The organism is Arthrobacter sp. S39 (genome assembly GCF_004320525.1).
Lineage (GTDB): Bacteria > Actinomycetota > Actinomycetes > Actinomycetales > Micrococcaceae > Arthrobacter.
Genome location: NZ_SIHX01000008.1, coordinates 115344 through 171562, shown reverse-complemented (window position 1 = coordinate 171562; position 56219 = coordinate 115344). Strand labels below are relative to the sequence as shown.

At 61.1% G+C, this 56219-nt stretch carries 55 protein-coding genes, 1 tRNA gene and 1 pseudogene (2 of these 57 cut by a window edge); 21 read left to right on the top strand and 36 right to left on the bottom strand.

Translation table 11 applies throughout. The annotated features are described in order from the left end of the window. The 3 genes from EYS21_RS16765 to EYS21_RS16750 all read right to left on the bottom strand — a co-directional run. Positions 1 to 344: the 5' portion of a long-chain fatty acid--CoA ligase gene (locus EYS21_RS16765; protein WP_131134371.1), read on the bottom strand. It extends 1261 nt beyond the left edge of the window; the window shows 344 of its 1605 coding nt (coding positions 1–344); it begins with the start codon at positions 342 to 344; its stop codon lies beyond the left edge, outside the window. A gap of 36 nt (positions 345 to 380) precedes the next feature. Beyond that, the gene (locus EYS21_RS16760; RefSeq protein WP_131134370.1) at positions 381 to 1577 is read right to left on the bottom strand and encodes an acetyl-CoA C-acyltransferase; all 1197 of its coding nucleotides are present in this window, start codon (positions 1575 to 1577) and stop codon (positions 381 to 383) included. A gap of 575 nt (positions 1578 to 2152) precedes the next feature. Beyond that, entirely contained in the window at positions 2153 to 3187 is a 1035-nt protein-coding gene (locus EYS21_RS16750) for an alpha/beta hydrolase (protein WP_131134368.1), read from the bottom strand. Positions 3188 to 3300: 113 nt separating this feature from the next. On the opposite strand from EYS21_RS16750, the pseudogene EYS21_RS16745 reads away from it, so the two are divergent. Next, a pseudogene (locus tag EYS21_RS16745) lies at positions 3301 to 3569 on the top strand (transposase); the annotation flags it as partial. 575 nt (positions 3570 to 4144) lie between these two features. On the opposite strand, the gene EYS21_RS16735 reads toward EYS21_RS16745, so the two are convergent. From EYS21_RS16735 to EYS21_RS16705, 7 genes are all read right to left on the bottom strand, one after another. Next, the gene (locus EYS21_RS16735) at positions 4145 to 4912 is read right to left on the bottom strand and encodes an alpha/beta hydrolase (RefSeq protein WP_278184752.1); all 768 of its coding nucleotides are present in this window, start codon (positions 4910 to 4912) and stop codon (positions 4145 to 4147) included. A 137-nt stretch (positions 4913 to 5049) separates the two neighbouring features. After that, positions 5050 to 6645, bottom strand: coding sequence for a sulfatase (locus EYS21_RS16730; RefSeq protein ID WP_242633468.1), 1596 nt, complete (start codon positions 6643 to 6645; stop codon positions 5050 to 5052). 71 nt (positions 6646 to 6716) lie between these two features. Then, positions 6717 to 7586 (bottom strand): ABC transporter permease, encoded by an 870-nt coding sequence (locus EYS21_RS16725; RefSeq protein ID WP_131134365.1) that lies wholly within the window; start codon positions 7584 to 7586, stop codon positions 6717 to 6719. 20 nt (positions 7587 to 7606) lie between these two features. Continuing rightward, positions 7607 to 8551 (bottom strand): ABC transporter permease, encoded by a 945-nt coding sequence (locus EYS21_RS16720; RefSeq protein ID WP_131134364.1) that lies wholly within the window; start codon positions 8549 to 8551, stop codon positions 7607 to 7609. 2 nt (positions 8552 to 8553) lie between these two features. Beyond that, positions 8554 to 10113, bottom strand: a complete 1560-nt coding sequence (locus EYS21_RS16715) for an ABC transporter substrate-binding protein (protein ID WP_131134363.1) — start codon at positions 10111 to 10113, stop codon at positions 8554 to 8556. A 68-nt stretch (positions 10114 to 10181) separates the two neighbouring features. Then, a complete protein-coding gene (locus EYS21_RS16710; RefSeq protein WP_131134362.1) occupies positions 10182 to 11237 on the bottom strand; it encodes a dipeptide ABC transporter ATP-binding protein in 1056 nt (351 codons plus the stop codon). Then, on the bottom strand, positions 11234 to 12181 hold the full coding sequence (locus tag EYS21_RS16705; protein WP_347559569.1) for an ABC transporter ATP-binding protein: 948 nt from the start codon (positions 12179 to 12181) through the stop codon (positions 11234 to 11236). The genes EYS21_RS16710 and EYS21_RS16705 overlap by 4 nt, the downstream gene beginning before the upstream one ends. A 517-nt stretch (positions 12182 to 12698) precedes the next feature. Between EYS21_RS16705 and EYS21_RS16700 the strand changes: the two genes are divergently transcribed. From EYS21_RS16700 to EYS21_RS16670, 6 genes are all read left to right on the top strand, one after another. Further along, complete coding sequence (locus EYS21_RS16700; protein WP_131134360.1) at positions 12699 to 13433, top strand: GntR family transcriptional regulator; 735 nt, start codon at positions 12699 to 12701, stop codon at positions 13431 to 13433. Between the two features lie 201 nt (positions 13434 to 13634). Next, the gene (locus EYS21_RS16695; RefSeq protein WP_165478336.1) at positions 13635 to 15128 is read left to right on the top strand and encodes an arylsulfatase; all 1494 of its coding nucleotides are present in this window, start codon (positions 13635 to 13637) and stop codon (positions 15126 to 15128) included. A 395-nt stretch (positions 15129 to 15523) separates the two neighbouring features. After that, a complete protein-coding gene (locus tag EYS21_RS16685; protein ID WP_131134357.1) occupies positions 15524 to 15970 on the top strand; it encodes a helix-turn-helix transcriptional regulator in 447 nt (148 codons plus the stop codon). Between the two features lie 64 nt (positions 15971 to 16034). Further along, a complete protein-coding gene (locus EYS21_RS16680) occupies positions 16035 to 17027 on the top strand; it encodes a formylglycine-generating enzyme family protein (protein WP_242633461.1) in 993 nt (330 codons plus the stop codon). Between the two features lie 27 nt (positions 17028 to 17054). After that, positions 17055 to 17450, top strand: a complete 396-nt coding sequence (locus EYS21_RS16675) for a DUF202 domain-containing protein (protein ID WP_242633460.1) — start codon at positions 17055 to 17057, stop codon at positions 17448 to 17450. A gap of 9 nt (positions 17451 to 17459) precedes the next feature. After that, positions 17460 to 17807 carry a DUF202 domain-containing protein gene (locus EYS21_RS16670; RefSeq protein ID WP_131134355.1) on the top strand — a complete coding sequence of 116 codons (348 nt, stop codon included), beginning with the start codon at positions 17460 to 17462 and terminating at the stop codon, positions 17805 to 17807. 1000 nt (positions 17808 to 18807) lie between these two features. On the opposite strand, the gene EYS21_RS16665 is transcribed toward EYS21_RS16670, so the two are convergent. After that, positions 18808 to 19176, bottom strand: a complete 369-nt coding sequence (locus tag EYS21_RS16665) for a Fic family protein (protein ID WP_131134354.1) — start codon at positions 19174 to 19176, stop codon at positions 18808 to 18810. After that, positions 19173 to 19379: a ribbon-helix-helix protein, CopG family gene (locus EYS21_RS16660; RefSeq protein ID WP_242633459.1), complete on the bottom strand. Its 207-nt coding sequence runs from the start codon at positions 19377 to 19379 to the stop codon at positions 19173 to 19175. Before EYS21_RS16660 ends, EYS21_RS16665 begins: the two co-directional genes overlap by 4 nt. Positions 19380 to 19823: 444 nt before the next feature. Here EYS21_RS16660 and EYS21_RS16655 point away from each other — a divergent pair, with 444 nt between their 5' ends. Next, complete coding sequence (locus tag EYS21_RS16655) at positions 19824 to 20855, top strand: DUF4192 domain-containing protein (RefSeq protein ID WP_131134353.1); 1032 nt, start codon at positions 19824 to 19826, stop codon at positions 20853 to 20855. 158 nt (positions 20856 to 21013) lie between these two features. Here the strand turns inward: EYS21_RS16655 and EYS21_RS16650 are convergent, their stop codons facing one another. Continuing rightward, the gene (locus EYS21_RS16650) at positions 21014 to 21832 is read right to left on the bottom strand and encodes a carbon-nitrogen hydrolase family protein (protein ID WP_131134352.1); all 819 of its coding nucleotides are present in this window, start codon (positions 21830 to 21832) and stop codon (positions 21014 to 21016) included. A gap of 53 nt (positions 21833 to 21885) precedes the next feature. Beyond that, positions 21886 to 23205, bottom strand: coding sequence for an MFS transporter (locus tag EYS21_RS16645; RefSeq protein WP_207307797.1), 1320 nt, complete (start codon positions 23203 to 23205; stop codon positions 21886 to 21888). Between the two features lie 197 nt (positions 23206 to 23402). Between EYS21_RS16645 and EYS21_RS16640 the strand changes: the two genes are divergently transcribed. From EYS21_RS16640 to EYS21_RS23775, 4 genes are all read left to right on the top strand, one after another. After that, positions 23403 to 24086 (top strand): DUF2848 domain-containing protein, encoded by a 684-nt coding sequence (locus EYS21_RS16640; RefSeq protein ID WP_131134351.1) that lies wholly within the window; start codon positions 23403 to 23405, stop codon positions 24084 to 24086. Positions 24087 to 24185: 99 nt separating this feature from the next. Further along, complete coding sequence (locus tag EYS21_RS16635; RefSeq protein ID WP_131134350.1) at positions 24186 to 24827, top strand: GntR family transcriptional regulator; 642 nt, start codon at positions 24186 to 24188, stop codon at positions 24825 to 24827. Between the two features lie 16 nt (positions 24828 to 24843). After that, entirely contained in the window at positions 24844 to 25320 is a 477-nt protein-coding gene (locus EYS21_RS16630) for a GntR family transcriptional regulator (protein WP_242633458.1), read from the top strand. Next, entirely contained in the window at positions 25224 to 25484 is a 261-nt protein-coding gene (locus tag EYS21_RS23775; RefSeq protein ID WP_242633465.1) for an FCD domain-containing protein, read from the top strand. Before EYS21_RS16630 ends, EYS21_RS23775 begins: the two co-directional genes overlap by 97 nt. Positions 25485 to 25729: 245 nt before the next feature. On the opposite strand, the gene EYS21_RS16625 is transcribed toward EYS21_RS23775, so the two are convergent. The 8 genes from EYS21_RS16625 to EYS21_RS16590 form a co-directional block, all read right to left on the bottom strand. Beyond that, positions 25730 to 27304 carry an amino acid permease gene (locus tag EYS21_RS16625; protein ID WP_131134349.1) on the bottom strand — a complete coding sequence of 525 codons (1575 nt, stop codon included), beginning with the start codon at positions 27302 to 27304 and terminating at the stop codon, positions 25730 to 25732. An 82-nt stretch (positions 27305 to 27386) separates the two neighbouring features. Further along, positions 27387 to 27650, bottom strand: a complete 264-nt coding sequence (locus EYS21_RS16620; protein WP_131134348.1) for a hypothetical protein — start codon at positions 27648 to 27650, stop codon at positions 27387 to 27389. Beyond that, positions 27647 to 28465: an alpha/beta hydrolase gene (locus tag EYS21_RS16615; RefSeq protein ID WP_242633457.1), complete on the bottom strand. Its 819-nt coding sequence runs from the start codon at positions 28463 to 28465 to the stop codon at positions 27647 to 27649. The genes EYS21_RS16620 and EYS21_RS16615 overlap by 4 nt, the downstream gene beginning before the upstream one ends. Then, a complete protein-coding gene (locus EYS21_RS16610) occupies positions 28443 to 28799 on the bottom strand; it encodes a DNA-directed RNA polymerase subunit alpha C-terminal domain-containing protein (protein ID WP_131134346.1) in 357 nt (118 codons plus the stop codon). The genes EYS21_RS16615 and EYS21_RS16610 overlap by 23 nt, the downstream gene beginning before the upstream one ends. After that, entirely contained in the window at positions 28796 to 29953 is a 1158-nt protein-coding gene (locus tag EYS21_RS16605; RefSeq protein ID WP_131134345.1) for a pyridoxal phosphate-dependent aminotransferase, read from the bottom strand. The genes EYS21_RS16610 and EYS21_RS16605 overlap by 4 nt, the downstream gene beginning before the upstream one ends. A 12-nt stretch (positions 29954 to 29965) precedes the next feature. Beyond that, positions 29966 to 30556, bottom strand: a complete 591-nt coding sequence (locus tag EYS21_RS16600; RefSeq protein ID WP_131134344.1) for an RraA family protein — start codon at positions 30554 to 30556, stop codon at positions 29966 to 29968. Then, the gene (locus EYS21_RS16595) at positions 30553 to 31218 is read right to left on the bottom strand and encodes an RraA family protein (protein ID WP_131134343.1); all 666 of its coding nucleotides are present in this window, start codon (positions 31216 to 31218) and stop codon (positions 30553 to 30555) included. The genes EYS21_RS16600 and EYS21_RS16595 overlap by 4 nt, the downstream gene beginning before the upstream one ends. Then, positions 31218 to 31883 carry an RraA family protein gene (locus tag EYS21_RS16590; RefSeq protein WP_131134342.1) on the bottom strand — a complete coding sequence of 222 codons (666 nt, stop codon included), beginning with the start codon at positions 31881 to 31883 and terminating at the stop codon, positions 31218 to 31220. Before EYS21_RS16590 ends, EYS21_RS16595 begins: the two co-directional genes overlap by 1 nt. A 74-nt stretch (positions 31884 to 31957) precedes the next feature. Here EYS21_RS16590 and EYS21_RS16585 point away from each other — a divergent pair, with 74 nt between their 5' ends. Next, the gene (locus EYS21_RS16585) at positions 31958 to 32851 is read left to right on the top strand and encodes a LysR substrate-binding domain-containing protein (protein WP_131134341.1); all 894 of its coding nucleotides are present in this window, start codon (positions 31958 to 31960) and stop codon (positions 32849 to 32851) included. Between the two features lie 69 nt (positions 32852 to 32920). On the opposite strand, the gene EYS21_RS16580 is transcribed toward EYS21_RS16585, so the two are convergent. The 4 genes from EYS21_RS16580 to EYS21_RS16565 are packed head-to-tail and all read right to left on the bottom strand — an operon-like array spanning position 32921 to position 38391. Then, positions 32921 to 34666, bottom strand: a complete 1746-nt coding sequence (locus EYS21_RS16580) for a biotin carboxylase N-terminal domain-containing protein (RefSeq protein WP_131134340.1) — start codon at positions 34664 to 34666, stop codon at positions 32921 to 32923. After that, positions 34666 to 36264: a 5-oxoprolinase/urea amidolyase family protein gene (locus EYS21_RS16575; RefSeq protein ID WP_131134339.1), complete on the bottom strand. Its 1599-nt coding sequence runs from the start codon at positions 36262 to 36264 to the stop codon at positions 34666 to 34668. Before EYS21_RS16575 ends, EYS21_RS16580 begins: the two co-directional genes overlap by 1 nt. Further along, entirely contained in the window at positions 36248 to 37576 is a 1329-nt protein-coding gene (locus EYS21_RS16570; protein WP_131134421.1) for an MFS transporter, read from the bottom strand. The genes EYS21_RS16575 and EYS21_RS16570 overlap by 17 nt, the downstream gene beginning before the upstream one ends. 53 nt (positions 37577 to 37629) lie before the next feature. Next, positions 37630 to 38391: a 5-oxoprolinase subunit PxpA gene (locus EYS21_RS16565; RefSeq protein ID WP_131134338.1), complete on the bottom strand. Its 762-nt coding sequence runs from the start codon at positions 38389 to 38391 to the stop codon at positions 37630 to 37632. Between the two features lie 108 nt (positions 38392 to 38499). Here EYS21_RS16565 and EYS21_RS16560 point away from each other — a divergent pair, with 108 nt between their 5' ends. Continuing rightward, a complete protein-coding gene (locus EYS21_RS16560; RefSeq protein ID WP_131134337.1) occupies positions 38500 to 39201 on the top strand; it encodes a GntR family transcriptional regulator in 702 nt (233 codons plus the stop codon). An 82-nt stretch (positions 39202 to 39283) separates the two neighbouring features. On the opposite strand, the gene EYS21_RS16555 is transcribed toward EYS21_RS16560, so the two are convergent. Continuing rightward, a complete protein-coding gene (locus tag EYS21_RS16555; protein ID WP_131134336.1) occupies positions 39284 to 39652 on the bottom strand; it encodes an FCD domain-containing protein in 369 nt (122 codons plus the stop codon). Next, the gene (locus EYS21_RS16550) at positions 39649 to 40650 is read right to left on the bottom strand and encodes a hypothetical protein (RefSeq protein WP_131134335.1); all 1002 of its coding nucleotides are present in this window, start codon (positions 40648 to 40650) and stop codon (positions 39649 to 39651) included. Before EYS21_RS16550 ends, EYS21_RS16555 begins: the two co-directional genes overlap by 4 nt. Positions 40651 to 40810: 160 nt before the next feature. Here EYS21_RS16550 and EYS21_RS16545 point away from each other — a divergent pair, with 160 nt between their 5' ends. The 5 genes from EYS21_RS16545 to EYS21_RS16525 all read left to right on the top strand — a co-directional run bounded on the left by EYS21_RS16545 (position 40811) and on the right by EYS21_RS16525 (position 45365). Next, on the top strand, positions 40811 to 42175 hold the full coding sequence (locus tag EYS21_RS16545) for an FAD-dependent oxidoreductase (RefSeq protein ID WP_131134334.1): 1365 nt from the start codon (positions 40811 to 40813) through the stop codon (positions 42173 to 42175). A gap of 156 nt (positions 42176 to 42331) precedes the next feature. Next, positions 42332 to 43123 (top strand): amino acid ABC transporter ATP-binding protein, encoded by a 792-nt coding sequence (locus tag EYS21_RS16540; protein ID WP_131134333.1) that lies wholly within the window; start codon positions 42332 to 42334, stop codon positions 43121 to 43123. 13 nt (positions 43124 to 43136) lie between these two features. Then, positions 43137 to 43778 carry an amino acid ABC transporter permease gene (locus tag EYS21_RS16535; protein WP_165478335.1) on the top strand — a complete coding sequence of 214 codons (642 nt, stop codon included), beginning with the start codon at positions 43137 to 43139 and terminating at the stop codon, positions 43776 to 43778. Next, the gene (locus EYS21_RS16530; RefSeq protein ID WP_131134331.1) at positions 43778 to 44440 is read left to right on the top strand and encodes an amino acid ABC transporter permease; all 663 of its coding nucleotides are present in this window, start codon (positions 43778 to 43780) and stop codon (positions 44438 to 44440) included. Before EYS21_RS16535 ends, EYS21_RS16530 begins: the two co-directional genes overlap by 1 nt. A gap of 61 nt (positions 44441 to 44501) precedes the next feature. Further along, positions 44502 to 45365: an ABC transporter substrate-binding protein gene (locus EYS21_RS16525; protein ID WP_131134330.1), complete on the top strand. Its 864-nt coding sequence runs from the start codon at positions 44502 to 44504 to the stop codon at positions 45363 to 45365. 514 nt (positions 45366 to 45879) lie between these two features. On the opposite strand, the gene EYS21_RS16520 is transcribed toward EYS21_RS16525, so the two are convergent. From EYS21_RS16520 to EYS21_RS16490, 7 genes are all read right to left on the bottom strand, one after another. After that, entirely contained in the window at positions 45880 to 46122 is a 243-nt protein-coding gene (locus tag EYS21_RS16520) for a hypothetical protein (protein ID WP_131134329.1), read from the bottom strand. An 82-nt stretch (positions 46123 to 46204) separates the two neighbouring features. Further along, positions 46205 to 47698 carry an aldehyde dehydrogenase family protein gene (locus tag EYS21_RS16515; protein WP_131134328.1) on the bottom strand — a complete coding sequence of 498 codons (1494 nt, stop codon included), beginning with the start codon at positions 47696 to 47698 and terminating at the stop codon, positions 46205 to 46207. Between the two features lie 26 nt (positions 47699 to 47724). Continuing rightward, positions 47725 to 49215, bottom strand: coding sequence for an alanine/glycine:cation symporter family protein (locus EYS21_RS16510; RefSeq protein WP_131134327.1), 1491 nt, complete (start codon positions 49213 to 49215; stop codon positions 47725 to 47727). A gap of 3 nt (positions 49216 to 49218) precedes the next feature. After that, positions 49219 to 50121 carry a 4-hydroxy-tetrahydrodipicolinate synthase gene (gene dapA, locus EYS21_RS16505; protein WP_131134326.1) on the bottom strand — a complete coding sequence of 301 codons (903 nt, stop codon included), beginning with the start codon at positions 50119 to 50121 and terminating at the stop codon, positions 49219 to 49221. Between the two features lie 50 nt (positions 50122 to 50171). Next, positions 50172 to 51554: an NAD(P)/FAD-dependent oxidoreductase gene (locus tag EYS21_RS16500; protein ID WP_131134325.1), complete on the bottom strand. Its 1383-nt coding sequence runs from the start codon at positions 51552 to 51554 to the stop codon at positions 50172 to 50174. A gap of 238 nt (positions 51555 to 51792) precedes the next feature. Further along, on the bottom strand, positions 51793 to 52515 hold the full coding sequence (locus EYS21_RS16495) for a cache domain-containing protein (protein ID WP_131134324.1): 723 nt from the start codon (positions 52513 to 52515) through the stop codon (positions 51793 to 51795). 1 nt (position 52516) lies between these two features. After that, positions 52517 to 53293, bottom strand: coding sequence for an FCD domain-containing protein (locus EYS21_RS16490; protein ID WP_165478334.1), 777 nt, complete (start codon positions 53291 to 53293; stop codon positions 52517 to 52519). Positions 53294 to 53495: 202 nt separating this feature from the next. Between EYS21_RS16490 and EYS21_RS16485 the strand changes: the two genes are divergently transcribed. Beyond that, positions 53496 to 54833: an MFS transporter gene (locus EYS21_RS16485; protein WP_131134322.1), complete on the top strand. Its 1338-nt coding sequence runs from the start codon at positions 53496 to 53498 to the stop codon at positions 54831 to 54833. Positions 54834 to 55495: 662 nt separating this feature from the next. On the opposite strand, the gene EYS21_RS16480 is transcribed toward EYS21_RS16485, so the two are convergent. Continuing rightward, a tRNA-Leu gene (locus EYS21_RS16480) sits at positions 55496 to 55577 on the bottom strand. A 204-nt stretch (positions 55578 to 55781) separates the two neighbouring features. Here EYS21_RS16480 and EYS21_RS16475 point away from each other — a divergent pair. Further along, positions 55782 to 56219, top strand: the 5' portion of a protein-coding gene (locus EYS21_RS16475) for a response regulator (RefSeq protein ID WP_131134321.1). It continues 168 nt past the right edge of the window; only the first 438 of its 606 coding nucleotides appear in the window; the start codon lies at positions 55782 to 55784; its stop codon lies off the right edge, out of view.

Below are 56219 nucleotides of genomic sequence, written 5' to 3'. Positions count from 1 at the left end.
ATCAGCAGCCTGGCTCCGCTGTCGCGCAGCACGTACTCGATTTCGCTGCCCTTCAGCAGCGCGTGGATGGGGAGCACGACCCCTCCGAGCGCGAGGACGGCGTAGTAGACGCGGGCGAAGTCCGCCACGTTGGGGATGAGGATGGCGACGGGGTCTCCCGGTCCGATGCCGCGGGCACGTAGTGCCGCGGCGTAAGCGCGGGTCTGGTCCCAGAGTTCCCCGTAGGTGGTCTCTTCATCCCCGACGACGAGGGCGGTAACGTGCGGAATGCGAGCCGCAGCCTCGGCGAGGATGGCCGCGGCGGAGATGGTGCCGTAGCCGTCATTGGCTGGCGGGTTTGTCATGGTGGATTGTCCTTGGTTAGGGATAGTGCAGTTGGTTTATGCCTTCAGGACCAGGGCGTCGCCCTGTCCGCCGCCGCCGCAAAGGCCAACGACGCCGGTGCCGCCGCCGCGGCGCTTGAGTGCCAGCGCCTGGTGGAGGACCAGCCGGGCACCGGAGGCGCCTACCGGATGTCCGAGCGCGATGGCGCCGCCCTCGGTGTTGATGCGGTCCGTGCTGATTCCGAGGTCCCTGGCGGACTGGATGACGACGGCGGCAAAAGCTTCATTGATCTCAATAAGGTCCAGGTCTTCGGCGGCGAGCCCTTCACGCTTGAGGGCGTGTTCGATGGCCCGGGAGGGCTGGGAGTGCAGGGAGGCATCGGGGCCGGCCGCCTGTCCGTGGGCGCCGATTTCGGCGATCCATTCCAGGCCGGCCGCTTGGGCTGCCGCCTTGCTGGCGATGATCACCGCTGCGGCTCCATCGGAGAGCGGAGATGAGGAACCGGCGGTGATGGTCGCCTCCCCGCCCTTCGCGAAGGCGGGTTTGAGCTGGGACAGCAGCTCCGCCGTCGTTCCCGGACGGATGCCCGCATCGGAGTCGAGCACCAAGGCCGGCCCCTTGCGCTGTGCAATTTCGAGGGGGGCGATTTCCTCGGCGAAGATTCCGGCCGTGCGGGCGGCGTCGGCGCGTTGGTGGGAGCGGGCGGCGACCTCGTCCTGTTCTTTACGGCTAATGCCGCGGGTGGTGTTTCCGGCGTCCGTGGCGGTGCCCATCAGTTCACCGCTGAAGGGATCCTGCAAGCCGTCATGGTTCAGGGAGTCCACCATGGGCGTGTCGCCGATGGTGACGCCTCCGCGAATGCCTTTGACCAGGTGCGGGGCGTTGGTCATGGATTCCTGGCCTCCGGCCACGACGAAGTCGGCCTCACCGGCCCGGATCATCCGAGCCGCGTCGATCACGGCTGTGAGACCGGAGAGGCAAAGCTTGTTGACCGTCACGGTGGGCACGTCCCAGCCAATGCCGGCGACGAGGCTTGCCTGCCTGGCGGGGCCTTGGCCTGCCCCGGCCTGGATGACCTGCCCCATGATTACGGCTTCGATCTGGTGCGCGGCGACGCCGGAGCGTTCCAGCGCAGTGCGGATGGCATGGGCGCCCAAGTCGCTGGCGGAGAGGGAGGCGAGTCCGCCGCGGAAGCGTCCGAAGGGGGTACGCGCGCCGCCGAGAATGACGGGAACATTGTTGCCTGAGGTCATGGGGTTGCCTTTGGGATGGGGTAGTAAGCGTGGGGTGGAACGGGGTTCCGCAGCATTGCGGATGTGTTGTTCAGGCGAACGCGGCGCGTCCGGCGATGAATCGGCTTAACGGGCAGGGCGACCAGGTCCGATATATTCGGCTCCTTGCGGGATCCTTCACCTCCTATCGAGGTCGGCAGCAGGGTCATTGGCAGGCCCACGGATTTCTTCGAGCAGAGCTTGGGCGCCATTGGGAACAGCCGAGTAGAACCGCCTGCGTCCACACGCTTCGGCAGTGACCAGACCGAGTCCGTGCAGTGCTGCCAAGTGATTGGATGCGGTCCCTGGGGCTATGTTGAGTGCGGCTGCGATGGTGCCCGGCGACTGTGGTCCTTCGAAGAGTAGCCGCAGGACGCGGGACCTGGCAGGGCTTGATGCCATCTGGTGAAGGATATGGCTCGCGAACATCCCTGTTCCCTTCTTCTTAGACCTCGCAGAACGGATGGGCGGTCTATTGGGTTGTGGGTGCCGCAGGCGGATTCCTGCGTCACCCGCTGGTCGCTCTCGGCCACCGAAAAGGCGCCTCGGCGATCTGCTCAGAGTTCTTGCTGGAGTGCGGCGGAAGTGGTGAAGTTGAGCTCGTCTTCAAGCTCCTGGAACTCCTCGCCACCGGATGGTCGGGGTTCCGTTGACCAGAAGAAAGCTCGAAGGGCAGCGACGGCGGACTCACGCCACGCACGTGCTGCTGGCATGATCTTCGTGAAACTAGCTGAATTGTGCACATGTCCCGGCTCGAGGGTGAACTCGACTGGGACCCCTGCTTCGCGGAGCCGTTGGGCGTACTCGCCGCCATCGTCCCTGAGCATGTCGAATTCAGCGGATAGAATCCGTGCCGGCGGGAGCCCGCTGAAGTTCCCCGCATAAAGGGGAGAGGCATAGGGATCCTGCCGGTCGCCATCTTCGCCGAGGTAGGCATCGATCAGCACATCGCCGTCTGAACGATGGAGTGCGTAGTTCGTGCCTAGATCCGGGTCCAAGTGGGAGGGCAGCGAAAGGGTCAAGTCGAGGGCGGGAACCTCGAGCAGCTGGAACGCGATCTTCGGGCCACGGTTATCCCGAGCCTTGAGGGTCAGGGCAGCGGCGAGGTTCGCGCCGGCGGAGCCTCCGCCGACAGTGATGATTGAGAGGTCTACACCGATTTCTTCTGCGTGCTCGTGCACCCAGGTCAGGGCAGCTTCACAGTCCATGAGAGCGATGGGGTACGGGAATTCAGGCGCCTTGCGGTAGTTGACCGCGATGGCGACGCAATGCGCTCCGACCGCTCGCTCCCGGCACACGATGTCGACGATCAGACTGTGCGCCGTACCGGCCACCCATCCGCCACCGTGGATGTATATGTGGGCGGGGAGTGCTTCCTCCAGTGTTGGACGGAAGACGATCAGTTCGATCGTGCCGTCCGCGACGGGAATCGTGACCACCCGACGGTCGGCTACCTCTGGCCCCGGTTCCGCGACTTGGAGCGTCATCGCGTCCCCGTCGGCATTATGCTGTTCGCGCAGATTCGTGAAGTCTGTCCCGGCTTCGAGCGCAGGCCTCGGCAGGAACTGGGCGAGGATCGGATCGATTGGCATGGTGACGTCCTTGGTCGTGGATGGTTTGCGGGACCGGTTCGCCGAGTTCACGGCCGATTGGGGCCAGCGAGATCCGGCAATCGTGCGCCTCTGGGGAGTCCTTCTGCGCAATGTTCGTGGCGTTCTTGGAGTACGACGTGGAGATCCGGCGGGTGATCTGCACAACGAATGCGATCGAGTCCATCAATGCCCGCTACCGGCGGACCGTGGGGGCCGCGGGCACTTTCCAAACGAGGCCGCTGCTCTGAAATGCCTGTATCTGGTCACCAGGTCTCTTGAACCGCGCGGCGGCGATCGGGCACGTTTGGTGATGAGGTGGAAGCCTGCGCTGAACGCGTTCGCGATTACCTTCGCCGGTCGGTTCGAAGGAGCCACCCAATAATGAAAGCGCCGGACCCACACACCGCGCGACGGACAATCCCGATCGTCCACACATTCGATTCTTAATCCTTGCTGTTTAGTAGCGTGGCCGGCTCGTCGGAGAACGAGGAGGCTCGGCCTTGGGTGCCGAACCTAGTTTTTCCCTGAGGTCCAGCTCGCGGGTAGCGCCGAACGGAACAGAGTCGCTCAGTGCCACCGTGAACGACTTGTCGTCGTGCCGGGTAACGAGTATGCCCCGGATGGGGAAACTATGGCTTCAGCAATTGCCCGATAGACGGCCTTATCCAGTGCAGCTTCCAAGTCTTGACGCCGAGCTATTGAGACGAACCGAGAATAGGGTTTGGCGGTATAAGTTTCCATGAATTTACCCCTTAGGGAGTGCAGTTCAGGTCGCCGAATTGGCTGCCAGACATTCTTTCGTGCACGTGTTGGAGGAGCGCGAAGTTCTCTCGGGCGTAAGGTTTTGATGGCGGTAAACACGGCATATGGCTTGATGAAATGTCAAATACCGGCGTCTCGAAGCTCTCATTAGACGTGATAAGAGCGGCACCACTTGCCTATGCTCCAGGTGTGTTGTCAGCTTCCGCGTCCGGGCTCTTCCGATGTTGTGTTTTCGGCGATGCGGGCGACAATGTCTGGCCACAACGGACGTGGAAGCTGGTGGCCCATGCCCGGGTAGATCACAAGCGTGGCTTGGGGAACTACTTCGGCAATGGCCAGGGACCCTCCCATATCTATGACTGCGTCGGAATCACCATGAATGAGGGTCGTTGGAACTCTGATGCGGGCTAGATCGTCACGCATATCTTTCACACCTGTTATGACCTGTCGATGCCGCTCGGCGCCATCTGGATAGTAGTTTCGTTCATACATGAGTCCTCCGAGGGTGCGGAGCCAGTCAATATCGGCTGGGTACGCTGGCCCGGCGCAAGGCTCCTGATATCGGACATGCATCTCGACGGCTTCCTCGCGATTGGTTGCGGGTGGGTTTTCTGACCGCTCTTTTAGCCTCTGGGCACCAATTAGGTGCTCAATATTTGGAGTGGTGTAGATAAGGGCGAGGGATAGGACGCGAGATGGAAAGTGGGTGGCGAGCTGTTGGGCGATCATGCCTCCCATCGATTGACCTACAACGTGCGCGGCCTCAATACCCAGTGCCTCCAAAAGGCCGGCCGTGTCCTTCGCCATCTCAGCCAGACCATAGGGCTGGCCCGGAAATTTATCCGAGAGACCTACATCGCGATTATCGAACCGAATAACGAAGAATCCATGCCCTGCTAGCTCGCGGCAGAAGTCGACGTGCCAGCCCAGCATGTGAGCCCCTAATCCTTGGATGAGGAGCATAGGTGTGTTCTCGGAGTCTCCGAATGTGTCGTACTCGAGATGCACGCCGTGAGGCGTCGTTGCCTGAGTCAATTCATGACCTTCCAGTGGGATGGGTTTTCATCGGTTAGGAACTAGTTGTGTTCGTCCAACTGGACTCATAGTTTTTTGGCGAATATTTGTGGCGGGGCTTCTGACACAGCCGCTCTCTGTGGAAACTGTGCCCGTCCGGCCAGCCCCGTACTCGTGGAGGCCGTCTGTGCCCAGTGTCTTCTGATGAGAAGGTCGTCTTGGGTTAGGGGTCCGTTCGGAGGAAGGCCGAGCCGGTGGAATTGGCTGGGCGGCGCCTGGGATTCGACCAGAAGGTCGCGGAGCTTTTCGGCCATCATTTGTTCCAGGGTGTCGTCGATGATCGGGTGCTGCTGGTGGGGGTCCTCCTGGAGGTCAAACAGAAGTGTTCCGTACGCCCAAGGACTGGTCACGGACTCTCCGGGCATCCTCAGGAGTGGGGCTTCTTTGGTGAAGGGGAACGGTTCGACGAGTTCGGCTTGGCGCAGCACTTCGACGGGGAACCGCTGACGCATGTTGTTCGGCATCAGGGTGTGCTCGAACAGGGGCTCATTCGACTCATCAACGCTTGCTCTCATGTAGACGTACCGGCCGTCGGTGATGCACGCGTGGCCACCGAATATTCCAAAGAGCGCTGATTCCCTCACCGGGGAGTCACGGCGCACGGTTTCCGAGAGTGAGAGGCCTTGCATGTCGCTGGTGGGAGGAATGCCAAAGGCATCCAGCACGGTGGGGCCCAGGTCGATTGTTTGAACAAGGCTTTCCCGTCGTTGGTCCTTTATTCCGGACCGCGGATCCCAGACGAACAGGGGGGTGCGGATGGTTTCGTCGTACCAGGGCTGAACGTTCTTCCCCCACCATCCGTGCTCGCCGAGTAGGAATCCATGATCCGTGCACACGAGCAAGAGGGTGTCTTCCCACATGGCGTGTTCATCCATGGCGTCAAGGACCCGTCCCAGGGAACGGTCGCACATGGTAAGCAGTGCGGCGTACTCGGAACGGGCATGCTGGACCTGTTCAGGGGTTTCGATTACGCGTTTGTAGTCGGGCCAGTCGAAGTGCGGGCCGGTGTATTCGTGTTCGTAGTACTTGCGGTATTGGTCGTAGCTGAAGAACGGCTCGTGGGGGTCAAAGGTCTCGATCTGAAGAAACCAGTTGTCGCTGTCCTTGTTGGTTGTAATGAATCCAAGTCCTGCATCGAAGGTGCGGGTCTGGGGGTGATCGGCCTCGTTCTTCATGTACTGCCGGTTGACCAGGTCTTGGCGGTAGGTGCTATCGCGTTGCCGTTTGAGGTCGCCCGGGATTCCCGGCGGATCCTGCACGTGGCCTTTCCACGGGTCTCCTTCTTGTCCGCGGAAGAACTCGAAGCTGGAGTATCGGCTGTGATAGGTCGCTCCGCCGTCCTCCCAATAATGCTGGTGATCGGTGACAAGGTGGGAATACACCCCGTTCTCCTTGAGCATTTCGGGAATCGAGTCATCGAATGGCTCGAGCGGTCCCCAGGAGCGGTGGAGAAAGTTGTAACGTCCGGTGTGAAGTTCCCTTCGGGCGGGCATGCAGGGCATGCTGCCGGCGTAACAGTTATCGAAGGTGGCGGCGCGGCGGGCAAGGCGGGAGAAATTCGGGGCTTCGGTCCAGTCACCTCCGTACGGTGGCAGGAACCTCCTATTGAGGCTATCGAACATGACCATAATGACCTTCAAGACTTGTTCTCCTTACTTGACCGGAGGAATTGGGCGGTTACCGTGGGCCCGGTCTACGTCTCGGACCGGTTGTTCAGAGTGTCGGCGAGGAGCCCGAATCCGAGGATGATGAGGGCGAGGGCGATCGTGGGTCCAAGGACGTACATCGGGGAGGTGGTGATGTATGGCAGTCCGCTTTGGACCAATCCGCCGAGGGATGGCGTCGGGGGTTGGACTCCCAGTCCGAGGATGCTGAGGCCGCCTTCGATGAAGACTGCGTCGGCGATGGAGATCGCCGACTGCACGAGGAGGGCTCCGCGGATATTCGGCAGAACCTGCTTGAGGAGAATACGCGTATTGGATGCGCCGAGTGACTTTGCCGCCATGACGTAATCGCGGTTGAGCTGGGCCAGCATCCCACCGCGGGCGAGCCGGCCAAACACCGGGATGTTGATGATTGCGATCGCCACAGCGACCGCCGGAAGGCCCGGGGTGAGAAGAAGCGCTACCGCGATTCCCAGGATCAAGGTGGGAAAGCCAAGGATCAGATCGAAGACGCGGGCCGAGACCTGTCCCAGAGACTTCGCCCAGATCCCCGACAGTCCAAGGAGCGTGCCGATGATGGCACCGACGGGAATCGCGAGCACGGCAAGGACCAGGTCAAGGCGCACGGCAAAGATGACTCGGGAGAGGATGTCGCGGCCGAACTCGTCGGTTCCAAGCAGGTTCCCGGCTCCGGGGCTAAGGAAGGACTGGGCGCCTTGCTGGTCAGAGCTGTAGGGGGCGATGACCGGGGCAAGTATGGCGATGGTGATCATCAGGACAGCGAGGATGGTGGAGACCAGGCCTCGGGACGTGCCCAGCAGGGCACTGGCTCGAATCCTGCCGCCGATACTTTGGCCACGTTCGAGGTCTTCGGCTGTGTGGGCTGTTGGTGCAGTCATGCGTGGGGTTTGCCTTTCGTTCAGCTCAGTCGGATGCGCGGGTCCATGCTGGCCAGCGCAACTTCGGAGAGAGCCTGGACGATCACGGCAATGGCGACAGCGAGCATAATGAGGTCCTGAACCACGACGTAGTCGCGTGAAAGGACGCTGCCGATCATGAGCTGACCGAGACCGTTGCGGCTGAAGAGCGCCTCAACGACGACGGCACCGCCGAGCAGTCCGCTGAAACGGATGCCGATGGCCACAATCGCGGTGCCCATGGAATTGCGGAGGACGTGTAGCCAGAGGATGCGTGCCCGTGAAAGGCCTTTGGCGATGCCAAAGCGGACGTAGTCCTCGTGCATGGCCTCCTGCATGCTGTTTTGCAGGAGTCGTCCGATGACGGCTGCATGCGGGATGGCTAATGCGGTGGCCGGGAGGACGAGGTATGTGAGCACTTCCCCGATGCCGTCTTCGAAGGACGCTTCTCCACTGATCGGCAGCACGGGGATCAGGACACCGAAGAGGACCAGCAGGAGGACACTGGTGACATAGGTGGGAAGGCTCAGCAGGACGGAGTAGAAGGCATCGAGGTAGGACCGGAGCCGTGCTGAGCGGGAGGAACCGCCCAGCACGCCAAGTGTTATTCCCAGAAGGCTCATAAGGACCGTGGCCGCGAGAGCTAGCAGCAGGGTGCTCTCGACCCTGCTGCCGATAAGTGTCGTGATCGGTTGGTCGTTGATGATCGAAACGCCGAGATTGCCGGTGACCAGTCCAATAAGCCATGTTCCGTATTGCTGGGGCAGTGGGGCGTTGAGCCCCAGCTTTTCTTCGACGGCGTGGATCTGCTCTGCGCTGGCATCAGGTCCTGCAATGGTGGCTGCGGGGCTGCCGGGGGCGAGACGGAGGATGAGGAAGATGAGGATGGACGCGGCGAACAGCGTCACGAGCATCGCCGGCAAGCGGCGTATCAGATAGTTGCCCATCGTTACCCAGCCGTTGTCTGGTCCAGGATGATGTACTGGAACGCGTTCGTTGTCTTGAAGTCTTTGATGGACTTATTGACTGCCAGGGCCGGTGCCCGCTGGACAAGGGCGAGGTTGAAGGCCTGGTCCACCATGTAGGCCCCAAGTGCAGCGTTGGCGGCGGCGACGTTATCCTGGTTGGCCGATTGGGCAGCGGAGATGAGCCGTTCATACTCCGGGCTTGTGAAATGGGTGCCGCCGTTGGGACGCAGATGTGCTGTTGCAGTTGCAGTCGTTGCCGGTGAAAGGCTTCCGAATCCTGTCCGGTGCAGGAACATCGGGCCCAGGGCGCCCTTGGAGTTGCGGGCGACGAAGTCTGTGGTTTCGATGACATTTGGCGTAGCCTTCAAGCCGGCTGCTTCGAAGTTGTTCCTGACAATGTCCAGGATGGCACGGGCCACGAGGTCTCCGGAATTGACCGTGAATGGAACCTCTGTGCCCGCCAGACCCAATGCCTCGAGCTCCTTCTTGGCTTCGTCCGGTTTGTACGTGTAGGTATTTGCCGTCTTCTCATCCCAACCGGGGGTTCCCTTTCCCCACCATAGGTTGCTGACTTCAGCAGAGCCTTTGAATACCTGATCGTTGATGCGGTTCCTGTCGATGGCCTTGGCTATCGCCTTGCGAACCTTGAGATTGTTGAACGGCGCCGTGCTGGCATCCAAACCGACGACGAAGGCTTCGATACCTCCGCTGTTCGGGGTTTGGACGTCGCCGCCGGAGATGGTGGACAGATCCAACGGACTCAAGCCCTGGGTAATTTGGGACCGGTTGGACCGGGCGGCGGCGATCAGGGCCTGGGATTGGGTGATGATGGCGATTTCGACTGCTTCGAAGTGCGGGGCGCCGCTGACCCAGTAATCGGGGTTCTTCTCAAGCTGGACGGTGGCACCCGGGCTGAAGCTCTTCCACTTGTAAGGCCCGGTACCGATGACCTGCTTGCCGCCTTGAAGACCGTCCAGTGTTTTCTGGTCCACAACTGGAACGAGTTGGAACAGGTCAAACAGCTGGCTCGTGGGCTTGCTTAGCTTGAGAGTGACGGTGTTCCCCGAAGCAGAACCTTCCTGGATCAGATTGGCCACCGAGCGCAACTGGCAGCCGGCGGCTTCTTCCTTTGCCCGGTTCAGCGAGAAGACGACGTCCTCTCCGGTCATTTCCCTGCCGTCATGGAATTTGACTCCCTGACGGATCTTCAGCGTCGTTGTCAGTCCGTCCGCGCTGGTTTCCCAGCTTTGGGCCAGGACTGGCTGGGGCTTTCCGCTGGTATCAAGGTCTGTCAGGTGGTTGAAGACCAGTCGCTGCCACGGGCAGTTTGTTTGGTTGGCCTGCATGACCAACTGAGGCTGGGGGTCCGCCGAGGTTGCGATCACGATCTTTTTGAGCGCATTGCTGTTGCCGGCGGTGGAGGCTCCCCCCGAGGGGCCGCATCCAGTGAGGGCAAGAAGGGTTCCGGCTGTCGCCGTGAAACCGATGAAGCCGCGGCGGGAAAGAGCTGCCTCGGAGCGGAAGATGTTCGAATCTTTCATGGTTGAAACTCCTCGTTGAGTCGGTGAGATTTAGTCGGTGAGATGAGGTGGCGTCTGCCGACGGTGGATTAGATGACCGGCGTCGCCAGGGGTGCTGCGAAATGACAGGCCGAAGGATGCGGCGAGTCGTCACGTTGGATCAACGCCGGGACCTTCTCGGCGCAGATATCCTGCGCCTTCCAGCAACGGGTGCGGAACTTGCAACCCGAGGGCGGGTTGGAAGGGCTGGGCGGGTCACCTTCGAGGATGATTCTGGTCCTGTTGCCGCGTGCGCTTGGGTCAGGAATGGGCACGGCCGAAAGTAGAGCCTGAGTGTAAGGGTGGGTGGGATGCTCGTAAATCTGATCCGCGTCGCCGATCTCAACAATGTTGCCCAGATACATCACCGCTACCCGATCCGAGATGTGCCGAACAACGGACAAATCGTGGGCGATGAAGACGTACGACATCTGAAGCCGGTCTTTCAGTTCGGCAAGCAGATTCATCACCTGTGCCTGGACAGAGACGTCCAGGGCTGAGACCGGCTCGTCGCAGATGAGGACTTTCGGATTCAGGGCCAAGGCCCGTGCGATACCAATCCGCTGTCGTTGTCCGCCGGAGAATTGATGCGGGTACCGGTTTGCGTAGTCCGGGTTAATGCCCACGAGTTCCAGCAGTTCCCGGACCCTTGCCCGTCGTTCCTTTGCTGGCACCAGATCGGAATGGATCTCAAAGGGTTCAATAACGATCTGTCCGACAGTCATTTTGGGGTTCAGGGACGTGTACGGGTCCTGAAAGACCATTTGGATGTCCCGGCGGTGCCGGCGCATCGCTTTCGCTCCGAGGCCGGCGATTTCGTGGCCGAGGACGGAGATGCTGCCTGCGGTGGGATGCTCCAGGCCCATCAGCATCCGGGCAAGAGTGGATTTTCCGCAGCCGGACTCGCCGACGAGTCCGAGCGTCTCGCCTTCCCGCAGTTCCAGGTCTATTCCGTCGACGGCTTTCACTGAATGGCTCAGCCGCCTCACGATCGTTCCCGTGTGTATCGGGTAGTGCATCTGGAGCCCCGAGGTGCGCAGGACCGTTGCGGGTGAATCCTGGAAGGCCTGGTGGTCGGCGAGGGTGTGTGGATGGGTCGTTTTCATGAGGACACGACCGCTTCCCAGTAGTGGCAGCGGCTGCTGCGTTCAGAGCTAATGTCGTAAAGAGGTGGTGAGTCTGACCGGCATTCTTCGCGGGCGAAACGGCACCGTGGCGCGAACGAGCAACCTGCGGGTAGCCCACTTAGATCAGGTGGCAGCCCGCCGATCGCAGCCAGTTCCGTACCTCTGTCGTCCAGTCGCGGGATGGATTCCAGGAGGGCCTTCGTATACGGGTGGGCGGGCTGGCGGTAGACATCGATAGCGTCGGCGCTTTCGACGATCTGACCGGCGTACATCACGGCAATCCGGTCTGCTATCTCCGCCACCACGCCCATGTCATGGGTTATGAGGATCAGCCCCATATTTCGATCGCGCCGGAGGTCATCGAGTAAGGACATGATCTGCGCTTGGACTGTAACGTCAAGAGCCGTTGTCGGTTCATCCGCGATGAGGACCTCGGGGTCCAACGCCAAAGCCATGGCAATAACTACACGTTGACGCATACCGCCCGAGAACTGGTGCGGGTAGTCATCCAAGCGACTTTTGGCATCCGGAATCCGCACAGCTTCGAGCATCTCGACTGCCTTGAGGCGGGCGTCATGGCGGGACATTCCACGGTGAACGGTGAACATCTCGCTGAGCTGAAAACCCACCGTAAAGACAGGGTTCAGCGCGGACAACGCGTCCTGGAAGACCATCGCTACCTTCGTGCTGCGCAAGGAGCGTCGCTTCCTTTCGGGCAGTTTCAGCAGGTCCACACCACGGAAGCGGATGCTTCCTGACTTTACTTCGCCAGGCGGGACGTCCAGGATGCCCATGATGGTTTTGGCCGTGACACTCTTGCCGCACCCGGATTCTCCCAGCAGGGCAAGCGTCTCGCCCGCTTCGAGGCTGAAGCTTACGTTCCTCAGTGCATGCGCAACATTGTTGCGTAGGCGAAAGTCCACGCTGAGACTCTCGACAGCCAGCAACGGCGCTGCGTCGTCGAAATGGAGCCCGATTGGGGCTCTCTCCAGAAGTTTCACTATGATTCCAATCCCTTTACTGCTTCGGCCTGCTGGCTCGTGGGCGGGTCGCGACATTAACTGCGCTTTATCGGGGTTCAAATTTCGGAGGCCGGTGGCACCTACATGGGATCGTCTGTGATCGTCCATGTTGCATCGCCGCATCTGTTTTTGTGGCAGCCGTCACAGCTGCTATTCACAAGCTAACACATTAGACCTCTAGAGGTCCAACCTGTGATAGAGTTCACATAAATTGCTGATGACAGAGCAACGAAGGAGTATCGCTATGAGAAACAGTCACTATGCTTGGGCAGCCCCTTACCAACAGGAGACGGCGCCGGGCACCACCTTTGGACTGCCGGTCGGTGCTGAATGACGGACGAACGCGCACGAGCAACACTGCTCTCCACATATGCGGTTGACCGCCCCCTGAACGACACGTACCCCAAGGAGTTCACCGATGTTTGAGCGCCGTAGCCTGGCCGCCCAGGTCGCTGATTCCTTTCGTCAGCGAATCGGCGAGGACCTGCACCCCGGAGACAGGCTTCCAGGGGAAAAGGACTTGGCCGTCGAGTTAGGTGTCAGCCGGACAACCCTTCGAGATGCACTCCAACTGCTATGGAAGGAGGGAATCGTTGTCCGACGCCATGGCATCGGAACCTTCATCCGCGAGACAGGAGGGCCCGTACTGGTGAGTCTTTCCGACCTCGTAGCCCACAGGGACGTGATCCTTGCATCCGGGCACGAGCCAGCCATCGCCGAATTCGTGTTGACCCGATCAGTGCCTTCGCGTGACATCTCGTCGCTGATTGCCCTGGAAGACGGCGAAGAAGCGTGGAAAGTCGAAAGGGTCTTCTCGGTCGACGGCATTCGTGCAGTAAAAATCACTGACACGCTGCCCGTTAGCGTCAACGGCGTCGCTCTCGATCTTGAACCACTCAAAGACATTGACGTGGACATGATTCACCTCCTCCAGGAACAGGCCCGGTGCCCTGTGCTCCTTCAGGACGGTGACCTGGACGTCGTACCCGCTTCCGAAGAACTCGCAACAGTATTTGATATCAAGCCAGACACCCCGCTCCTGAAGCTAACCCAGCTCAACTTCACAGACGAGGAACGGCCCTTTATGCATAGTGTGATCTACAACCGTTCGGATGTCATGAAGTTCAGGCTTATCCGCAGACCCTCGCACTAGCTGGTGCCGGTGTCACCGTTGCCCACACTTGAAAAGAGGGCAGCACTCCCGTAGGGCCGGAACCACCGGCGGACGGCCAGCCAGTGGACGTACCGCCTCCCCCTAGTGCGTGCCATGAACGGCTCGGACTGGACGAACAAGCCATCAGGAGCAACGCAGCTCCAGCCAGATAGGTTAAGCCCAATGCCAGGACCAAACATTGTGTATATCCTCGCCGACGATATGGGGTACGGAGACCTGTCGTGCTTCAACAACCGATCACAGATTCCCACTCCCAACCTTGACCGACTCGCAGCACAGGGCATGCGCTTTACCGACGCCCACGCAACATCATCGGTCTGCTCTCCCAGCCGCTACAGTCTGCTCAGTGGCCAATATAACTGGCGATCCCGCCTCAAGTCCGGGGTGATCTGCCGGTGGGACGGCCCCGTTTTTGAGGATGGCGAAGTCACCGTCCCCAGTTTCCTGAAGTCTCAGGGCTACGACACGGCGTGCATCGGCAAATGGCATCTTGGCTGGAACTGGCCAACAACCACAGGTCGAAGCCCCAACCAGGTTTTGCCTTATGCAATCGACACCCCTGAAGTTGAGCTGCGCCGGGACGAATTCTGGAAAGAAATTGACTTCTCCGCACCGATCGCCGGGGGCCCCATTGAGCATGGTTTCGACACCTACTTCGGTGTAGACGTACCAAATTACCCGCCCTATTCGTGGTTCCAGGACGACCGGCTGACTGCTCAGCCCACGAGGCCCAAATCCGCCGCCATCTACGGTGACATCGGTCCCTCCGTTGAAAACTGGTCCCACGAAGCGATGCTTCCGGAGTTCACACGGCGGACCGTGGAGTACGTCGAGTCACACAGCAGCGACGCCAGCACGATAGGAACGAACCCGTTCTTCCTCTTCCTTTCCCTGACCGCTCCCCACTCCCCAGTAAGCCCAGGGCCAGAATTCAGAGCCCGCAGCGGCATCGGCCCCTACGGCGACCTCGTTTCCGAAATCGACTGGCTCGTTGGTCAGGTCCTGGACGCGGTGGAACGTTCAGGACTGGCCGATGACACACTGCTCATCTTCACCAGCGACAACGGGCCTGAGCTGGGCACCAAGGACGATGAAGGGGCTTTCGAACGCGCCCGGCGCACCGCGCATTACAGCATGGGAGATCTCAGGGGGATCAAGCATGACGTCTGGGAAGGAGGCCACCGTGTCCCCTTCATTGCCTCATGGCCAGGCACAATTCCGGGCAACACGGTATGCAGTGAGCTGGTCAGCCTCATGGACCTTATGGCCACGTGCGCCGACATACTCCACGCCCCTCTGCCTTCCTCAGCCGGCCGGGACAGCATCTCCATGCTGCCCCTGTTGGAAGGCAAAGCTGACCAGCCGTTGCGGGGCTCACTTGTCGGTCACTCCCGTAACGGTAAGTTCTCCATCCGGAAGGACAAATGGGTCTTCATCGACTCGCCGCCCTGTTCAGAAAATCCGGAACCTGAATGGTTCCGTACAGAACGCGGCTACCCGGAGGATGACAGCGAAGCCGCCCTTTACAACCTGACCGAAGATATCTCGCAACGCGATAACAAACACTCGGACCAACCCGAAGTGGCACAGGTGCTGGGCAGGGAGCTGGAATCTCTTCGGTACATTGCTCCCAAGCGCAAAATCGCCCCATCCAGATCCAGTCCACAGTCATGATGAGCGCGCCAGCACCACGAACAGGATGCCTGACGCCGGCCAAAGAAGCCCAGGACCTGAAGATCAGAGTCCACAAGTATTCACCGGTGCCGTTGTACTTTCAAATCGCCGAGGCTACCTCCGCAGAGATACAGCTGAACCACCTGAACCATCGTGACAAGCTCAAGACCGAGCGGTCACTCGCACGGGAACTGGGAGTCTCACTCGGAACAGTCCGTCATGCCTTCCAACGCTTGGAAGACAACCATCTCGTGCGTCGCAAGCAGGGATCTGGAACCTACCTAGCCTGATGACCGCACCTTGGAAAGGAAAATCAGACGTGGATACCTCGTTCTTAGTGAAAGGCCCGCCCTCATGGCTTCTGTGAATAACTGCAGTCTCTGGGGCCAAAGCGCATGAAACCAACTGTCATGCCAGTCCTTAGCGGTAAGAACCGCCTAAAAATTGCTTTACTCCTGGAGGAACATGGACTTCTCACCCCGACCGAACTGGCTCGGCTGCTTCACTGTACACAGGGTCACGTATCCAACGATCTGACAAGAATGCGCAGCCACGGGCTTGTCGCGGCCAGCGCTGAGGGTATTCACACCCGCTACCGATTGCTGGAGACAGCTGCAGGCCGGATCGACGCCGCCGTTCGAAATTACAACACCGAAGAAACGATCATCGATGATGAACTTTTGCGCTGCCTCATCGAAAAGCGAACGGCTTCAAAGGGCCCTGCACCGGGCATGCCGGAACCAGCGGGCAACCAGCAGCGTAGGTCCGCGCCACACATCTTCAAACCGTCAATCATCCACTCCCTTGACCAGCCAACGACGTCTGCGAATTTTTCCAGTTAGAAGCGCCGGAGCATCTCATCGCTACTACCGGCGGAGACATTTCATATCAGTGCATGGAGGAACCATGATGGTGACCGGATCCGGATCGCAGTCCGTAGGAAAAAGCTGCTGCGCCCCGTCCCGCAAGAACGCAACACTGACCGCTGGACAACCGCCCCTTGCCGGAGCGGCCGGCCGATTTGCAGAGCGTCCGCCACAAGTGCGCATCCCCGCTGGAACCTTCCTGATGGGCGATGCCTTTGATGAGGGCTATTCGAGCGACGGAGAAAGGCCAGTACACGCAGTTCACATAGATGCCTTCAGCATCGATTCCACCGCCGTCACCAACACCATGTTTGCCGAATTTGTGGCCGATACGGGATACCGCACGGATGCCGAAATTTTCGGATCCTCGGCCGTTTTCCACCTCCTCAAACGTGCGCCGCGTTCCAGCATTCTTGGCTTTGCCTCCGGCGCTCCCTGGTGGCTAAACATCCAGGGGGCTGACTGGGCCCACCCGGCCGGGCCCGCATCACACTGGAAGCACGTAGCGGATCACCCCGTTGTACACACCTCACACAACGACTCCCTGGCCTATTGCCGCTGGGCAGGACGACGTCTTCCGACCGAGGCTGAATGGGAATACGCAGCAAGAGGAGGCCTGGTGGGCCAACGCTACGCCTGGGGGAACGACCTCCACGGCCCCTCAGGTGAACACCTCTGCAATATCTGGCAGGGCACCTTCCCCATCGAAAACACCACCGAGGACGGATTTACCGGGACATCACCCGTCAAATCCTTCCCCGCCAACGGGTATGGGCTCTACGACGTCGCCGGGAACGTCTGGGAATGGTGCGCCGATTGGTTCTTGCCGGGCTACTACCAGAGCTCGGCTGCGACAAATCCTCAAGGACCAACCATCGGCGCAGGACGCGTGATGCGCGGTGGTTCCTATCTGTGCCACGACTCGTATTGCAACAGATACCGAGTGTCATCCCGGAGCTCAAACACTCCTGATTCCTCCAGCGGTAACTGCGGATTCCGGACCGTAGCCTTGCCTTTGGAACCACCGGCCTGAGCTGGCGAACAAATGGAAGCCTCAACTGTGAACAACGAACCCACCGACCAGCCCTTCCAAAAAAGAGCACGCTTCTCTTCTTGGCTCCTTAAGGGTGGCGCGGAACCTGACCCCCGTTTCACGTTAGCCAACGAACGAACCTTCCTGGCATGGATCCGAACATCACTGGCCCTGCTCGCTGGCGGTGCCGCGGTCGAAGCATTCATGTCCGGGCTGTTTGCCCCGGAGTTGCGGAAGACCCTCTCCATCGTTCTGCTCACGATGGCACTGCTGATCAGTGCCGGGTCCCTGTTCAGATGGCTGAACGTCGAGCGCGCAATGCGTCGGAAGGCACCTTTGCCGCTACCTCTTATCACCCCCCTTTTAGCGCTGGGTGGCGCCGGCGTAGCCGCAGGCATGATCACGTTCGCGGCGATTCGCTAGAAGGGATCATTGACCACCGACTCCATCCCCCCGAGCCACGACGATCCCGGCCTGCAACCTGAACGAACTGACCTCGCGTGGAACCGGACAATGCTCTCAATGATGGCGTCGGCCGCCGTCTTTCTACGCTGGCTTCCCCAACACGGCTGGTTCGCCGGATGCCTGACAGCAACCGCCACAATCGCCACGGTGGCAATCGGACTGGGACGGAAACGACGATTACAACGGGCCATCGAAGGCATCCATGAAGGCATCGTGCAACCCCACGCCGCCACTGTCACTGCCTTGGCGGCCTGCGTCATTATCCTTTCATTACTCGGAATCTGCGCTGTCTTGTTCAGTCCTTTCGCCCCGTGAACGGGACACCGACAGTTAGGCTTCACAACAACATCCGCCTGAGACACGAATCAGTTGCACGGCAAGTGACCTGGTTCGGATACATACCGGAGTGGCTTCTGGTGGCCGCCTTGACTGCGTGCGTGCATCTCGTGCTAGCCGGGTTCAACAGGTCATTGGAAAGACGCGAACGTGTCTGGCCAACCACACCCCAACCTGACGTCAGATCCGGCGAGGATTTTCGTCATGCTAGGGCTTAAATCGCCGATGTCTCATCGCAGAAACCCGCAGTCATAGGCCGCAACCTGACAATTTCAGCAACTTAAGCCAACAAAGACTTGCTAACGCCCCCTCTTCCTTGGAATGCAGTTGCTCAGAGGAGATGAGACGGAGCGCCAACGCAGCAGGGCTTCGGACGGCAAGTCATGTCGCCGATGACGGCACGCGGGATGAACAAGTGAAGGCAAGAAAGTGAGCAGACCGTGGTCAGAAACAAACAGACTTGGGTGTGCACAATGTACACACCCCCTTTGGCCGGACAAACCCCCCGTCGGCGCCGCGATGGGACGGAAATCCCATGGCACGGACCGTCGAAACAGAAGTCTCTCGAAGTCATGCCGTACCAAATCCCCCACCCCACGAAGAGGTGTAGGCCACCCCAGACCTACCAGACAGAACCGAAGGAGGAATCCGCGTGACACCGACTGAGAACCAGCGGAGCGCCCACCAGCCAGGACGCTGAACCCGTTCCCCCACCAAACTAAACAGGCCGCACCCGGCGGCCAGGCACCATCCCGGGGCCGTGAGGCAGAGGCATTTGTCCAGCTTTGTACACACTTAAAAGCAAAAACCCCTCTGACGAGGGGGTATGCTGTGCCCGAGGTGGGACTCGAACGCGATTCCAAGCCTTGGGAACACTGGGAAGTGGCGGAAACGTCCGGAATCCGGGCCAGTCCGGCGGCTGTACGGGCCAGTCCGGGACGGAATCTGTGGACATTGTCCACAGCTCTTTTTCCGACGTTCAGCGTGGCACCAGATGATTCGAAATCACGGCGGCCGAATCCCGTAGTTCAACGTCCCCAGCGGCGACGCCCACCACTAGTCCGAAGCCCCCGTCAGTTGTGAAGTCATGGCGATAGCCGTTGATCCATAACAGCAGCACCATAAGTGTCCAGGCAGTCCGTTTGTTCCCATCAAGTAGTGGATGGAACCGCGCGACCGACTCAAGTAAAGCAGCTGCCTTCACCGCTAGTTCGGGATAAGCTTCCGCGCCCATTACGGTTGTCGCCGGCCTGGCCAATGCCGAGGCCAACAAGCCGACGTCGCGGATGTGGAAGCCATACCGATCAATAACTTGGAGCGCGTCTTCAATGTCCAGGTAAACGGTCACGCGTCCTCAAGGCGAGTGAGCAAATCAGCGTCGTGACTCATGACAAAATCAAGGCCCTCACTGATCTCGCGCCGGCGCGCATGGCGCTGCAAAACCAACTCGGCCCCCTGCAACAGGAGTGCGGACTTGGACGTGTGTTCCTCGGCAGCCAACTTCTCCAGCCGACGATCAAGGTCCTCAGGAACACGCAGATTCATAGCCATGAACCAATGGTACCAAAACGGTACCTCGAGCGGCCCCGGCTAAGAGATCCACCAAGGGAAGTAAAACCGATAACGGCGCATATGTCGGACGGGAAGTAGTACCCTGGCTGGTTCCGGCACAGCGATTCCGCCAATCGATGCCACATGCCGAAGACTTGGGCGGCACACGTCATGACGCCCCACCTCGGCCTGCCCATGAATAACCAGAAGCAACAACGCTGTTTGTCATTCTGATACGCCGCTCATCGCTGGATGGGGCCTCCGCGCCACCAGGAGCTGACATTCGAGCGCCGATCTGGAAACTTAGTTCGGCGCTTTTACGCCGCTTGGCCCCCTCCGAACTTTCCGGGGCTGCCCAGGTCCCCCGAGTTGCACTCCAGCCCCCTACCACCGCACAGGTCCCCTATCTCAACGGCCACAACACACGCACAAAGGAAAAGGACAATGAATGCGCTCACCATCAAAGACCCAGCAGACCTGCTCAGCTTCATCGGGCACACCCTAGGGTTTTGGCCCCAAGAGAGCCTGGTCTGCATCACTCTGGACAAAGGCAAGGTCGGCGCCACACTCCGCATCGACCTCCCGCGATACCCCGGAACTGAACTCCCCTACGCCCGCACCGTCAGCAGCTACCTCACCAGTGACACCAGCGCGAGCAGCATCGTGTTCGCCCTCTACACCTCCCAGCGCTGCCAACCAGGCCAACCCAAGCCCCACGCGGCCACTATCGCAGCGCTCACGGGAGTCCTCGCCGAAAACGGCATCACCATCCGCGACGGAATCTTCGTCAGCGATGACGCCTACTCCCCCTACGACACTGAACCCGGCCAAGACATCAGCCTGCCGATAAGCACCACCGAGTACAGCCGAGTCAACGCCGAATTCATTTACCGCGGCAGCACCATCGAACCCACCAACCGAATAGTCCTCCCGGCACCGGCTCAAGAAGCAGACCACGCCATTGCCGTCGAAAACTGCATGACCACTATCCGCGGCCAGGCACCTCACCGGGCCGCAATGCAGGCCAGCCAGTTCTGGACGGGCATACTCGATAGCAATGACTTCCCCGACGACGAGGACTGCGCCTCGTTGATCGCTTACTTCCAGTTCCCGCACATCCGGGACCGGCTCATGGCAGATATCCCAGGCATCAACGAACCAGCCCAACACATCCTCTTCGCCCAAACCGAGACAGCACCACAATGGTCACGCGTCGAGTGGGCACAACAACTCCTCCTCCACGCCTACACAAGAACCAGCCCGCAACACGCAGCACCTATCCTCACTACCATCGGCTACATCAATTGGTGGGAAGGTCGAGGTTCCAAAGCACACCAATACATGCAACTAGCACTTGACACCGACCCCGGTTACCGCTTCGCCAGGCTCACCGACCAAATGCTCGGAGCTGGCATCATCGCCGGGTGGAACACCAACAAAGACACTGCCTACAAAACCCACTTCGAGATGCCATAGCAAGGCCGTTCTTCTGGCGGAAATATCCACTGAATACTGAGCCATAATTCAGTGGCGGCCCCTCTTGGCTTGATGCCCAACGAGAGAAGGCCCCAACGCACAACAGTCGCTTTACTCGTAGTCGCGGTGTGTGGCGTTGGGACCCCCGGGGGTGCAGGTTAGACCGCGACCCTCAATCGACGGTTGGCGAGAACCGGGATGACCTGACGTGCCTTCTCCACGGCCGCGACGTCTACGGTGACATCCAGTTGGCCGACTTTTTCATCGAGTTCTTGCAGGACGACTCCCATCGGGGAGACGACGAGGCTGTGGCCTACGCCGAAGCGGGGGCCGGAGGGTTCCTCGATGCCGGCGGTGGATGCATCCGCTTGGTCGCAGGCTACGACCCAGGTGGTTGAGTCGATGGCGCGTGCTTGGTTAAGCAGACGCCACGCGTCGATCTTGCCCTCGCCGGCGCCCCAGTGGGCGGTGACGATGATTACTTGGGCACCGCGGTCGGCCAGTTCGCGGAAGAGCTCGGGGAAGCGGACGTCGTAGCAGGTGGCTACGCCTACCGTGACGCCGTCCACTTCAAAGGTGAAGGGCTCGTTTCCGGGTTCCACGTCGGCTGATTCAGAGAACCCGTAGGCGTCGTAGAGGTGGATTTTGTCGTATCCGGCGTGGATGTTTTCGCCTGTGACAAGGATGGTGTTACGGACGCGTCCGTCGGCCGCGGGCTGGAAGGTTCCAACCAGGACAATAACGCCGAGGTCCCTGGCGAGTTGCTGAACAGCAGAAGCCCAGGGCCCGTCAATGGATTCGGCGTGGGCAGCGGGGGCTGCGCCGAATCGAACCAGCGAAGCTTCGGGGAGCACAACGATTCGGGCGCCGGTTTCCGCGCCGCGGCGAACTGCGTCGAGGACGAGCTCAAGGTTTCGTGCTGGATCAACGGTGGTGGCGAACTGCTGCACGGAGATGGACAGGCTTGCAGAAGACATGGGTGTTCCTTTTCTGAATGAAGGTGGTGCGAATCAAGTGCGGAGCTGGCAGGTCAGTAGATCGAGTGTCCAACGATCTCCCGGGAATCGGGGTTCTTCGCGAGGCTCACTCCGACCAGGGTGATGACGGAGACGACCACGATGTACAGGGCCAGGGGCAGCCAGGTCCCGTACGTCCCCAGCAGCCAGGTAAACAGGAGCGGTGCGATGGCGCCGCCGAAGACGCCGCCGATGGTGTAAGCGAGCGAGCTGCCTGCGTAACGGAGCCGCGGGCTGAACTGTTCCGAGACGAGAGCAGCCTGGGGTCCGTACATGAGGGAGTTGCAGAGCAGACCGAAGATCACGGCCAGCACTACTCCGATGAAGCCGATGCTCATGAGCGGGAAGAAGATGAACGGAAACGCGATCGAGCAGGCTGCGCCGATGGCGGTAACAAGTCGCCTGTTCATTCGGTCGGAGAGGTGTCCGGCGGCCGGAACCATGAAGACCTGGAAAGCGGAGCCAATCACGACGGCCAGGAGTGCCTGCCCCGGCTGGAGTCCGAACTGACGAGTGGCATACGTAAGTATGAAGACGGTTGAAAGCGCGTACATCACGTCGGGCGCAATCCGGGACATGGTGGCCGCCAGCAAGGCCCGGCGTTCGGTCCGGAACACCTCAGCCAACGGTGATTTCGGGGTGAGGCCTTGTTCTTTGATGGCTTCGAAGACAGGGGTTTCTTCAATTTTGAACCGGATCACCAGGCCAACCACAACCAGCACCGCGGAGAACAGGAAGGCAACGCGCCATCCCCAGGACAGGAAGTCCTCCTTGGGTAGCAGCGCGAGGAGCGCCAAGGCGCCGTTGGCGAGCAGGTTGCCAAGGGGCGGGCCGATCTGGGCTGCTGAACCGAACAGGCCCCGCTTCCCGGGATCTCCGTGTTCGCTTGAGATGAGGACTGCTCCTGCCCATTCACCGCCGACGCCGACTCCTTGGCATAGCCGGAGGAAGACAAGGGCGATGGGTGCGGCGACGCCGATGGTGTCATACCCCGGCAGCAGACCTACCGCGAAGGTGGCGATGCCAATGAGGAGAAGAGTCCAGACGAGGACTTTCTTACGGCCGATTCGGTCACCTAGTCGCCCGAAGAGGATGCCGCCCAGGGGCCTGGCGACATAGCCGACGGCGTAGGTGGCAAAAGCTGCCAGCGTGCCGGCGAGGGGGTCATCGGAGTGGAAGAAGACCTGGCCGAAAACCAGGGCCGAGGCTGCCGAGTAGATCGCGAAGTCGTACCACTCCAGGCTTGTCCCGGTCAGGGCGACAATGAAGCCCCTTTTGCCTTGGCCGGGCCTTGCCGGAGTTTTTTGTTGCGAAGTGGATATCTGTTCAGTCACGAGATGCCTCCTGAATAAGAGTGCCTTGAACGACAGAGCGCCGGAAGGGCGAATGTCCTGTCACAAGCTGCTTCTTTGCCGATCCCACAAGCGTATGGGTTACGTATACAGAAGCGTATGGGCTGTGTATACTCACACTATACTGTGATGCAGATCGCAGCAATACCCAGCCAAATCAATTGTTTGAAGGAGTCCTCATGTCCTTGCAGTTCACTCTCCCCAGTGGTGAATCCCTCGATGTCGACGTCGTCCACCTCCTGAACGGCGGGTATGCAGGCCGCCACCAGGAACACGTCCGCGCCCATGTCGAGGAGCTCGCACTGCTGGGCGTCCCGGCCCCCACGGTCACCCCGACCATGTACCCGGTCTCGCCCTACCTGGCTCAGCAGGCGAGTGTCGTTCCGGTCCAGCACGGCAAGACGTCCGGCGAAGTGGAGTGGGCCATAGTCGTTGCCACGGATGGGCGGATTCTCCTGACCCTCGCGTGTGACCACACCGATCGCGAGCTTGAGGTCCACGGAATCGCCTGGTCCAAGAACGCCTCTCCGGACGTTCTGGCGAAGGACGCCTGGCTGTTGAGCGAGGTGGAGGACCACATAGATGACCTGACGCTGACCGCATGGGTTACCAACAACGGAGTGGAAGAGCAGATCCAGAAGGCCACGCTTGGCGACTTGCTCCCACCGGCGCACTGGGTCGGCGTACTCAAGGACCGGGATTTGCTCAACCCCGGCACTGTGCTTATTTCGGGCACCGTCAACATGGTGGAGGGCGTAAACCAGTTTGCCGATGGCTGGCGGGCGGAACTGACCGATCCAGTCCTGGGCCGGACCATCAGCCTCGCCTACGATGTAGTGCCGATGGCCACCCCGATCGGCTGACTTTCCGGTGGCGGCGGGGCGGGCTCCATCTGGCGGCACGCCCCCGCCGCTACTGCCAGCCGGTCCACCCCGAATGTATGCGGAGAGTATACTTTGACTATGCAGACGCCAAGCCAGTCCAACCGCGACAGAGTTTACGACTACATCCGCGACACCATCCTCCCGGACGGCGCCTACCACGGCAGCTTCCTCACCGAGGAACAGGTGGCCGAAAAAGTCGGAGGAACCTCCCGCACGCCCGTCCGGGAGGCTTTTCTTCTCCTGGCCTCCGAAGGGCTGCTGCAGCTGGTTCCACGCCACGGAGCGTTCATCCCGCCGGTCACCCGACAGGAGATCAGCGAGGCCCTTGAGTTCAGGACAGTACTGGAAACCAACGCCGCCGAAGTTGTGATGGAACGCGGCACCGCCCCGCTCGACGCGATGAAGCTGGCGCTGAAGCACCAGCTGGAAAGCTCCGACGCCGGCCACGAACGCGAGTTCGTTGACTGGGACAGTGAATTCCACATCGCCTTGGTCAGGGCCGTCGGAAACTCCCTCATGACCAAGTCGTACACGGACCTTCGCGCCCGGCACATCCGCATTGGCATCCGGGCACTCATGAATACCCCCGCCCGGCAGGCCGCCGTCATCGCAGAACACCAGGCCATCGTCGACGGGCTGGAATCCGGAGATCCCGAACTGGCCAAGGCAGCACTTCGCAGCCACATTCGAACCACCGCATCGGGTCTCTCGGAAATCTGACCCACGAAAGGTTCCCATGGACCAGTCCTCCCCTCCCGGGCTCACAGCACCCGAAATTGCGTATCAATGGATCACCGGGTTCATTGCCGGGCTGCCCCGGGACGAGGAGACATTCCTGAACGAGGCCACGCTGGCCAAAGCCACAGGCACTTCCCGGACACCGGTCCGGGAAGCCCTGCTACGCCTTGAAGCCGAGGGATTCATCAGGCGTGTCCCCCACAAGGGCGCGTACGTTCCACCCATCACGGACCAAGAGGTCCGGGCTAACCTCCAGGCCCGCTCCGTGGTGGAATGCTGGGCTGTCGACGCACGAGGGCACTTCGATCAGGCAACCCTGGATGTTCTCCAAGGCATCGTCGACCAGCAGCGCCTTGCCGCCTCCGATCCGGCAGGTTCATTGAGCTGGATACGGAGTTTCACAACACCATCGTCAGGTCAGCCGGCAACCCGGTTCTCTCCGATTTCTACGCGTCCTTGCGGCAGCGCCAGCTAAGAATCGGGATCCAGGCCATCCGCAAAGGCGGTAGCCGAACGGACGAAGTTCTGTCCGAGCATCAAACCATCGTGAACAGCCTGGGCGGGGCGAACCTGACCGCCACCTACGCCGCCATCGACTCGCATCTGGAAGCTACCCGGCGAGCCACCATCGGGTACTGATGCGGCGGCAATAGAACCTCCCCTGGAGAACACTCAGCCGAGGGGATGCTGCGAGGAAGCCTCGCTGGTCTGCAACTCCAGTTTCCAGTTGACGCTGCTCCCCCGAACCCCCGGCATGAGGTCACCCTTCCGTACGTAACGGAACGGGACTGTCTCGCCGTCGGGCCGCCACCACCCACTGACAGGAGCATGATGGCCCGTCAGAACGAGGGCGGGAACGGCGGCAGCTCCTGGATAGCGCGGTGTCATGACGTACTGTTTCCCGCTGGTGCCCGGCCTTGATCAATCGCTGGACGGTTAGCGAGCACGGGAAGGCTCCCGGTGTAGCCTTCCCGTTCCTTGGCCGCAGCGGCTATTCCCTCACGCGCAGCAAACCACCCGCCGATCAACAGCGGAATCAGCACCAGCAGCGAGGCCAGGACCCAGCGGCCTGTATCGGAAAAGCCCATGGAGACGAGCACGAAGAGCAGGAACGCCAAGGTCAGGTAAGAGGTATACGGTGCCCCAAACAAACGGAAGGTTGGGCGCGTAATCAGGCCGGACCGCGAGAGCCTGTGCAGTTTCATCTGGCACAGGATGATGGTGGCCCAGCAGCCGATGATTCCGAGCGCTGAGATCTCCAGGACGATCTCGAAGGCTTGTGATGGTACGAGGGCGTTAAGTCCGATGCCAAGCAGGGCCACCACCGTGGTGAACAGGATGCCGCCGTACGGAACACCTTTGCTGTTCATCCGGCCCGAGAATCGTGGCGCGGATCCATTGACGGCCATGGATCGCAGGATTCGGCCGGTGGAGTAGAGGCCTGCGTTTAAGCTGGACAGGGCCGAGGTCAGCACCACGAAGTTCATGATGGATGCGGCCGTTGCACCCGCTTGCGGGTCGCCGAGGTGCGAGAAGAACGTGACAAACGGTGACTCACCGCCCTTGTAAGCAGTGAACGGCAAAAGCAGGGAAAGCAGCAAGATGGACCCGACGTAGAACACAGCGATCCGGAAGACGACACTGTTGATCGCCCTGGGCATGACTTTGGCTGGTTCCTTGGTTTCACCGGCGGCCGTGCCGATCAGCTCGATGCCGGCGTAGGCGAAGATGACCCCGCTGGCGGCCAGGAGCGGGGCGATGCCGCCGTTCGGGAAGAACCCGCCGTTGTCTGCGAACAGGACCAAACCTGTGGGGCCGACATCGGTGGCGGCACCGCTGAGGAGGAAGACGACGCCGACGACGAGGAAGGTGACCAGGGCTATGACTTTGACCAGCGCGAACCAGAACTCCATCTCGCCGAAGAGCTTCACCGAAACCAGGTTCAGGGACAGCACCACCACCAGGGCGATCAGGGCCAATAACCACTGGGGCGCTTCCTGCAACGGCGGCCAATAGGGTGCCCAGAATTTCAGGTACAGGGCAGCTGCAGTGACATCGACGATAGATGTCATGGCCCAGTTGAGAAAGTAGAGCCACCCGGCCGCGTAAGCCATCTTTTCGCCGTAGAACTCACGGGCGTAAGAGACAAAGGACCCGGAGGACGGTCGGTGAAGGACCAGTTCGCCCAGTGCCCGGAGGATCAGGAAGCCGAAGAAGCCGCAGACGCCATAAACCAGCACCAGAGCCGGCCCGCTGCCGTTCAGCCGGGCGCCAGCGCCCATAAACAGACCGGTACCAATGGCTCCGCCGATGGCAATCATTTGGATCTGTCGCGGCTTCAGTGACTTGTGATAGCCGTGTTCTTCGCTGGAGAAGTCCCGGACGGCTGAGGCAAAATCGCCGGTCCGCTCGCGTTCGTTTTCCAGTTCATCCGCGGGGTCGTGTGCGGGTATATGCATATTTTTCTCCATGGGAACGAACCGCACGTCGTCGTGCGGCTGACAATAGGCTGCCCGGAGCTCCGGGCTGGTGGCCTAAGGGCTAGATGCTGGCGTTGGCCGCGGGGTTCGGGCGGAACTGCAGGTCGCGGGGACTGATCCAGACCTCGTAGCCTTCCTTGCGGACGAAGGCCCGCCGGGGCTGGACCCCGTTGCTTCTTAGCCAGAGCGCGGATGAATCGGCCATGGCGTGATCGACGATCCCGGAGTGAACGGGTTCCCCGGGCTTGCGGATTTGTACGTGTCCGCCGATCAGGGCCGTCCAATCGTCGTACCGGATGAATTGGGGCGTGTCCCGTCGTTTCATGCCTGCTCGCTGCTGAGGAAGAACGCTGTGAGGCGGTCCCACATTTCGGTGGCGTTCGAGTACATGGGAAAGTGTCCGCTGCGCGGGACTTCGGCCAGTTCGATGCCCTTTTCGGCCAGCAGTGGCAGATAGCTCAGGGTGTTGTTCTGAACGCCGTACATGTACATGCGGGGAAACGGCAGGGCCAGGAATCGGTCCATGAGGCCGCCATGGTCGGACAAATCCACCATGGATTCGAAGATCGGCCGGACCGCTCCGGGGCGAACTTTGTGGGGAAGGCTCGCCGCGTAAAGGCTGCTGGAGTAGAACCGGGATTTCCACACGCGTTCCTGGAAGTCCTTGAAGAATCCCTCCGGGTCGGGATGTGAGTGGCTGATGATCTGTCGGCTCAGGAAACAGTCTTCCGGGGCCACGTTGCCCTCGATGTCCGAGAAACTCACAACGCGGGCTGGGTCTTGATCTGCGAGCAGCAGTGCCGTCAGCCCGCCCATGGAGTGACCTACCAGATGAAAGCGCTCGATGCCTTGGGAGGCAAGGACTTCTTTCGCGACGGCGACAAGAAAATGCACGGAGATAGCGTTCAGGTCCGAGCAGGAGGTTGCACCGCACCCGGGGGCGTCGTAGGCCAGGATCGGGCGGTCGGCTAGCTCTACCTGTTGGATGACGTCGGCATAGTCCTCTTTGGTGGAGCCGAAGCCGTGGAGGAAGACAATTGGGATGCCGGTACCCGCGCGGTACATGCCGGCAACTTCAACGCGGACTCCGTCGAGGTCTAGGGGAAGGGTGAAAGGCTCAAGCTTGGTTAGGCCAGGCAAGGAAATCTCCATTCAGGGTGTTGGCGGCTGAGAGCGCCGGGGCGGCCCAGGCGTGGTGGTTCTTGACGTGTCTTTGGTTGGTGCCCGCATGTGGTTGGTGGTATCGGCGACCGGCGTCGTCGGCAGCCAAACGGCGGCCCCTTAGCGCGAGGACGGCTTCGATGAGATCCAAGGACCCGTCGCCAAGACCGACCACCTGGGTCAACAGCTCGTTGCGGGACCAGGTGGTCAGCACTTCGACGGTCCGTATCCCGTGGCGGACCAAGGCGTTCTCGGCCCGTGACGGCAAACCGAGGCTGGATACGGCGGTGGTCAGCCCGGTGTTGCCTGTCACGGGAAGTCCCGGACAGCTGCAGCGAAGCGGCGAAGGCCTTCATCCAGGCTCGCTGCGTCGGTGGCAAACGAGAGCCTCACATGTCCTTCTCCGGAGGGCCCGAACTCGCTTCCCGAACGCACCAGGACACCGGCTTCGGCAAAACGGGCCACCATTTCGTCCGACCCCAACGTCGTCGTGATTCGGGGGAATGCGTAGAAGGCACCTTGGGGCGAGAGGATTTCGACGCCGGGAATTCCGTTGAGCGCCTTGATCACCATGTCGCGCCGCTCCTGGTAGGAAGCCGTCACGGTCTGGAGGTCCTCGTCCGGTATTTCCAAGGCTGTCAGGGCAGCATCCTGAACGAAGGTGTTCAACGGTCCGTTGATGGTGCGGTGGATCAGGTTGATCTTGTTCGCAATGGAAACAGGAGCCACGACGAAACCGAGCCGCCACCCGGTCATGGCATAAGTCTTGGACAGGGTGCTGCAGTAGACCACCTGGGCGGAAACCTCCGCCAAGTCCAAGGCTGAAACGAACGGAAGCTGGTCGAAGACAATGCTGCCGTACGCTTCGTCAGAGAGCAGCAGCAGGTCAGGGTGATCCGCCAGGATCTCTCCGACCCCAGCCAGGTCAGCGGCCGGATAAACGCGTCCGGTGGGGTTGCCTGGGTTGCACAGGATGATCATTCGGGCCGTCGCGGCTTCTTGGCGGAGGGTCTCTAGGTCAAGGGAACCGCCCGGAAGGGCTGGGATCCACACCACTTCTGCTCCGACCATGGCGGCGTGGTCGGCGTAGAGGGAGTAGGTCGGTTCCGGGATCAGTACCCGTTCCCCCGGTTGGACCAGGGCGAGCATGGCCGCGGCAAGCCCCGCACTGCCACCATGCGTGAGTACCACCTCGCTCGCTGTGGTGGAGCGGGGGTGCCCGGCAGAGATCTTCTGCGCGAGCACCTCCCGCAGTTCCGGTGCTCCGGTCATGGGCGAGTACCGGGTCCGTCCCTTAACTAGGGAACGGACGGCACTGTCGACAATCGCGGTGGGGGTGCCGGCGTCGGGCTCCCCCATGGCGAGTGAAATGGTGCCCGGGGCCGCCGCGCCCAAGGTGGCAGGGCGGCGGCTGGAAGCGGCGATCCGTTCAGGAGCACCAAACTGTGGAGAGGACGTGACTGTCATGGGTTCTTCCGTCTAGAGCGAGTAAATCTCAAGAGTGGTTTTGCCTTCGCGGATTTCACCGAGGAAGCGCTGCTCATCTGCGACGCGCTGGTCGGCCTTGTCCAAGACTGCATCGACGGCAACACAAGGAAGGACCACCACTCCATCGGAGTCCCCGACCACAAGGTCCCCGGTGCGCACGGTCAGGCCGCCCACGCGGACCGGGGAGGAGAAGTCCCCGGCGTAGTCCTTGGCGGTACCCACGACGGTGACGCTGCGGGCAAAGACCGGGAAGTCCATCTCCGCCATTTCGTCGACGTCGCGGACGCCGCCGTCGATGACCAGTCCAGCGATGCCGCGATGCTGGGCTGCGGCGGCGAGGATTTCGCCCCAGTGTCCGTGTTCGGCACCTTGCATGTCGACAACGAGGACGCTGCCGGCCGGTGCGTTCAGGACTGCGTGGTGCAGGGCGAGGTTGTCGCCGCCGACGCCGCGGACGGTGAACGCCGGTCCGGTGACCTTGGCTCCGGGCCAGGCAGGTTTGAGTCCGGGATCGCAGGCACAGGGCAGTTTGGAGGCTTCATAAAGGGTGGCGGAGGAGTGTCCGCGGGCTGCATTGGTCACTTGTTACCCCACTGAAGGTCGTGGTAGCCGAGGTCTTTGCGGGCCTGGACCAAGGTGGCACCGGCCTTGACTGAGGCGACAATCCGGGTTTCGGTTTCTTCAATCTTTTCGGCCAGGTCGGCGACCTCTTCAGCGCGGGCGCTGGGTACAGAGAGCGCCCCGTCCGCATCGGCACAGATGATGTCCGCCGGTGAGATGGTGACATCGTTGATGGTCACCTCGGTCTGTACGGCGACCAGCTGCACACGGTCCTTGCCGGTGCGCATGAACTTACCGCGGCTGAACAACGGGTAGTTCTGCTGCAGCGATGTGGAGATGTCCCGGCACACGCCGTTGATGACGGTCCCGGCGATGCCGCGTTCGGCGGCTACCTCGGTCATGATGCCGCCCCAGACGGTGACATCGGTGCGTCCTTCATTGTCGATGACAATGACTGATCCGGCCGGTACGTCATCCAGGAAGTCTCCGACGCTCCCGCGGGTTTCGCCTGCCGGTGCGTACTGGACGGTGAAAGCCGGTCCGGTGGCGCGGAAGTCATAGGTCAGCGGGGACAATCCGTGCAGGGTCCCGTGTAGGCCGAGGGCGTCCATGGCATCGGAGATGGAGGCTGTCGGCAGTGCTGACAGGCGTTCGGTGACGGACGTTTCTGTGGTGGTGTTCATCAGTGTTCCTCTGTGGTTCCTGCCAGGCGCGCGTCGCGCATGGCTTCGTGAAGTGCGACGCCGGCCCGCAGGTCGGCGGCGATGGCTTGCTCCCGTGCGACCACGCCTTGGGCGCGTTCGAGAACCTCGTCTATGTGGGAGGCGGGGACGACTACGACGCCGGTTTCGTCCGCGAGAACAAGGTCGCCGGGGGTGACGGTCACCTCGCCCAGTTGGACGGGTTCGCCGGTGGAGCGTTGCTGGAGTCGGCCGCGGGCGGTGGCCGGGATGCGGCCTTTGGCGAAGACGGGGAAGCCCATCTCCCTGGCCTCGTGAACGTCGCGTGATGCGCCGTCGGCGACGGCGCCGCGGACTCCGTTCAGGGCTGCGCCGAGGCTGAGGAGCCCTCCCCAGCAGGAGACGTCGGTGCGGCCGTCATTGGCGACGACGATGACGTTGGTGTCATTGGCTGCCGAGACGGCCGTTGCGCCGATGTGCGCACCGGAAGGGCCCGGAACGTAAGGCTCCAGCTGAACGGTGACAGCGAATCCGACGATCTTTGGGGTTCCCCAGACGGGCAGGAAACCTGCCTGTCCCGGGGGCAGGCCCAAGGCGTCGAGGGCATCGGACACAGCAGCTGAATCCAGCGTTGAGTAGTGCTCCAAGAGAGTTGTTTGGGAAGTCATGCTTCCAGTAGACCGCCTCAGATGGATATAGTGAAGGTCTGGTTGGATCTAGCTGAAAGAGGCTTTGCGACTCGATGATTGAAGTACGTCAAGCCCGGTACTTTGTTGCCGTAGCGGAGGAGCTGCATTTCGGGAGGGCTGCCGAAAGGCTGAACATGTCGCAGCCACCCCTCAGCCAAGCCATCCTGCAGCTGGAGCGGCAATTGGGCACCAGCCTCCTGACCAGGTCCAGCAGGTCCGTGTTGCTCACCGACGCCGGAACGCTGTTCCTCGAAGAATGCCGGCTGCTGGTGCAGGCCTCCCAACGGGCGCAGGATGTCGCTGCCAGGGCAATCTCCGGCATGGCCGGTACCTTGCGGATTGGGGCAGTGACCTCGGCTTTTAACAGTCTGCTGCCGGCGGTGCTGAACCGCTTCACCGGTGACTGGCCCGACGTGGAACTGGAGGTAGCGGAGATCGACACCCATCACGGGCCTGACAGATTGCTTCGCCGCGAGCTCGACGTAGCCATCATCCGCCAAGCCGGCGCCAACAAAGGCCTCACCTCGGTTCCGCTGCGCCGGGACCGATTCGTCGTCGCCCTGCCCGAAACGCATGCTGCTGCCGCATCCGAGACTCCGGTCGATCTTGCTGAGCTCCGGGATGATGCCTGGGTTTGGCTGCCGCGTGCCATCTCCCCCGACTATCATGACGAAATGGTCGCTGCCTGCCGGAAGGCAGGGTTCAGCCCCCAGGCGAAGCACTTCGCCAACTCGATCCATTCCCAGCTCGCCATGGTCGGTTGCGGGCTGGGAGTCACCCTGGCACCGAATTCATCCATTGGCCCGACAGGACAAGGTTTCGTTGTCCGCGATCTCGCCGAGCGGGTCGATCTGGTGGAACTGTCCTTGGTCATCCGCGACGGGGCCTCTGAGACCATCACTAGGCATTTCATCCAGTGCGCCCGGGACATTGCACAGAGCAGCTAAAGAGCAGAAGCAACGGCGCGGTGACAGGCTCCCCTGCCGCCGCGCCGTTGCTTGCAATGTTGTGAGGGTCTATTCGCCCATGACTCTGCCCAGGTCCGCGCCGGCTTTGACAGTGCTGCCTGCTGCGGCCAAGACTTCTGCAAGCCGACCCGAATGCGGGGCAGGAACCACACTTTCCATCTTCATCGCTTCGAGGACAACCAAAGGTGTCCCTTCCTGGACAACAGCATCGACGTCGACGAGCCACTTAACGACCTTCCCGGACATGGGCGACTGCACCAGCTCCGTGTCGGCACTGCCGGGCTGAGCATCTGGAGCGCCGGCGGAGTCATCGTCCAAGGAGGTTGCGCCGAGCAGTCGCGCCAGGTTTCCGGGGAAGCCAACCATGACCCTCTTCCCGTCAATCTCCAAGGGAACGGTCACGGCAGGCCGGGGTCCGGGATGTTCCGGATCGAAGGAAGGATCCGAGGCGATGCCGTGGTCAAATTCGGTCTCGATCCAGCGGGTGTGAATAGAGAACGTCTCGGTGAAGTCCGGGGCTTCGATCACGGCACGGTGGAATGGCAGCAGTGTCGGCAGGCCGGTGATCGTGAAGTTCTTTAGGGCCCTGCGTGCCCGGCGGATGGCTTGATCCCTGTCCGCACCGGTGACGATCAGTTTGGCCATCAGGGAGTCAAACTCTCCGGAGACCTCCGAGCCGGCAGTGATACCGGAATCCAGCCGGATGCCCGGACCAGTGGGCACAGTGATGGATTCCACGGTCCCGGGCGTTGGCAGGTAGCCCCGGCCTACGTCCTCGGCGTTGATCCGGAATTCAAAGGAGTGCCCGCGGGGTGCGGGGTCCTCGTCCAGGGAAAGGGGCAGTCCTTGGGCGATCCTGAATTGCTCCTGCACCAAGTCCACCCCGGAGGTTTCTTCCGTGATGGGGTGTTCCACTTGGAGTCTGGTGTTCACTTCGAGGAAGGCAATGGCCCCGGATTCGGCCACCAGGAACTCCACGGTTCCTGCACCGGTGTACTTTGCTTCCGCGCAGATCGCTTTGGCCGCTGCGTGGATGGTTTGACGCTGCTCATCGGTCAGGAACGGCGCCGGCGCTTCTTCGACAAGTTTTTGGTGGCGTCGCTGCAGGGAACAATCACGCGTTCCCACGACGATCACTTTGCCGAAGGTGTCGGCCAGTATTTGGGCTTCCACGTGCCGTGGACGGTCCAGGTACTGCTCGACGAAGCACTCCCCGCGCCCGAAGGCGGTGACAGCTTCCCGGACGGCGGAGTCGAATGCTTCCTCTACTGCGTCCAGGTCCCGGACTACTTTGAGCCCCCGTCCTCCACCACCGAACGCGGCTTTGATGGCGATGGGCAGCCCATGCTCTTCAGCGAAGGTACGCGCTTCGGCTGCGCTGGCTACCGGGCCAGGGCTGCCGGCGACGAGGGGTGCCCCGGCGAGAATGGCGATTTGGCGGGCCGTGACCTTGTTTCCCAGCACGCGGATCGCATCCGGGCTGGGGCCAATCCAGGTCAGCCCGGCGTCGATGACGGCTTGGGCGAAATCGGCGTTCTCGGAGAGGAACCCGTAGCCGGGGTGGACAGCATCAGCCCCTGAGCGTTTTGCGGCATGGAGTATTTTGTCCACGTCCAGGTAGCTTTCTGCCGGTGTGCGGCCGGAGAGACCATAGGCTTCGTCCATGGCCATGACGTGGGCGGCGTCCGCGTCACTGTCGGAGTAGACACCCACCGAGATCAGGCCGGCGTCGTTGCAGGCCGAAGCGATCCGCACGGCTATTTCTCCGCGGTTGGCGATCAGGATCTTACGCATCAGGAAGTACTTTCTGTCATCAGTGGTGAAGGTTTGAAGCGGACGCGGCCTCCGGCAGCTACTTGAGCTGCCTTATCCAAATCCTTGGGTGCGACGACGGCGATCACCGGGTAGCCGCCGGTGACAGGATGGTCGGAGAGGAACACCACGGGCTGACCTGTGGGTGGAACCTGGATCACCCCGCAAATGGTGCCTTCGCTGGGCAGTTCATCATGGCGGGTGCGTTCCAATGGGGTTCCGCTGAGCCGCATGCCGATCCGGTTGGAATCGTTGGTGACGGTCCAGTCCTGGTTGAACAGGGGCTGAAGAGCATCCGGGGCGAACCAGTCGGCACGGGGGCCGGGGCCCAGTTCAAGTTCAACCACGTCATCGGCGGGAAAATCCGGCTGCTGTTCCGCTTCGCCTACCGCAGTTCTTGGGGCGGGGCCGACAGGCAGGAACTGCCCGTCGGCCACTGGTTCCGGGCCCAGTCCTGCCATGGTGTCTGACGAGCGACTGCCCAGGACTTCTTCGGCTGCTATTCCGCCGCGGACGGCAAGGTAGCTTCGTACCCCCGTTGCCGGCGGCGAAAGCACAAGGGTCTCCCCGTCCATCAACGCCACCGGGTTGGCGATAACGGCCTCACGCGAACCGGTTGCTGAATTGATCTGCATTCTTGCCGGGGCTCCGGCAAGGGCCACAATCTGATCCCCGACAGCCTGAACAGTCAGGCCGCCGTCGACGATTTCCAAGGCCGCGGCGCCACTGGGGTTGCCGACGAGTCTGTTGGCCCGGCGCAATGAGCTTTGGTCCAGCGCCCCACAACGTGAGACCCCAATAGCGGCATGCCCAGGACGGCCGAGATCCTGGATCAACGTGAGCGGAAGGCTTCGGAGAACCTTGAGTCCCGGACCGTCTACGCGCCGATGAACCTGCGTAGCTTCAGTCACCTGCACCCTGTCACGGACAGCCTTGTAGCGGACGCTGGTCCCTGGACTGACCAAGGCTGCTTCTGCGCGTTCGCTGTCCCACATGGGGCAGCTGGTGTTTCCTATGATCCGCCAACCGCCCGGTGACCGGCGGGGGTAAACACCGGTATAGCTGCCTCCCAGTGCCACCGACCCTGCTTCCACGTTTGTTCGGGGGGTATCCCGGCGAGGGACGGTGAGGACATCGTTCTCCCCCACCATGTAGCCGAAGCCAGGGACGAAACCGGTGAATGCCACAGTCCAGAGCTGGCCGGTGTGGGCCGCCACCACAGCTTCGGCGCTGATGCCTGCCAGCTCGGCAACTGTCTGCAGGTCTTCTCCGTCATAGACGGTTTCGATCTCGACGAGCTTGTCGCTCGTGTGCCGATAGGGCGGAATGGGCAGATGCTGCAGCTCTTTCTTGATCCTCAGCATGGCGGTGGGGCTTTCGGCGGTGACCAGGACTGTTTCGGCTGCCGGGACTACCTCGCGTTGCCCGGGAAATGGGTTCCGGTTGAGCAGGTCTGTCAGCGCGAGCACGTCGTGGGGTGCCGCGAGCTCGGCCAGCACACCGCGCTCTCCAACAGCCCTCACTGAACGCACCCGGGATTCGATGTGGATGTCGGGCTGGGTTTCAGGCGCTGACGTCATGGATGAGCCTTAGGTCTTCTTCGGGCTTGGGGTCGCGGCCAAGGGAGACACCGACGATGGTGATCACTGCGCATACGGCCAGGTAGACAGCAATCAGGTACCAGGTTCCGGTGGCTGCGTAGAGGCCGGTGAAGATCAGGGGCGCGATGGCGCCGCCAAGAACCCCGGCGAGTGTGTAGGCCAAAGAGCTGCCTGCGTAGCGGAGGCGGGCAGGGAACTGCTCGGTGATGAAGGCTGCCTGCGGACCGTACATCAGGCCGTTGAAGACCAAGCCGCCGACGACACCGAGGGTGAGGGTCACGACTGAGCGGTCCTGGATCATGATGAAGAACAGCGGAATGTAGATGGCGCTGCCTGCTGCGGCGATGCCATACAGGAGCCGGCGATTGAAGCGGTCGGTGAGGGCGCCCGCCGTCGGGATGATGAAAATCTGTACACCTGAGCCGACGAGGATGGCTGTGAGGACGTTGCCGGTGCTCATGCCCAGTTCTTTGGTGGCGTACACCGCGACATAGACGGTGAACATGGAGTAGATGACATCCGGGCTGATGCGGGACAGGGCTGCTGCGATGAGGGCACGGGGTTCGTTGCGGAAGACTTCACGCAGTGGCGCTTCGGAGCGTTCGTTGTTTTCCACCAAGGCTTTGAACACAGGTGTTTCTTCGAGCTTGAGGCGGATGACCAGGCCAAAGACCACCAGGAGTGCGGAGGCCAGGAAGGCCACGCGCCAGCCCCAGGAAAGGAAAGCTTCGTTGCTGAGGGAGGCGGCAAGGATGGCGAGGACGCCGTTGGCCATGAGATTGCCTGCGGGTGGGCCGATTTGGGCAGCGGAGGACCAGAAGCCTCGCTTGTTCGGGTCGCCGAATTCGCTGGAGAGCAACACCGCCCCGCCCCATTCGCCGCCGACGCCGATTCCCTGCGCCAGTCGGAGGAGAACGAGGATCGCCGGGGCGGCCGGGCCGATCGCGTTGTAATCAGGCAGCACGCCGATGAGGATGGTGGCCGCACCGATCAGCAGGAGTGTGACAACGAGGACGTGTTTTCGGCCCAGCCGGTCACCGAGGCGTCCGAAGATGACGCCGCCGAGGGGTCGTGCAAGGTAGCCGACGGCGAATGTGGAGAAGGAGAGTAAGAGGCCGACGAATTCGTCATTGCCGGGGAAGAAGATCTTGGGAAATACCAGTGCGGATGCGACGGAGTAGATGGCGAAGTCATAGTATTCCAGCGATGTTCCGCTGAGGCTGGCGATGTAGGCCTTGATGGCACTCCTTTTGCGGAGCTTGGCCTGCTGTGGGGAGGTTGCTGTGGACATGGTCTTCTCGTGTTCGTGTAGGGCTGGTGGGGTTGGCAGGTTTTTCTCGGTGGTCATGGCACGAAGCTCCTGACAGCGATTCCCTGGTATTCGAGGGCTTCCCTGACAGCTGATGCAATCTGGACTGCTCCTGCTGTGTCTCCGTGGACGCAGATGCTTTCGGCGCGGACATCGATGTGGGAGCCGTCGATGGTCTCGATCTTTCCTTCCCGTACCAGGCGGACCACGCGTTTGGTGATGATCTCCGGATCGTGAAGGACTGCGCCCTCCAGGCTGCGCGGCGCCAAAGCCCCGTCACGGGTATAGGCACGATCGGCAAAGGCCTCGGGCACTCCCCGCAGCCCTCCTTTCTCTGCACGGATCAGGACCTCGGATCCTGCGAGGGCAAGGATCGGCAGCGAGGGGTCCACAGACCGTACGGCATCGACGACGGCTTGGGCCTGTGCTGGATGGTGGACTATCGCGTTGCCTAGAGCGCCGTGGGGTTTGACGTACTTGACCGTAGTGCCGGCGATGGCTGCCATGGCTTGGAGGGCACCGATCTGGTAGGCGACGTCGTCGGCCAGTTCGTTCGGTGCGATGTCCATGAACCTGCGGCCGAAGCCGGCAAGGTCACGGTAGCCGGGGTGCGCCCCCACAGTGACGCCGCGACGGACGGCAAGTTCGCAGGTAGCCCGCATGACCGATGGGTCTCCGGCATGAAAGCCACACGCGACATTAGCGCTGGAGACAGAGCGGAACACTGCGTCGTCGTCGCCCAGGCTCCATCGCCCGAACGATTCGCCGACGTCACTGTTCAAGTCGATTTGATTCATTGTGATCCTCATCTCAGGAAAAGGTGATGGACCCATCATTGCTTAAGTTTGAGAATCGTTCAACGATTCTCTTAGTGAAAGTTCGTGAGAGAGTGTAGATTCGTTTCTATGGACACTGCTGGGGAACTCTTGGATGACACCCACTACGAACTGGGCCCCGCCGCGAGGCTGCGGGTAGCGGTTCCCGCTGTCGCGTCGCGGGTCGCGGCGGAGCTTCGTCGCCAACTCATCACAGGCAAGTGGGTACCGGGCATGCGCCTCAACGAACCCACCATCGCCGAAGAGCTTGGCGTTTCGCGCAATACCCTTCGGGAAGCCTTCGCCGAACTTAGCGCCGAACGCCTTGTTATCCGCCTCCCCAACCGCGGGGTTTTCGTTGCTGCCCCAGGAGCCGATGACCTCCGGGATTTCTACACCGTCCGCCGCGCCATCGAGGTCACCGCAGTCCGGAATGGCGGCTCTGCCGAACGCATCGCGGCTATCCAAGAAGCGGTGGCCCACGGTAAGACTGCGGCGAAAGCCCGCGATAAGGAACGACTGGCCGATGCAAACCTCGGGTTCCACCGCGCCATAGTCGAAATGGCCGAAAGTCAGCGACTCAACACCCTCATGAACCAGGTCCTCGCGGAAATGCGACTGTTCTTCTTCAAAGAGCCCGTGAACGTGGAGTTTTACTCACGGTACGTCGAGGACAACGCGAAGATCGCCAAGGCTTTGGCTGACGGGCGCTTCGAAGAGGCCGCTACCCTCTTGGCGGCCTACCTGGATCGCTCCGAGCAGCACCTCTTTGAGATTTACGACGCTTCCTAGCGGGCCCAAAACCGATTCGGAGTGTGGCGGACGCCGTTCGCAGCCGTCAGTCAGCAAAGTGGTCCTACAGCGGCAACGCCACTTAGCCCCGGTTCGAACCCCGTCCTTCATTAATGGCGTTCATCGCAGAGATGTGTTGGGCAAGGTAGTTGAGCCCTACATCCATTTTTGTCTGCCAACTCATAGTTGCGGCCCCGAGATCTCCGGCGTCTATTGCTTCAAAAAACTCCGTGTTTTGGTCAAGAATAATCTGGGGTGAAAATGCATAACGGGCTCCCATGACCGCAAAGTGCATGAATGCCTGCTTGGTGAGCGTCTCCAGGATTGCCGGTATTCGGTTCAAACCTGATGCTTCGAACAGTGCGATTTGGAAGTCCATATCGACGTAGTGAGCACGCGTCAAATCGTTGCGGCGGGCACAATCCCCCAGCTCATCAAGGTGGTGTTTCACCCGGGATCGGGCGCCGGGGCTCCATCGGCTTGCTGCTCGACCACGATTGCTCCCAACGCGCGCCGGGCCATATAGGTCTCCGACACATCATCGAGGGAGGGAATTCGCACAACCACGGAATCGGATCGGGCGGCGGTGACTAAACCATCTTCCGTGAGAGCGCGGACGGCAGTTCGAATGTCCCTTACAGGGGCACCAAGCAAGCGATTTAGAGTAGAGAGAGAAATTTCGCTTTCTCCGGAAAAGAGCCCGTCCACCAGCCCTTGGCGGATTGCTGAAAGTATATCTTCAGCCAATATGTTTTCAGCCCCCTGTGCCTCTTGGGCAATTGAACCCATGGTGGTGGGCACATCGCGGTCAACCGTCCAGGAGAAGGGGCTTCGCCCGCTGTGGTACCAGCGGCGTATGCGCCATTCCACGTCGATCAACGTCTCCCCGTTTGGCACTTCGGGCAGGAGGTCCAATGCGCCTACGAGTTTCTGCCATGCCCAGGAATCGGCAAAGTGAGCCGCCGTGCGTAGGCCGGCAGGAACCGCAAAGCCGCCACTGACCACAACTGTGGCTTCTTGAGTGATGCTGCGCCCGCTGGACTCCAGAGATGACCATAGGTCGAGGCGATCGTCTGTTCGGTTCGGTTCCCGCACAACGCTTCGAAGCAGGTCAGCCGCCAGCACCGTCCGGAGCCGCCTTTTGCTGTTGGTGGTCAAGCTGGCCGGGTAACGCAGACGCGACGCGCGGGAGGGAACCAGCACGAGGCATGACCCTTCCGGCCCAACGGCGAATCCGACCAAAACCATTTGCCGATCCGCAAGTATTTCTCTTAGCGACCCGACTTCCTGGGCGGGCGCAGCAAGCTCCTTCCACGTCCGCGCCACGAACGACTGGCTCAGGCCGACGGCGTCCGCAACCTGGCGGCTGGAACTCTTGGTTGCCTGCATCCAGATCGGTGCCGTCAGAACGGCGCGCTTGAGCTCTATGCGATCATCTCCACTGCCCATGAGGCCAGTTTAGGGACGCGGCGCCATGACTCACAGACTCATTTCATGATGGTTTCCCTTCGGAGGTATTCCCATCTTTCCGGCCGCTGCCAATCATGGAGACCAATGATCCGGCACTCCGAACACACGGACCGCCACCCTAAATTCCAAGGAGAGCAAAATGTACGATGTCGCCATCATTGGCGGAGGTCCGGCCGGTCTGGCCGCGGCATACAACCTTGAGCGCGCAGGCCAGAAGGTGGTCTTACTGGAAGAAACCGGACGACTTGGCGGGCGTGCGAAAACAGTGGACATCCACGGGGAGCCGGTGAACATGGGGGCGATGTTCGTGTACGCCGGCACCGCCTCACACGAGTTGGCAGTCGAACTGGGCGTGGCGTTGGAGCCGTTCGAACCAACAACTTTCGGGATCCACGTCAACGGGGAAACCGTAGTCTCCACCGACAATGATGACTTGGTTGAACGGCTTCCTCTCACAGAAGTGTCACGCAACGAGCTCCGGGCCTTCATCGACCGGGCAACTTCGGAATACTACGCAAATACGGTAGATGGCCAGCTTCGCCCGTCCACGCCGGGATTTGGTGAAGAATCTGCCCAGTCGCGAATCTGCGACCTGCCTCAAGACGTCCAGGAAATACTTACCGCGGCCATTCGCGGTGGCTCGGTAGCTCATCCTTCCCAGCTCAGCGCAACCTATGCCTTAAGGTACTTCGCCAGTTACCTGGTCAAGGAAAAGAAGAACCGCGTAGTCTCCCTGAGGGGTATGGAAGCAATCCCTGCTGCGCTGGCCAGCGCACTGCAGTCCACCGAAATCCGCTTGCACCACCGCGTAGAGACCATTCGCCAGGATGCTGAAGGCCTGTGGAACATAAAAGCCTCTGCCGAGCCGCACCGAAGTGCCCCAGTCAACCAAGACGCCGGGGCTGCGACTGAAACATGGAACGCAACCTCGAGGCACATCATCATGGCCGTCCCCGCTCCCCGGATCGCCGGCATGGTGCAGTTGCCGGAATGGAAGAGCAAAGCACTGGAGGCAGTACAGACTCCCGGTTCAACCGAGCTCGGAGTGGTTGTCGACATCAGCACGCCGGAACTGTCCGGTATCGACGACTGGTCCTTCATCGTCACCGCCGGCCGCCTGTTCGATGTAGTGATCAATCCGAGGCCTGGACGCAAGGACGGCACCGCCCAGTTTGTCTGCTATGGCAATTCAGCCGGGTACATCGAGGATGCCAATGATTCGGCCTCGGGCGTGCTGGAACAGTGGTTGGAAGAGTTTCTGAAGGTGGCACCCCAACTTGGGGGACGGATCCTTGGGGCAAGCATCCAGTCCTGGCGCCACTGCTTTTCTTTGCTGACACCGACGCGTGCCGCAGCACTTCCCCAGCTTCAAGCGCCCGTCGACGGCACCCTTCACTTTGCCGGTGACTACTCTTCCGAGACTGCCGGCACCCATGGAGCGTACTCCGAGGCTAAACGAGTTACCCAAGACATCCTGCGGTCTGTTCCGACCGCAACGTACTGACAGAACGCTTCAAAGAACCTATTGCATTAATCATTCAATGATGTATTCTTTAGATGTGATTGAGGCCACAGCCTAGTGCGGCTCACATCACACCACCCCCCAAAGTGAGCGCGGCTGGGAAGCCACCCATGCGTCAGCTATTTGAAGGAATCGAAAATGGGCTTAAGTTTTGGTACCAAAGCTCCCCCAACCGCCCTCTCCGGCGAGGTTGAGGTCTCCGGGCTTGGCAAGAAATACGGCGTCATCGAGGTGCTGAAGGACGTCAACCTCTCCATGGCCGAGGGCGAGGTAGTGTCCGTCATCGGACCTTCCGGGGCTGGAAAGAGCACCTTCCTGCGATGCTTGAACTACCTCGAAAAGCCCAGCTCGGGGACGATCGCGATCGGCGGAGCCCGTGTTGTTGCTGGCGAAAAACTGCCAGACAAGACCAGCCTTGATCACCTGCGTCGAGTCACCGGAATGGTCTTCCAGAGCTTCAACCTGTTCCCCCACCTCACCGTGATGGAGAACATCACTCTTCCGCAACGGAAGGTGCTGGGCTCAAGCAGGGAACAAGCCGAAGAAGTTGCCAATCAACTCCTCAGGCGGGTCGGGCTCCCAGAAAAGGCCAAGGCCTACCCTGCCCGGCTCTCTGGAGGGCAACAGCAACGCATTGCCATCGCACGTGCACTCGCACTATCGCCGAAAGTTATGCTCTTCGACGAACCTACCTCCGCCCTGGACCCCGAGATCGGCCTTGAAGTACTCGCGGTCATGCGCGACCTCGCCGACGAAGGCATGACGATGCTGGTGGTCACCCACGAGATGCACTTCGCCAGGGATGTGTCGGACCGCATCATGGTGATGGGCAACGGCGGCGTCCTTGAGATCGGCCCCAGCCAGCAGGTGATGTCGGAACCGCAGAATGAGCGAACCCGGCAGTTCCTCAAGGCCGTACTGGACAGGTGACCCGGCCATGATCATGGAACTTCTAACTTCGATCGCCCGGGGCGTCGGACTCACCCTTTATGTCACCGGCGCTTCTTTGCTGATCGGCGGGATCATCGGCCTGGTCCTCGTAGGCGCCGCACGTTCCCCCATCGGCATCATCCGTGGTGCAGCAACTCTGTACATCAACATCGTCCGGGTCATCCCGCCGATCACTTGGCTCTTCCTGATCTACTTCGGCTTGCCCCAGTATGCCCTGCGTCTCTCCACTCTTCAGGCGGCCATCGTAGGCTTCTCCATCATCGCTTCGGCCTTCATGGCCGAGATCTACCGCTCGGGGCTGCTCAGCATCCCCGATGGTCAGCGCGAAGCCGCCCACGCCCTCGGACTGGGCAGCATCACCACCGTGGGACACATCATCACCCCCCAAGCGTTCCGGGTAGCCCTGCCAGCCATCGCGACCTACGGTATTGGCCTCCTCAAGGACTCGGCCCTGGCTTCAACCATCGGTGTCCGCGAGATCACCTACTACGCACAACAAAGCGCGAAACAAACGCATGAAGGCCTGCTCTCGTTCGTCGTCGCCGGAGCGCTCTACATCATCATCAGCCTGGTTGTCGCCCTCGTGGCACGCCGCGTCGACCTCAAACTGCGCAGAAAGATCGGAGTGGTCTGATGGACTTGCTCACGCAATGGCTCGGCTGGATGCCGAACCTCGCACCAGGCCTGGTCATCAGTCTCCAACTGACCGGACTCGCACTGCTCATTGGCTTCCCCTTCGGCCTGCTACTGGCCGTGATGGCCGAAGCAAAATTCCTCCCCTTCCAGTGGATCTCCTTTGGCTTCGTGGAAATCGGACGCGGGCTGCCTGCACTGGTGCTCCTGTACCTGTTGTACTTCAGCCTCCCTGATGCCGGCATCACCCTGACATCCCTGACGACGGCCATCATCGCCCTCAGCTGGAACACCGGCGCCTACGCCTCGGAATACTTCCGGGCCGGACTTGCCGCCGTCCCGCTGGGACAAAAGGAAGCAGCCATCACCTCCGGACTCACCGGCTGGACAGGGTTCCGCATCGTCATCCTCCCCCAGGCGCTCAGAATCTCCACACCACCTTTGGCCGGACTCGCCGTCCTGGTCTTCCAAGGCAGCGCATTGGCCTTCGTCATTGCCGTTCCCGAACTGATGTCAAAAGCATTCGAAATTGGCTCCATTACTTTCGAATACCTCAGTGTCTACACACTCACCGCGGTGATCTACGGATCCCTGACCCTGGTCTTCCTGGGCCTGGTCCGGCTACTGGAACTGCGTCTGGGACGCCACCTGCTACGCAACTGATTCGTTCCGTTCACACCCTTGGGGACCCTCCCCGACAACCCCAGCAAAGAAAGAGAAACCAATGTCACGAATTCCCCGTCCCCTCGTGCGCGTGCTTTCCGCCGGCACCGTCGCCGGCATGCTCGCCATGTCCCTCGCCGCCTGCGGCGGCAGCGAAGCAGCCAGTAGCTCCGACTGCACACCAGCCCACGCAGACCTCAAGACCATCACCGAAGGTGAGCTCACGGTCGCCAGCTATGACTACGCACCGGCCACCATCCTCAGCGGGGAGAACGTCACCGGCATGGAGGGAGACCTCATCGCCGAGATCGCAAAACTCGAATGCCTCAAAGTCACCGTCAGCACCTCCGGCGGCGCCGGAGCAGTCATTCCGTCGGTGCAATCCAAGCGCGTCGACATCGGCTCGGGAAACTGGCTGCGCACCAAGGAACGGACCAAGATCGTCTACATGAGTACACCGCTGTGGAGCGATCCGCAGGCCATCGTCTCCAAGACAGGCCTCACGAGCGACAACCTTGAAGGCAAAATGATCGGCTCCGTCGCAGGCAACCTCTGGAACGACAGCATGTCCAAGTGGCTCGGAGACAAGTTCAAGATCTACCAGGACGACGAGTCCATCTACTCAGACCTTAAAGCGGGCCGTATCGATGCCCTGGTGGCATCTTCAGCATCAGCAAAATACCGTTTCAAGGACGCCCCTATCGAGGGAGCCACCGTGGTGGATGTGAAGCCCAACGCAAACGTCCCGCAGTTCGCCGCTGTTGGACAGGTCATGATGCCTTCAGCGCTGGACAACGACGCCCTCGGTAAGGCACTGGACGAAGACATCAAAAAACTTCGCGAAAACGGCACCATCAAGAAGATCCTCGAGAAGTACGGGATCGACCCCTCCGTTGGCGAGCCGGGCGAACCCAGCGAACTGTAACTACATCGCACTGGACCAGGGCGGCGTCGGGTATCTACCCGGCGTCGCCCTTCTCGTCGTCCCGGGGAGAGACCAGCGGCCCCAATCCCCCGAACCCTATGTTGGAAGTCCAGAGCCCGCGGCGCGTGGCAGCATTCAGCCGAACCCACTGGGCACAAGCGGGAAGATGATCGTCGCCGTAGGCTCCCCGCCAGTCCCGAGGCATAGAAAATTCGACCACGGTCAAGACGACGGGTCGAAGGAGTGGCCCTTAGATCCAGCTAACCGGCTGGAACCTCAGCGCTCAGAATCAATCAGCAGGCACTGAAAGGCCGCCGTGGGGCTCAAGAATCTCTCTTGCCCGCGGCACCGGATTCAGAGGAACATCGATGATCGGCAAAGGTCCGGGAGGCTCAGAGGCGCCCGGCATATGAGAAGCAGGACACTGACAGGAATGCGCCAAGGATCGCTGCCGCTCCCACCCAGCCGGCTGCTTCGAACAGCAATTCCATTGTTACCACTTGAGGGACGCCGACTAATTCGAATCTGAGCTGGCTACTTCGTAGTGGAAACCGGTGCGTTCTTCGAGAGCCCAGGCTTCGTAAAACTCCGCTTTTTCGAACAGCTTCCGCCCCTGGGTCGGTGTTTGGAGCCAGAGAATGGATCCGTCCTCCGTCACTGCGTCGACGTATCCCCGGCACACCGAAAGTCCCTGTTGCCGTACTTCGACGCTGGTTCCTGTGAGCAGAGTCCAGTCCCTGATGTGCCGTTGATCCATGGTTGGCTTCCTTTTTGATGGGTTACGGAAGCGGCCGCGCACCCTGTGATGGGTACACGGCCGCTCTTTGGGGCGAGCTGATTTAGCCCCGGTTGTACATGACATGCTTGGTCCTGGAGAAGTCCTCCAGGGCGTAGATGGACAGATCCCGACCGTAGCCGGAGCCCTTGAAACCGCCCCACGGCACTTCATTGGCGATGACCAGGTGGGAGTTCACCCACACGGTGCCGAAGTCGAGGCGCCGCGGCACCGAAAGTGAACGCGAGGCATTGTTGGTCCAAACCGATGCCGCCAAACCGTAAACAGTCTCGTTGGCGCGCGTGATGGCTTCCTCATCGGAGCTGAAAGTCTCCACGGACACCACCGGCCCGAAGATCTCGGTGTACGTGATCGGGGCGCCGGCGGGGACATCAGTCACCACGGTCGGTTCGATGAAGTATCCCGGTCCTTCCAGGGCGTTGCCACCGACGGCGATGGTGTGGCCTTCCTTCCGGACATCGGCCAATGCTTCCAGGACTCTCTCGTAGTGGGCTTTGGAGATCATGGAACCGATTTCGACGTCGTCTCCCGCGCCGGGTGCCCCGATGGAAATCTCGCTGATTTCCCGGACCAGGAGCTCAGTGAACTCTTCTGCCACGGATTCGTGGACGAGGACACGGCACGCCGATCCGCATTCCTGGCCGCCGTTCCAGAAGCCCGCCTCACGGACGCCCTTGGCAGCGGCGGCGAGGTCGGCGTCGTCGAAAACCACCACGGGGGCCTTGCCGCCGAGTTCAAGGTGCACGCGCTTGACGGTGGAGGCAGCGTTCGCGGCAACCTTCTGCCCGCTTCCGACGCTTCCCGTAATGGCTACCAGGTCCACATCGGGGTGTTCGGAGAGGCGGTTGCCCACCACCCGACCCGGACCGGTGACGATATTTACGACGCCGGCAGGCACCTCGCCGGCGATGAGCTCAGCGAGCTTCAAGGTAGTCAGCGGCGTCTGCTCCGAGGGCTTCAGGACAAGGGTGTTGCCGGCGGCCAGGATGGGCGCGATCTTCCACACGGCCATCAGCAGCGGGTAGTTCCACGGCGTGATGACACCCACCACACCTACCGGCTCGCGGAAGACCACGGAGGTGTGGTTGTCCGCATAGTCGCCTGCGCCCAGAGCGGTGTAGGCCCTGGCGGCACCGGCGGAGAAACGGAACGTGTCGATGGCACTGGAGATGTCGTCTTCGGCGACGGCGGACGGCTTGCCGGTGTTGGCCGCTTCCAGGTTCTCCAAGAGCTCGCGGTTGGACTCGACGATGTCCGCGATCCGCAGCAGGACGGCGGAACGGTCTTTGGGCGTCTTTGTCGCCCACTCCGCCTTCGCCGCGACGGCAGCTGCCACAGCGGCGTCGACATCTTCCAGGGTGCCAGCCGGCACCTGGGTGATGACTTCTTCGGTAGCCGGATCGACGACGTCGACCGTTGCGTCCGAGGTGGAGCTGACGAACTCGCCTCCGATGAACTGCCCGAACGGTGGAAGGGACGGTGCCGGGAGGTTTCCCTCACGACGGACGCTGAAAACGGTCGTTTCTGTGGTGGTCATGGCGTTTGAATTCCTTTGTTTGGTGGCTACTTGGCAGCAGCGGCGGCGGACTTTTCGTTCTGGTGCTCCCAGAAGTCGGCGCCGTCGATGCCCAGGGCCTTCGGATCGAAAGTGGGATCGAGGCCGAGCTTCCGTTGCCGTTCGTAGTCCAGGTAGATCTTGCGGACCAGAGGGAAGAGGAACACCAGGCAGGTGAGGTTGACCCAGGCGATAAGGCCGAGCCCGATGTCTCCGGCCGCCCACATGAGTTTGGCGTTGACGATGGATCCGATGAACACGATGGCCAGGGTTCCGATCTTCAGGACGTTCTTCCAACCGTGCCCGGTCCGACCATCCAGCAGGTACAGGAGGTTGGAGTTGGCCACGTAGAAGTAGGCCAGGAGGCAGGTGAAACCGAAGAGCAAAACCGCGACGGCGACGAAGCCCGCGCCCCAGCCCGGCAGCATCGTGTCGATGGCTTCCTGGACCCAGTTGGCACCCACGGGAACACCCGGGATGTTGTTGACGAGGAATCCGCCGGCGCCGTCGGAGACGTTGTACTTGCCCGAGACCACCATCATGAGTCCGGTCGCCATGCAGATGAGCAGCACGTCAATGTAGATGCTGAATGTCTGGACCAGGCCCTGCTTGCCGGGGTGGGAGGTGCGCGCCGCAGCTGCGGCGAACGTTGCTTCACCCAGGCCGTTGGAGGAGGCGAAGACCGCCCGCCGGACACCCCAGGCTACTGCCGCTCCGGCGATGCCACCCATGACAGGGTGGATGCCTACGGCGGACTGGGAGATCAGGACAACGGCCTCGGGGACCTTGTCCACGTTGATGGCGATAACGGCCAAGGCCAGCAGGAGGTAGCCGATGGCCAGGACGGGAACCAGTCCCTGGGTGACCTTGACGACGCGGGTGGTACCGCCGATGATCACCAAACCGATCAACACGGTGACAAGGATGGCCGGGGCCCAGCTGGGCAGGCTGAACGCTTTCTCCGCGCTGGCCGCGATGGTGTTGACTTGGAGGCCCGGGAAGACGAACCCGTAGCCGATCACGCCCAGGACCGCCACGATGGCGCCGACCTTGGGAAGCTTCAGCCCGTACTTGATGTAATACGGCATGCCACCGATATCCTCGTTGGCCTTCTTGCGGTCTTCGTCCAGGACCTGGCGCTTGAAGGCCTGGGACAGGGTAGCTTCCGCGTAACCCACGGTGCAGCCGACCAGCCCGGTGATGGCCATCCATACCAGCGCTCCGGGCCCTCCTGCGCTTACCGCGGTTGCGACACCGGCGATGCTGCCAACGCCGACGCGGCTGGCCAGTGCCAGAACCAGTGCCTGGAACGAGGACAACCCCCCGTCGCCGTCCTGGGTCTCCTTGAGTTGACGCAGCATGTCCGGAATCCTCCGGAACTGGATGCCCTTGGTGGCTACCGAATAGGCGATACCCAAGCCAAGGACAACGTAGGCCATGGGCGCCCAGACCGCGTCGGAGACGCTTGAGAGGAACTCCGTAAAATCGAAGTCAGCCATGCCTTATCCGATGTTCTGTTTGAGCGAGGACAGCTTGGCCAGCGCCTGCTCGACCTTGGCGAGGTCATCGGCGTCGAGCCCTGCCGTCGGCCGCCGCGGCGATCCGGCCGGAAGGCCGGTCAGCGTGAGGCCGGCTTTGACGGCCGGGATGAACGGCACGGTCAGCAACGCGTCGATCACCGGGTAGACGGCGTTCCACAACTCACGGGCACCGGCAAGGTCACCCTCGGCGATCCGTTTGGTGACAGCCACGATTTCGTCGGGGACCACGTTCGCTGTGCCGGCCATAACGCCTGCTGCGCCTTCCGCGAGGGCGCTGTAGAGGTAGGCGTCCCAGCCAATGAAGGTGCCGATGACGTCGCTGTGGTGGTGAATGAGCTGCAGTGCCTGCTCCCAGTTGGCGCTGGAGTCCTTGATGTAGAGGATGTTCTCTACCTCCTCGGCCAGAGCGCGAACAGTGGCCGGATCCAGATTGACGCCGGTGACAGGCGGGATGTTGTAGAGCATCACCGGGATGCTGACCGAGCGTGCCACGTCCTTGATGTACGTAACAGTTTCTTCCAAGGAGAGCGGTTCGTAGTACGGGGTGATGAGCATCAGCACGTCGGCGCCGAGTTGCTCGGCGGCCTTGGACAGGCGGATCGCCTCAGCCGTGGAGGTAGCGCCGGTGTTCGCGATGACCGGGACGCGACCGTTGGTGTGCTCAACCACGGTCTTGATCAGCAGCAGTCGCTCCTCGGAGGACAACGCGCCCACCTCGCCGGTGGAGCCTGCGGCGACGACGCCGTCGACGCCGGCATCGATCGAGCGGTCCACGATCTGGCGCAACGTGGCGACGTCAATGGTCTCGTCCGGGTTGAACGGGGTGGAGAGAGCGGTCAGTACGCCGCGGAGTTCCTTGGACATGGGTGTTCCTCTTTCGATAGGGGTAGCTGTAGCGCTAAGAGTTGTGGGGATCAGGCGACGGCCGACAGGCCGGACTTGGGGGCCTGGCGATGGGTAGCCAGGACACTGGCAGCTTCCTGGGCGGCCGAGAAACCAGTGGTGATGGAGCTCTCTGTGTAAAGCGTGCCCAAGTAGTCACCCGCCAGGAAGACGCGGTTTGTTCCGCGCATCAAAGTGGACTGGAGTTTGGCCCGGCCCGGGAAGCAGTACGGGGAAGCGACTTTCCAACGGTCAGTCTGGGCTTCGACCACGCTGTCCGCAAAGCCGTGGCCGAGCACCTGGTCGAGGTCGGCAAGGTGGGTTTGGATGACTTCCTCATCGCTCTTGTCCAGCAGGGCCTTGCCCAGACTTGCCGGCGAGAAAGTCATAAAGCTGCCGCCGGGCTTGCGGACTGATTCGGTGCCTCGCACGATGCTCGCCTGATTCAAGGCGATGGCAAAGGAACGTTTGGGGGCTGCGATGGCATAAATGTCATCCCAGGGACGGGCCGAGGTTTCGTTGGTCAGGAACGCGGTGCTGACGTGCGGTCCGTACTTGATCTGGCTGAGCGCGCCCCGGAGGTCTTCAGGAAGATCCACGCCAACTTTGTGCGACACATCCGCCGTGGTGGCAAGTACCACCGTGCGGGCTTCCACTTCCAATTCCTTACCGCCTTGGGTGTAGCGGACCAAAACGGAGTCCTTCTTGTGCACCACTTCGTTGACGGTGGCGCCAAGTTGGACCCGCTCACCCAGCGCAGCGGCAATGGACTCCGTGAGAGTGGACGGCCCACCGACGATTCCCTGGCTAAGGCCTTGCCCGATCCCGAGCACAAGGCTGAAGTAGCCGATGCCGGCACCGGCCGAGATTTCGTCCATGTCCCCGGCTGAGCGAGTCACTGTGGTCTTGAACAGAGCAGCGGCGTCCTCTGAGAGGTCACCGATGAAATCCTGGAACGACTTGTTGTTTTCAAAGTCGTAGATGCGCTGCTGGCGCATGGAGCCGGATTCGCCGGCACGTTTGCGGACGACTCCGGTGTACTTAGCTACTCCGCTGACTACCTTGATGCCTGCCTTCAGCGTGTCGATGCGCGAAGACAGGGACATCGGGATGCGGAACGGGTACGTGGCGATGTGTCCTTCGCGGATGAACTTGCCGTTCATGGACAGGGCCTGCAGGGATCCCGGAATCTGGACAGCTGTGACGCCCACTTCGCCCAGCAGGGAGTCCGTGGAGGACCCGGCGCCTGCGAAGACGTGTCCGCCCCAGTTCAGCCAGTAGTTACCGCGGCGTTCCGAGCGGATGCGACCACCGACGCGGTGTTCAGACTCGAGCACTAGAGTGTCCCAGTGCCGCAAGCGCCACGCTGCTGAGAGTCCTGCGAGGCCGCCGCCGACAATTACTACGTCTTTCATGGGAATGAACTTTCTTCTTCGAGGGATCGCTGTCCACGGTCCCGAATGCTGTCTTCCTCGGCAGCTGGAGATCGGTTGGCGCCATGTCTGGTGAGGTAGGTATGAGGTGCATCCCAGGTGCTTGTGTGCCTGGTCACAACTAAAAGATACATCATTGTATGATTAATGCAATAGGTCTTATGGGTAAAAAAATGCCCGCCCGGCAGAATCTGCCAAGCGGGCGGGACGAGGAGGGTTTCTACGTCCTAAGAGTGACGAGCTTCCAAGGGAGCCTGGCTGGGCTCCCCGAAGAAACGTCCACTGAGCGATCCACGCGTTGCATGTCTTCCTCTACGAAGAGTGTTCCGGAGGCTATGCGGGCGTTGTTCGACGCGATGACGCGACCTGTCGGACCGAGAAGGACCACGGTGGGATCCTGGAGTTGGAGAGCACGGAGGAAAACGCCTTCAAGCTTTGCAAGGGTCAGGTCGCACCCGAGGACATGCGTTCCTTGAGGTGTTGCGGCCGGAACACACAGAGTGATGATGTTGACGTTGATGCCCCCAATGTCAACGTAAGGCCCCACAGCAAGGGGACTGCCGTTAGCGGTGGTCACAGCAAACCATTCGCGGGTGGTGTAGTCGTAGTAGTTCAACGACTCCGGGTTGAGGTCGTGCGTGACCCAGCGAGGCTCTCCCCCGGCCTGCGCAGCTCTCCACCACTCAAGCCACAGAGGCGCCTCGGGAAGGCTTCCGGGTGCGTACGCAATGCCGGCCCCAACAATCACCGCCGAGTGCCGGTTAATGAAAGCCGCCAGGTCCTGCTTGAGGAAAGCATAGGCACTCCGCCGTGGCACATCTGCCACCCGATCCGCGACGCCTGAAACCGTCGCGGCAATTTTTTCCAGATCATCGAAAACGGCGCCCACACTCGAAGAGATTGCTTCCGCTGTCCGTTCGAGAGCTTCATCCACTGCTGCCACGTTATGCACTTTCGTCGGACTCCATCGTCAATCGGAGGTGCTGCGCTATCAAGTACTCGGTCTCGGTCCGGGAATGCAGCTCCGCGGCGACCGCTGCCGCATCGGCATCACGTGCCCGGATCGCCTCCAGAATGGCTACGTGTTGCGCCTCCAGGACCTCCTGGCTGTCAGCCTGTGCAGGATGGCTCCACCAGAGTGTCATCAACTCTGCCTCCAGCTGCAGAGAAGCCGAGGTCAAGCGGCTCGATTGGGCGGCAACACTAACCGCAACGTGAAAACGGCTGTCCACCCGCCGCCTGGTGCGCTCGTCCTTCGTATCGCGATGTCTTTGAACCAAATCCTCAAGATGAGCGACGTTCTGGGCGTCGGCACGGCTGGCCGCCAGTCTGGCCGACATCGAAGAAATAGCGGCCCCAAGGTCGCCCAGGTCACGCAGTGATTCGGTGCTGGCGTCCCTGAGTTTCCGCTGGAGCTGGTTGTCCGTCAGATCGATTTGGCCCCGGATGACGCTCCCGCCGCTCCGGCCCCTGCTGGTTTCAATCAGGCCTTTAGTGCGCAACGCAGCGAGGGACTGACGAAGGGTGATAGGGGAAATGCCCAACTCTGCGGCCAAGACCGATTCCGTGGGGAGCCGGTCCCCTTCCGTCAGGATGCCCATGAGGATGGCGGTTTCAATCTGGTAGGATACCTGATCCGCCCGGCCGAGTCCTTCGGGCTCACTCCCACGGAGGAGGAGCAGGAGATCCAAGGCGCGGGTAGAGAGTGCCGTGCTCTCCATGGCAAACCCTCCTGTGAATGACGCCGGCGCAGGGCTGACGTCCATACGCTATTACCTTGAATTTTTACATATTTAGAATGCATTGGTAACAGCTTGGACGGCGCGCCTCAACGTGGAGTCGAAAAGTTCTGGCGAGGCGAAGCACTTCTTATTGCCGCAAATGAGGCGGACGATTTGTGTAGGCAGTCGTCAGGAGTGAGCAATGTCAGACGCGGAACAGTCAACCTCTGATCGCATCGATGCCTCAGCGGCAAACAAGCGACGGTTTTTGATCAGGATGGTCACCGTTCTAATTGGCGGCATGGTCTTGGACGGTTACGTCCTGGGCATCATCGGACCTGTGTCGGGGAGAATGGCCGATGACCTCCGGCTCGATGCGTTCTGGCAGGGTCTCATAGCCGCAGCCGCCCTTATCGGCATCCTGATTGGATCGCCGGTCGGCGGCTATGCCTCCGACAAATGGGGCCGGAAACCCATCTTCATGTTCGACATCGGACTGTTCGCGATCGCCTCAGGAATGCAGTTCTTCGTCGACTCAGCCATGCTACTCATCGTGGTGCGCTTGCTGATGGGCATCGCTATTGGCACAGAGTACGCAGTCGGATGGCCGATGATGGCGGAGTTTTCTCCGACCCATCTACGCGGCAAACTCATGGCCGCCATGGGCATCGCCTGGTACGGCGGTTTCATGATCGCGTTCCTGATCGGCCACTTATTGAACGAATACACCAACCTGAGTTGGCACTTCATTCTTGGCACCAGCACGTTCATAGCTGTTGCCATATTCCTTGGCCGCCTCGGGATGCCCGAGTCACCCCGATGGCTGTGGAGCGTCGGCCGCAAAGACGAAGCCCAGGCCCTTGCCACCAAGTATCTGCCGGACGATGCCCTGGACGACGTACGTCACGAAGACGTCCGCAAAGGCAGCTTCGGAATGCTGTTCTCCAAGCAGTACAGGCGCTCAACCCTCTTCATTTCGGGTTTCTGGTTCTGCGCCGTGACACCCTACTTCGCCATTGCCACATTCGCGGACAGCGTCCTGGAACAGTACGGCCTGGCCGGCGGCCTCGCCGGCGGAGTCGGGCTCTCCGCGATCGCCCTGGCCGGGGTCATCGTCACCTTCCTGCTCATCGAAAAAGCAGGGCGCCGCACGCTGACCGTCCCTCCCCAATGGCTGTGTACCGTAGTCCTCGCCATCATCGGGCTTTGGGCTGGCGCCCCGGCTATCGCCGTGCTCATCCTCTTCCTGGTGTTCTCCTTCTTCAACGCCGGCTACAACACCCTCACCAACGTCTACCCCGGAGAAGTCCTCCCCACCGAAATCCGCGGCATCGGAACCGGGTTCGCCGCCGCCGTTAGCCGGGTGGGAGCAGGCATCGGCATCTTCCTCATGCCCATGTCCATGGAATCCCTGGGGCCAGGCCCCACGATGCTGATCGCCGCTGCGGTCGCCCTCGCCGGCGCCGCGCTATCCCAGTGGCTCGCCCCCGAAACCAGGGGAAAATCACTGACCGAGGCCGCGGCCGGCTACGCGCACTAAGCATCCAACCGAAAGCCTCGGGACTCCATTCACGCGGCAAGGACAACTCGCCACCGAACGTCTCGACGTTCAGGTCCCGGCGCGGGCGCTCTCGGCGTCGCCGACGCTGGCAGTATGAAGGACAGAAGAGGCGGACGATTCCTCCCTCAAAGCACCCGGTCAACACTGTCGGCTGAGCTCTGACGTCGCCGCGGTGCTACAGACGGCACTTGCGAACGGGCGTCATGTCGCTCGGGCTCTTACACGCGATGGGTAGATGCAGGTCCAACAAGGGCAAGCAATGGCTGTGAGACGGATGCAGGTGTGGACAATGTCCACACCTCGTTTAGCCTGACAAAGCCTCAGCCAACTAAGTGTCCTCACCCAACAACGAGCCGACATCAACCTTTCGGACGAACGATTCCGAAAGTCATGTTGTGCTCAGCATCCCTACCAATGAAGAGGTGTAGGCCAACCACGACCTACCCGACAACTTGCGGGAGGAACGCATAAGCCCATCTCAAAGCAAGCGGAGGGCCCATCAGCCACGACCCTGAACCCGCTCCCCCACAACTGAACAGACCAACCGGCGGCCAGGCACAAGCCGGCACCACATCAGAGAGTCCTGTCAACAATTGTCAACACATTAAAGCAAAAACCCCCTCTGACGAGGGGGTATGCTGTGCCCGAGGTGGGACTCGAACCCACACACCTTTCGATACCGCATTTTGAGTGCGGCGCGTCTGCCAATTCCGCCACTCGGGCGCGGAATACATGGAGCAACAGGGTACGCCCACAGCTGATTGTGAGCAACGCGATCGCTTCACGTACGCGGAATTACTCTACATGCAGATAGGCTGAATTCCAGAATCGCGCCGTTGACGCCGCAAACGACCATGCAGATCAAAGTACAGGCGCGGGCACACCTAAGATAGTGATGTTCCCGCCGTACCTTTTCAAGGAGATCCCGTGACTGAACAGACGGAGTCAAAACCCACGTCCCAGCCGGCGCGCCGCGTCATTGTGGCTGAAGATGAAACCCTCATCCGCCTCGACATCATCGAAATCCTCCGCGGCGAAGGATACGAAGTTGTCGGCGAAGCAGACAACGGCGAGAAGGCCGTGCAGCTCGCCGAGGAACTCAAGCCCGACCTCGTCCTGATGGACGTGAAGATGCCCGTCATGGACGGCATCTCGGCCGCCGAGAAGATCGTCAAGGCCCGCATCGCCCCCGTGGTGCTGCTGACTGCCTTCAGCCAGAAGGAACTCGTGGAGCGTGCCCGCGACGCCGGCGCCATGGCCTACGTGGTCAAGCCTTTCACCCCCGCGGACCTCATCCCGGCCTTGGAGATCGCCCTCTCCCGCCACGAGGAAATCAAGGCCCTCGAAAGCGAGGTTTCGGACCTC

Bases quoted from the DNA above. Each gene is read 5' to 3' on its own strand.
- EYS21_RS16760 (WP_131134370.1), bottom strand. From the start codon at position 1,577: ATGACCTCAGGCAACAATGTTCCCGTCATTCTCGGCGGCGCGCGTACC.
- EYS21_RS16750 (WP_131134368.1), bottom strand. From the start codon at position 3,187: ATGCCAATCGATCCGATCCTCGCCCAGTTCCTGCCGAGGCCTGCGCTC.
- EYS21_RS16735 (WP_278184752.1), bottom strand. From the start codon at position 4,912: ATGCTCCTCATCCAAGGATTAGGGGCTCACATGCTGGGCTGGCACGTC.
- EYS21_RS16730 (WP_242633468.1), bottom strand. From the start codon at position 6,645: ATGTTCGATAGCCTCAATAGGAGGTTCCTGCCACCGTACGGAGGTGAC.
- EYS21_RS16725 (WP_131134365.1), bottom strand. From the start codon at position 7,586: ATGACTGCACCAACAGCCCACACAGCCGAAGACCTCGAACGTGGCCAA.
- EYS21_RS16720 (WP_131134364.1), bottom strand. From the start codon at position 8,551: ATGGGCAACTATCTGATACGCCGCTTGCCGGCGATGCTCGTGACGCTG.
- EYS21_RS16715 (WP_131134363.1), bottom strand. From the start codon at position 10,113: ATGAAAGATTCGAACATCTTCCGCTCCGAGGCAGCTCTTTCCCGCCGC.
- EYS21_RS16710 (WP_131134362.1), bottom strand. From the start codon at position 11,237: ATGAAAACGACCCATCCACACACCCTCGCCGACCACCAGGCCTTCCAG.
- EYS21_RS16700 (WP_131134360.1), top strand. From the start codon at position 12,699: ATGTTTGAGCGCCGTAGCCTGGCCGCCCAGGTCGCTGATTCCTTTCGT.
- EYS21_RS16685 (WP_131134357.1), top strand. From the start codon at position 15,524: ATGAAACCAACTGTCATGCCAGTCCTTAGCGGTAAGAACCGCCTAAAA.
- EYS21_RS16680 (WP_242633461.1), top strand. From the start codon at position 16,035: ATGATGGTGACCGGATCCGGATCGCAGTCCGTAGGAAAAAGCTGCTGC.
- EYS21_RS16660 (WP_242633459.1), bottom strand. From the start codon at position 19,379: ATGGCTATGAATCTGCGTGTTCCTGAGGACCTTGATCGTCGGCTGGAG.
- EYS21_RS16655 (WP_131134353.1), top strand. From the start codon at position 19,824: ATGAATGCGCTCACCATCAAAGACCCAGCAGACCTGCTCAGCTTCATC.
- EYS21_RS16650 (WP_131134352.1), bottom strand. From the start codon at position 21,832: ATGTCTTCTGCAAGCCTGTCCATCTCCGTGCAGCAGTTCGCCACCACC.
- EYS21_RS16640 (WP_131134351.1), top strand. From the start codon at position 23,403: ATGTCCTTGCAGTTCACTCTCCCCAGTGGTGAATCCCTCGATGTCGAC.
- EYS21_RS16635 (WP_131134350.1), top strand. From the start codon at position 24,186: ATGCAGACGCCAAGCCAGTCCAACCGCGACAGAGTTTACGACTACATC.
- EYS21_RS16630 (WP_242633458.1), top strand. From the start codon at position 24,844: ATGGACCAGTCCTCCCCTCCCGGGCTCACAGCACCCGAAATTGCGTAT.
- EYS21_RS16625 (WP_131134349.1), bottom strand. From the start codon at position 27,304: ATGCATATACCCGCACACGACCCCGCGGATGAACTGGAAAACGAACGC.
- EYS21_RS16620 (WP_131134348.1), bottom strand. From the start codon at position 27,650: ATGAAACGACGGGACACGCCCCAATTCATCCGGTACGACGATTGGACG.
- EYS21_RS16605 (WP_131134345.1), bottom strand. From the start codon at position 29,953: ATGACAGTCACGTCCTCTCCACAGTTTGGTGCTCCTGAACGGATCGCC.
- EYS21_RS16595 (WP_131134343.1), bottom strand. From the start codon at position 31,218: ATGAACACCACCACAGAAACGTCCGTCACCGAACGCCTGTCAGCACTG.
- EYS21_RS16590 (WP_131134342.1), bottom strand. From the start codon at position 31,883: ATGACTTCCCAAACAACTCTCTTGGAGCACTACTCAACGCTGGATTCA.
- EYS21_RS16585 (WP_131134341.1), top strand. From the start codon at position 31,958: ATGATTGAAGTACGTCAAGCCCGGTACTTTGTTGCCGTAGCGGAGGAG.
- EYS21_RS16580 (WP_131134340.1), bottom strand. From the start codon at position 34,666: ATGCGTAAGATCCTGATCGCCAACCGCGGAGAAATAGCCGTGCGGATC.
- EYS21_RS16575 (WP_131134339.1), bottom strand. From the start codon at position 36,264: ATGACGTCAGCGCCTGAAACCCAGCCCGACATCCACATCGAATCCCGG.
- EYS21_RS16570 (WP_131134421.1), bottom strand. From the start codon at position 37,576: ATGTCCACAGCAACCTCCCCACAGCAGGCCAAGCTCCGCAAAAGGAGT.
- EYS21_RS16565 (WP_131134338.1), bottom strand. From the start codon at position 38,391: ATGAATCAAATCGACTTGAACAGTGACGTCGGCGAATCGTTCGGGCGA.
- EYS21_RS16560 (WP_131134337.1), top strand. From the start codon at position 38,500: ATGGACACTGCTGGGGAACTCTTGGATGACACCCACTACGAACTGGGC.
- EYS21_RS16550 (WP_131134335.1), bottom strand. From the start codon at position 40,650: ATGGGCAGTGGAGATGATCGCATAGAGCTCAAGCGCGCCGTTCTGACG.
- EYS21_RS16545 (WP_131134334.1), top strand. From the start codon at position 40,811: ATGTACGATGTCGCCATCATTGGCGGAGGTCCGGCCGGTCTGGCCGCG.
- EYS21_RS16540 (WP_131134333.1), top strand. From the start codon at position 42,332: ATGGGCTTAAGTTTTGGTACCAAAGCTCCCCCAACCGCCCTCTCCGGC.
- EYS21_RS16535 (WP_165478335.1), top strand. From the start codon at position 43,137: ATGGAACTTCTAACTTCGATCGCCCGGGGCGTCGGACTCACCCTTTAT.
- EYS21_RS16530 (WP_131134331.1), top strand. From the start codon at position 43,778: ATGGACTTGCTCACGCAATGGCTCGGCTGGATGCCGAACCTCGCACCA.
- EYS21_RS16525 (WP_131134330.1), top strand. From the start codon at position 44,502: ATGTCACGAATTCCCCGTCCCCTCGTGCGCGTGCTTTCCGCCGGCACC.
- EYS21_RS16520 (WP_131134329.1), bottom strand. From the start codon at position 46,122: ATGGATCAACGGCACATCAGGGACTGGACTCTGCTCACAGGAACCAGC.
- EYS21_RS16515 (WP_131134328.1), bottom strand. From the start codon at position 47,698: ATGACCACCACAGAAACGACCGTTTTCAGCGTCCGTCGTGAGGGAAAC.
- EYS21_RS16510 (WP_131134327.1), bottom strand. From the start codon at position 49,215: ATGGCTGACTTCGATTTTACGGAGTTCCTCTCAAGCGTCTCCGACGCG.
- dapA (WP_131134326.1), bottom strand. From the start codon at position 50,121: ATGTCCAAGGAACTCCGCGGCGTACTGACCGCTCTCTCCACCCCGTTC.
- EYS21_RS16500 (WP_131134325.1), bottom strand. From the start codon at position 51,554: ATGAAAGACGTAGTAATTGTCGGCGGCGGCCTCGCAGGACTCTCAGCA.
- EYS21_RS16490 (WP_165478334.1), bottom strand. From the start codon at position 53,293: ATGGAGAGCACGGCACTCTCTACCCGCGCCTTGGATCTCCTGCTCCTC.
- EYS21_RS16485 (WP_131134322.1), top strand. From the start codon at position 53,496: ATGTCAGACGCGGAACAGTCAACCTCTGATCGCATCGATGCCTCAGCG.